The 57,671-nt window shown below is 71.8% G+C and carries 47 protein-coding genes (1 of these 47 running past the window's edge); 19 read left to right on the forward strand and 28 right to left on the reverse strand.

Features of this window, described 5'->3' with window-relative positions; translation table 11 throughout:
* Positions 1 to 2: 2 nt before the first annotated feature.
* Positions 3 to 944, forward strand: a complete 942-nt coding sequence (locus BR85_RS11955) for an IS481 family transposase (protein WP_081919957.1) — start codon at positions 3 to 5, stop codon at positions 942 to 944.
* On the opposite strand, the gene BR85_RS11960 is transcribed toward BR85_RS11955, so the two are convergent.
* Genes BR85_RS11960 through BR85_RS11970 form a run of 3 tightly spaced genes read right to left on the reverse strand, consistent with a single transcriptional unit; the run spans position 941 to position 4,330 of the window.
* A complete protein-coding gene (locus tag BR85_RS11960) occupies positions 941 to 2,428 on the reverse strand; it encodes a sensor histidine kinase (RefSeq protein ID WP_028496742.1) in 1,488 nt (495 codons plus the stop codon). The genes BR85_RS11955 and BR85_RS11960 overlap by 4 nt on opposite strands.
* Before the next feature lie 25 nt (positions 2,429 to 2,453).
* On the reverse strand, positions 2,454 to 3,704 hold the full coding sequence (locus BR85_RS11965; RefSeq protein ID WP_051526351.1) for a CpaE/TadZ family protein: 1,251 nt from the start codon (positions 3,702 to 3,704) through the stop codon (positions 2,454 to 2,456).
* Positions 3,701 to 4,330: a CpaB family protein gene (locus BR85_RS11970; RefSeq protein WP_028496743.1), complete on the reverse strand. Its 630-nt coding sequence runs from the start codon at positions 4,328 to 4,330 to the stop codon at positions 3,701 to 3,703. The genes BR85_RS11965 and BR85_RS11970 overlap by 4 nt, the downstream gene beginning before the upstream one ends.
* 98 nt (positions 4,331 to 4,428) lie before the next feature.
* Here BR85_RS11970 and BR85_RS11975 point away from each other — a divergent pair, with 98 nt between their 5' ends.
* On the forward strand, positions 4,429 to 4,710 hold the full coding sequence (locus tag BR85_RS11975; RefSeq protein WP_028496744.1) for a helix-turn-helix domain-containing protein: 282 nt from the start codon (positions 4,429 to 4,431) through the stop codon (positions 4,708 to 4,710).
* A gap of 54 nt (positions 4,711 to 4,764) precedes the next feature.
* On the opposite strand, the gene BR85_RS11980 is transcribed toward BR85_RS11975, so the two are convergent.
* Positions 4,765 to 5,367 (reverse strand): hypothetical protein, encoded by a 603-nt coding sequence (locus BR85_RS11980; RefSeq protein WP_028496745.1) that lies wholly within the window; start codon positions 5,365 to 5,367, stop codon positions 4,765 to 4,767.
* 148 nt (positions 5,368 to 5,515) lie between these two features.
* Between BR85_RS11980 and BR85_RS11985 the strand changes: the two genes are divergently transcribed.
* Together BR85_RS11985 and BR85_RS11990 are read left to right on the forward strand one after the other, a co-directional pair.
* Positions 5,516 to 5,953, forward strand: a complete 438-nt coding sequence (locus tag BR85_RS11985; RefSeq protein WP_028496746.1) for an Rv3235 family protein — start codon at positions 5,516 to 5,518, stop codon at positions 5,951 to 5,953.
* Between the two features lie 44 nt (positions 5,954 to 5,997).
* Positions 5,998 to 7,722, forward strand: coding sequence for a DEAD/DEAH box helicase (locus tag BR85_RS11990; RefSeq protein ID WP_028496747.1), 1,725 nt, complete (start codon positions 5,998 to 6,000; stop codon positions 7,720 to 7,722).
* Between the two features lie 573 nt (positions 7,723 to 8,295).
* On the opposite strand, the gene BR85_RS11995 is transcribed toward BR85_RS11990, so the two are convergent.
* Together BR85_RS11995 and secA are read right to left on the reverse strand one after the other, a co-directional pair.
* On the reverse strand, positions 8,296 to 9,519 hold the full coding sequence (locus BR85_RS11995; protein ID WP_028496748.1) for a pyridoxal phosphate-dependent aminotransferase: 1,224 nt from the start codon (positions 9,517 to 9,519) through the stop codon (positions 8,296 to 8,298).
* A 92-nt stretch (positions 9,520 to 9,611) separates the two neighbouring features.
* Positions 9,612 to 12,401 (reverse strand): preprotein translocase subunit SecA, encoded by a 2,790-nt coding sequence (secA, locus tag BR85_RS12000; RefSeq protein WP_028496749.1) that lies wholly within the window; start codon positions 12,399 to 12,401, stop codon positions 9,612 to 9,614.
* Between the two features lie 232 nt (positions 12,402 to 12,633).
* On the opposite strand from secA, the gene BR85_RS12005 reads away from it, so the two are divergent.
* Positions 12,634 to 13,956: a hypothetical protein gene (locus BR85_RS12005; RefSeq protein WP_028496750.1), complete on the forward strand. Its 1,323-nt coding sequence runs from the start codon at positions 12,634 to 12,636 to the stop codon at positions 13,954 to 13,956.
* Between the two features lie 66 nt (positions 13,957 to 14,022).
* Here the strand turns inward: BR85_RS12005 and hpf are convergent, their stop codons facing one another.
* From hpf to mtrA, 5 genes are all read right to left on the reverse strand, one after another.
* Entirely contained in the window at positions 14,023 to 14,682 is a 660-nt protein-coding gene (hpf, locus tag BR85_RS12010) for a ribosome hibernation-promoting factor, HPF/YfiA family (RefSeq protein ID WP_028496751.1), read from the reverse strand.
* Between the two features lie 89 nt (positions 14,683 to 14,771).
* Complete coding sequence (locus BR85_RS12015) at positions 14,772 to 15,434, reverse strand: ComF family protein (protein WP_028496752.1); 663 nt, start codon at positions 15,432 to 15,434, stop codon at positions 14,772 to 14,774.
* 94 nt (positions 15,435 to 15,528) lie between these two features.
* The gene (locus tag BR85_RS12020; protein ID WP_028496753.1) at positions 15,529 to 17,202 is read right to left on the reverse strand and encodes an LpqB family beta-propeller domain-containing protein; all 1,674 of its coding nucleotides are present in this window, start codon (positions 17,200 to 17,202) and stop codon (positions 15,529 to 15,531) included.
* Positions 17,199 to 18,878, reverse strand: coding sequence for an MtrAB system histidine kinase MtrB (gene mtrB, locus BR85_RS12025; protein WP_028496754.1), 1,680 nt, complete (start codon positions 18,876 to 18,878; stop codon positions 17,199 to 17,201). Before mtrB ends, BR85_RS12020 begins: the two co-directional genes overlap by 4 nt.
* Before the next feature lie 16 nt (positions 18,879 to 18,894).
* Complete coding sequence (mtrA, locus tag BR85_RS12030) at positions 18,895 to 19,575, reverse strand: MtrAB system response regulator MtrA (RefSeq protein WP_028496755.1); 681 nt, start codon at positions 19,573 to 19,575, stop codon at positions 18,895 to 18,897.
* Positions 19,576 to 19,722: 147 nt separating this feature from the next.
* Between mtrA and BR85_RS12035 the strand changes: the two genes are divergently transcribed.
* The 6 genes from BR85_RS12035 (at position 19,723) to aqpZ (ending at position 25,960) form a co-directional block, all read left to right on the forward strand.
* Positions 19,723 to 20,952, forward strand: coding sequence for a DUF7847 domain-containing protein (locus BR85_RS12035; RefSeq protein ID WP_051526352.1), 1,230 nt, complete (start codon positions 19,723 to 19,725; stop codon positions 20,950 to 20,952).
* On the forward strand, positions 20,949 to 21,587 hold the full coding sequence (locus BR85_RS15460) for a DUF4129 domain-containing protein (protein ID WP_036272975.1): 639 nt from the start codon (positions 20,949 to 20,951) through the stop codon (positions 21,585 to 21,587). Before BR85_RS12035 ends, BR85_RS15460 begins: the two co-directional genes overlap by 4 nt.
* Complete coding sequence (locus BR85_RS12045) at positions 21,584 to 22,768, forward strand: DUF4350 domain-containing protein (protein ID WP_051526354.1); 1,185 nt, start codon at positions 21,584 to 21,586, stop codon at positions 22,766 to 22,768. Before BR85_RS15460 ends, BR85_RS12045 begins: the two co-directional genes overlap by 4 nt.
* Positions 22,765 to 23,745, forward strand: a complete 981-nt coding sequence (locus BR85_RS12050; protein ID WP_028496756.1) for an AAA family ATPase — start codon at positions 22,765 to 22,767, stop codon at positions 23,743 to 23,745. The genes BR85_RS12045 and BR85_RS12050 overlap by 4 nt, the downstream gene beginning before the upstream one ends.
* Entirely contained in the window at positions 23,745 to 25,046 is a 1,302-nt protein-coding gene (locus tag BR85_RS12055; protein ID WP_028496757.1) for a DUF58 domain-containing protein, read from the forward strand. The genes BR85_RS12050 and BR85_RS12055 overlap by 1 nt, the downstream gene beginning before the upstream one ends.
* A 107-nt stretch (positions 25,047 to 25,153) precedes the next feature.
* Positions 25,154 to 25,960 carry an aquaporin Z gene (aqpZ, locus tag BR85_RS12060; RefSeq protein WP_081782785.1) on the forward strand — a complete coding sequence of 269 codons (807 nt, stop codon included), beginning with the start codon at positions 25,154 to 25,156 and terminating at the stop codon, positions 25,958 to 25,960.
* Between the two features lie 63 nt (positions 25,961 to 26,023).
* Here the strand turns inward: aqpZ and katG are convergent, their stop codons facing one another.
* From katG to BR85_RS12075, 3 genes are read right to left on the reverse strand one after another with little or no spacing between them, the layout of a single operon-like run.
* On the reverse strand, positions 26,024 to 28,306 hold the full coding sequence (gene katG, locus BR85_RS12065; protein ID WP_028496759.1) for a catalase/peroxidase HPI: 2,283 nt from the start codon (positions 28,304 to 28,306) through the stop codon (positions 26,024 to 26,026).
* Positions 28,307 to 28,332: 26 nt separating this feature from the next.
* Positions 28,333 to 28,782 (reverse strand): Fur family transcriptional regulator, encoded by a 450-nt coding sequence (locus tag BR85_RS12070; RefSeq protein ID WP_036272943.1) that lies wholly within the window; start codon positions 28,780 to 28,782, stop codon positions 28,333 to 28,335.
* Between the two features lie 51 nt (positions 28,783 to 28,833).
* Positions 28,834 to 29,829, reverse strand: a complete 996-nt coding sequence (locus BR85_RS12075; RefSeq protein WP_028496761.1) for a stage II sporulation protein M — start codon at positions 29,827 to 29,829, stop codon at positions 28,834 to 28,836.
* Between the two features lie 16 nt (positions 29,830 to 29,845).
* On the opposite strand from BR85_RS12075, the gene BR85_RS12080 reads away from it, so the two are divergent.
* Positions 29,846 to 30,697, forward strand: a complete 852-nt coding sequence (locus BR85_RS12080; protein WP_036272945.1) for an RDD family protein — start codon at positions 29,846 to 29,848, stop codon at positions 30,695 to 30,697.
* A 20-nt stretch (positions 30,698 to 30,717) separates the two neighbouring features.
* Here BR85_RS12080 and ahcY read toward each other — a convergent pair whose 3' ends face one another.
* Positions 30,718 to 32,175, reverse strand: a complete 1,458-nt coding sequence (gene ahcY, locus BR85_RS12085; protein WP_028496763.1) for an adenosylhomocysteinase — start codon at positions 32,173 to 32,175, stop codon at positions 30,718 to 30,720.
* Positions 32,176 to 32,214: 39 nt separating this feature from the next.
* Positions 32,215 to 32,421 carry a DUF3499 family protein gene (locus tag BR85_RS12090; RefSeq protein ID WP_028496764.1) on the reverse strand — a complete coding sequence of 69 codons (207 nt, stop codon included), beginning with the start codon at positions 32,419 to 32,421 and terminating at the stop codon, positions 32,215 to 32,217.
* A gap of 67 nt (positions 32,422 to 32,488) precedes the next feature.
* Here BR85_RS12090 and BR85_RS12095 point away from each other — a divergent pair, with 67 nt between their 5' ends.
* The gene (locus tag BR85_RS12095; RefSeq protein WP_028496765.1) at positions 32,489 to 32,926 is read left to right on the forward strand and encodes a metallopeptidase family protein; all 438 of its coding nucleotides are present in this window, start codon (positions 32,489 to 32,491) and stop codon (positions 32,924 to 32,926) included.
* A gap of 4 nt (positions 32,927 to 32,930) precedes the next feature.
* Here BR85_RS12095 and BR85_RS12100 read toward each other — a convergent pair whose 3' ends face one another.
* From BR85_RS12100 to manA, 4 genes are all read right to left on the reverse strand, one after another.
* Positions 32,931 to 34,343: a DUF5719 family protein gene (locus BR85_RS12100; protein ID WP_051526355.1), complete on the reverse strand. Its 1,413-nt coding sequence runs from the start codon at positions 34,341 to 34,343 to the stop codon at positions 32,931 to 32,933.
* Positions 34,340 to 37,168 carry a glycosyltransferase family 2 protein gene (locus BR85_RS12105; protein WP_028496767.1) on the reverse strand — a complete coding sequence of 943 codons (2,829 nt, stop codon included), beginning with the start codon at positions 37,166 to 37,168 and terminating at the stop codon, positions 34,340 to 34,342. Before BR85_RS12105 ends, BR85_RS12100 begins: the two co-directional genes overlap by 4 nt.
* Positions 37,169 to 37,234: 66 nt before the next feature.
* Positions 37,235 to 37,555, reverse strand: a complete 321-nt coding sequence (locus BR85_RS12110) for a WhiB family transcriptional regulator (RefSeq protein WP_081782786.1) — start codon at positions 37,553 to 37,555, stop codon at positions 37,235 to 37,237.
* Between the two features lie 357 nt (positions 37,556 to 37,912).
* Positions 37,913 to 39,067, reverse strand: a complete 1,155-nt coding sequence (gene manA / locus BR85_RS12115) for a mannose-6-phosphate isomerase, class I (RefSeq protein WP_028496769.1) — start codon at positions 39,065 to 39,067, stop codon at positions 37,913 to 37,915.
* Between the two features lie 40 nt (positions 39,068 to 39,107).
* On the opposite strand from manA, the gene BR85_RS12120 reads away from it, so the two are divergent.
* From BR85_RS12120 to BR85_RS12145, 6 genes are all read left to right on the forward strand, one after another.
* Positions 39,108 to 40,508: an O-antigen ligase family protein gene (locus BR85_RS12120; protein ID WP_028496770.1), complete on the forward strand. Its 1,401-nt coding sequence runs from the start codon at positions 39,108 to 39,110 to the stop codon at positions 40,506 to 40,508.
* Positions 40,505 to 41,833 carry an O-antigen ligase family protein gene (locus tag BR85_RS12125; RefSeq protein WP_092897024.1) on the forward strand — a complete coding sequence of 443 codons (1,329 nt, stop codon included), beginning with the start codon at positions 40,505 to 40,507 and terminating at the stop codon, positions 41,831 to 41,833. Before BR85_RS12120 ends, BR85_RS12125 begins: the two co-directional genes overlap by 4 nt.
* A 123-nt stretch (positions 41,834 to 41,956) precedes the next feature.
* Positions 41,957 to 42,931 (forward strand): glycosyltransferase, encoded by a 975-nt coding sequence (locus BR85_RS12130; protein WP_028496771.1) that lies wholly within the window; start codon positions 41,957 to 41,959, stop codon positions 42,929 to 42,931.
* An 81-nt stretch (positions 42,932 to 43,012) separates the two neighbouring features.
* Complete coding sequence (locus BR85_RS12135; protein ID WP_036272950.1) at positions 43,013 to 45,556, forward strand: peptidase associated/transthyretin-like domain-containing protein; 2,544 nt, start codon at positions 43,013 to 43,015, stop codon at positions 45,554 to 45,556.
* Between the two features lie 421 nt (positions 45,557 to 45,977).
* Positions 45,978 to 47,609 (forward strand): hypothetical protein, encoded by a 1,632-nt coding sequence (locus BR85_RS12140; RefSeq protein WP_028496772.1) that lies wholly within the window; start codon positions 45,978 to 45,980, stop codon positions 47,607 to 47,609.
* A 9-nt stretch (positions 47,610 to 47,618) separates the two neighbouring features.
* Positions 47,619 to 49,838, forward strand: a complete 2,220-nt coding sequence (locus BR85_RS12145) for an acyltransferase family protein (RefSeq protein ID WP_028496773.1) — start codon at positions 47,619 to 47,621, stop codon at positions 49,836 to 49,838.
* 6 nt (positions 49,839 to 49,844) lie between these two features.
* Here BR85_RS12145 and BR85_RS12150 read toward each other — a convergent pair whose 3' ends face one another.
* The 8 genes from BR85_RS12150 to BR85_RS12185 form a co-directional block, all read right to left on the reverse strand.
* Positions 49,845 to 50,585, reverse strand: a complete 741-nt coding sequence (locus BR85_RS12150) for an ABC transporter ATP-binding protein (RefSeq protein WP_028496774.1) — start codon at positions 50,583 to 50,585, stop codon at positions 49,845 to 49,847.
* Positions 50,585 to 51,376: an ABC transporter permease gene (locus BR85_RS12155; protein WP_028496775.1), complete on the reverse strand. Its 792-nt coding sequence runs from the start codon at positions 51,374 to 51,376 to the stop codon at positions 50,585 to 50,587. The genes BR85_RS12150 and BR85_RS12155 overlap by 1 nt, the downstream gene beginning before the upstream one ends.
* Before the next feature lie 29 nt (positions 51,377 to 51,405).
* Complete coding sequence (locus BR85_RS12160; RefSeq protein WP_197018627.1) at positions 51,406 to 53,373, reverse strand: hypothetical protein; 1,968 nt, start codon at positions 53,371 to 53,373, stop codon at positions 51,406 to 51,408.
* Positions 53,370 to 53,867 carry a GtrA family protein gene (locus BR85_RS12165; RefSeq protein WP_051526356.1) on the reverse strand — a complete coding sequence of 166 codons (498 nt, stop codon included), beginning with the start codon at positions 53,865 to 53,867 and terminating at the stop codon, positions 53,370 to 53,372. Before BR85_RS12165 ends, BR85_RS12160 begins: the two co-directional genes overlap by 4 nt.
* Positions 53,864 to 54,892, reverse strand: coding sequence for a glycosyltransferase family 2 protein (locus BR85_RS12170; protein ID WP_081782788.1), 1,029 nt, complete (start codon positions 54,890 to 54,892; stop codon positions 53,864 to 53,866). Before BR85_RS12170 ends, BR85_RS12165 begins: the two co-directional genes overlap by 4 nt.
* An 83-nt stretch (positions 54,893 to 54,975) precedes the next feature.
* Positions 54,976 to 56,112 carry a UDP-galactopyranose mutase gene (glf, locus tag BR85_RS12175; protein WP_028496777.1) on the reverse strand — a complete coding sequence of 379 codons (1,137 nt, stop codon included), beginning with the start codon at positions 56,110 to 56,112 and terminating at the stop codon, positions 54,976 to 54,978.
* A 51-nt stretch (positions 56,113 to 56,163) separates the two neighbouring features.
* Complete coding sequence (locus tag BR85_RS12180) at positions 56,164 to 57,171, reverse strand: glycosyltransferase family 2 protein (RefSeq protein ID WP_028496778.1); 1,008 nt, start codon at positions 57,169 to 57,171, stop codon at positions 56,164 to 56,166.
* A gap of 11 nt (positions 57,172 to 57,182) precedes the next feature.
* On the reverse strand, positions 57,183 to 57,671 hold the final stretch of the coding sequence (locus BR85_RS12185; protein ID WP_036272954.1) for an ABC transporter ATP-binding protein. The gene runs 705 nt beyond the window's last position; only the last 489 of its 1,194 coding nucleotides appear in the window; its start codon lies off the right edge, out of view; its stop codon occupies positions 57,183 to 57,185.

The following is a 57,671-nucleotide window of genomic DNA, read 5'->3' on the forward strand; positions in this document are numbered from 1 at the left end:
TCGTGGATCGGCGGTGGCCGTTGCGGCGAGCCGCGGAACGGTTCCAGTGTTCCCCGGCGACCGCGAAGCGGTGGGCGGATCGCTATCGGGCCGGGCTGCCGCTGACAGACTGCAGCTCAAGGCCTCATTCCTCGCCGAATCGGCTGCCGCGCAGGACAGAGCGGCGGATCGTCGCGTTGCGGTTCACGCGCCGCTGGGGACCGCACCGGATCGCGTATCACCTGCATCTGCACCGGTCGACGGTCGGCCGGGTTCTCGCCCGGTATCGGATGCCGACGCTCGCGAACATCGACCAGGCCACCGGATTGCCGGTCCGCAAGCCCAAGCCGAAGCGGTTCGAGGTGGCCGCGCCCGGTCAGCTGGTGCACGTCGACATCAAGAAGCAGGGCCGGATTCCCGACGGCGGTGGCTGGCGCGTCCATGGGAAGGGGTCGGTGCAGGACCGTGCTGCCGGGGTCGTGCGAGGACGAGCCACACGCGCCGGAGCGGCCGGTTCACGTGGCTATCGGTACCTGCATCACGCCGTTGATGACCACTCGCGCGTGGCGTACTCGGAGATCCTCGAAGACGAACGCAAGGAGACCGCGGCCGGGTTCTGGACCCGGGCGAACGCGTTCTTCGCCGGCCTGGGCGTGACGGTCACCGCCGTCATGACAGACAACGGCGCCTGCTACCGATCCCACGCGTTCGCGGCAGCGCTCGGCGAGAACGTGCAGCACAGATGGACCAAGCCCTACCGACCGCAGACAAACGGCAAGGTCGAGAGATTCAACCGCACCCTCGCCGCCGAGTGGGCCTACGCGAAGCCCTACGCCAGCGAAGCCGAGCGAACAGCCGCCTACGAGACCTGGCTGCATCACTACAATCACCACCGACCCCACACCGGCATCGGCGGCAAGACACCCTCAGCCCGCGTTCACAACCTCACGGGGAACTACAGCTAGGCCCGCGAGATGTAGCGCAGCGGGATGTCGATCGTCACCTCGGTGCCGCTGCCCATGATCGTGTGCCAGTCGATCGTGCCGCCGAGTTCGCCCTGGATGAGGGTGCGCACGATCTGCGTGCCGAGCCCGCGACCGACCTGCCCCTCCGGCAGGCCGACGCCGCTGTCGCGCACGCGCACCTCGAGACGGTCCTCGGACCGCTCGGCGATGATCTCGACGTCGCCCTCCTTGTCGGCGAGCCCGTGCTCCACCGCGTTGGTCACGAGCTCGGTCAAGGCGAGCGCGAGCGGCGTCGCGTACTCGCTCGGCAGCGTTCCGAACGAGCCCGTCCGGTGCGTGCGGGCGCGCGTGTTGGGCGCCGCCGCGACCTCGGCGACGAGCTTGAGCACCCGGTTGAACACGTCGTCGAACTCGACATTCTGCGCGAGCCCCTCGGACAGGGTGTCGTGCACCACGGCGATGGCCGAGACGCGCCGCATCGCCTGCGTGAGGGCGTCGCGAGCCTCGTCGGAGTGCGTGCGGCGGGCCTGGATGCGCAGCAGCGACGCGACCGTCTGCAGGTTGTTCTTGACCCGGTGATGGATCTCGCGGATCGTGGCGTCCTTGGTGATGAGCTCCTGCTCCTGGTGGCGGATCTCGGTCACGTCGCGGCACAGCACGATGGCGCCGATGCGGGTGCCGTGGTCGCGCAGCGGCACGGTGCGCAGCGACACGGTGACGCCGCGGGCCTCGATGTCGGCGCGCCATGGGGCGCGGCCGGTCATGACGATCGGCAGGGACTCGTCGAACTGGCGCTTGGCAGGCAGGATCGTGGTGGCCACCTCGATGAGGGACTCCCCCTCGAGCTCCTCCTCGAACCCGAGCCGGTTGAACGCGGACAGCGCATTGGGGCTCGCGAAGGTCGTCACACCGTCGACGTCGACCCGGATGAGGCCGTCCGACGCGCGCGGCGCGCCGCGGCGCGGGGAGGTCGGAGCGGACAGGTCGGGGAAGTCCGCGGTGGCGATCATTCCGAACAGGTCGTCCGCGCAGTCGTTGAAGGTGATCTGCTGCCGCGACGGGGCGCGCGTCTCGCCGAGATTCGTGTGCCGCGTGAGCACGCCGATGACCGTCGCGGGCGCCGAGGTGGAACCGCGCTCGCGCACGATCGGCACGGCGCGGACGCGCGTCGGCGTCTCCTCGAACCAGTCCGGCGAGGCGGAGTCGACGATGCGGACCTGCGTGAACGCATCCTTCACCTGCGTGCGCCACTGCGGCCGGACCCGGTCGCCGACGATGTCACGGTAGAACAGCGTCGCCGCGCCGCCGGGCCGGGCATGGGAGACGGCGATGAACGAATCGTCGGCGGTGGGCACCCAGATCACGATGTCGGCGAAGGCCAGGTCGGCGAGCAGCTGCCCGTCACCGGCCAGCCGGTGCAGCCACTCGACGTCGGCCGCGGTGGAGCGGCCTTGGGCATAGACGAGATCGCTGAGCGTCGACACCGCACCAGCCTACGGGGGCCGGGCGTCACGCCGTACGCAGCAGCCGCGCCGCGAGGCGGCCGCGCGGGCGTTCCCGCCGCAGGTCCGCCTGCCGCACGGGAGGCACGACGGCCTCGCCGACGAACCGCCGCAGCGCCCCCGTGAGCACGGAGCGGGGTGACACGTGCGCGACGGGCCGCGCGGACAGCAGCGCGGCATCCACGGCCTTCCCGTCCCAGGGCACGAACCAGACGTCCTCGATGCCGGCGAACCGCTCCAGCGTCCGCCGCACCTGACCGCGCGCGTCGATGCCGAGCGGGCCCCCGCGCGTCTTGTTAACCACGACGCGCACCGGTGTCGCCCCGACGACGGCGCGCAGCTGCGGATGATCCCGCACGAAGCGCGACACCCCGACCGGATCGGCCGCGACGACGGCGACGACGAGGTCGGCGGATCCGAGCGCGGCGAGGGTGGCGGCATTGCGCCGGGGACCGTCGAGGTCGCTCACGATCTCCTCGTCGCGCTCCAGCGGGGCGGCGACGTCGACGACCGTGTCGTCGACCCAGTCACGGCAGACCTCCAGCGCCGCTGTGACGCGGGCGTGGCTGAGCTCGGGCCACCGACCCGGCCGGTTGAGCCCGGTCAGGACCTCCACGTCGCCGAGCGGGGCGGAGATGCGGGCGAGCTCGGCGACGGTCAGCGTCCCGCGCTCGGCCTGCCGGCAGGCGGCGGCGAAGCCCGGCCCCTCGTCGGCCAGCCCGGTGGCGAGGGCCAGGGAAGGGGCGTGCGCGTCTGCGTCGACGAGGCCCACGCGCCGTCCGTCACGGGCGAGCTCGCAGGCGAGTTCGACGGCGAGCGTCGTCCGTCCGGGTGCGCCGCCCGGGCCCCATACGGCCAGGACGCGCCCGCGCGGGGCTCCCGCCACCGCCTCCGCAGGCTCGACGGGGAGCAGGAGCGCGGCCGCAGGCGCGTCGGCCGGGTGCGGGTGCAGGCCGAACATGACGGCAAGGCGGCGGTCGGTCTCGCGGGCGCAGAGCGGGGCGATCCGCACCCCGAAGCGGTCGCACGCCCCGACCAGCTCCGCGGTGAGGGCGTCGCGCCCCGCCGCCACGATGAGCAGGTCGGCGCGCGCGAGTTCGGCGAGCAGCTCCGCCGCCTCGGGCCCGGCCATCGCGTCGGCGACGGCGGCCGCCGGGTGGCCGGCTCCGACGACCGTGCGGACGTCGGCGCCCTCCAGCCGCAGGTCCTCCGCGAGGAGGGCTCCGTGCCGCCCGTCGACGGCGAGGACGACCCTCATCGCCCCGTCCCCGTGGCGGGCACGACCGAGATGCTCCACCCCGCGGAGACCGCCTCCAGCGTCGCGGCGACATCGGCCCGGTCGATCACGACCTCCAATGCGGTGCCGGCGCCCCCGATGACGGAGTCCTCCCGGGTCACCGAGACCACCGTCGCCGCGGGGACGAGGATGCGCGGCGCGTCGAAGACGCCCCGCTCCTTCTGCGGCGCCGCCCAGACCTCCACGACCGTCCCGGCCTCCACCGCCGCCGGCACGTCGCCGGCGCTGCGCAGCGCGACCGTCGTGACGGCCGCGCGCGCCGCGGCGCCGACGGCGCTGTGCGGCACGAGCTCGCCGGCTCCGATGGTGCGCGTCGCCACGACGCTCTCCTCGAGCGTGCCGGGCGACGCGTACGCCTCGCCGGCCTGGCCGAGCGCCACCTCGATCACGCGCAGGTCGCCGGCGGTGACCTCCTCGCCGGGAACGATGGTCCGCGCCGCGGCGAACACGGGCACGGTCTGCCGGGCCGCCGAGACGACGAGCCACACGCCGGCGATAGAGACGACGATGAGGGCGATCCCGAGTAGGAACCGCGCGTCGGACCAGAACGCGCGCGGGCGGGGCCGGGCCATCTCCACAGCGGTCATCGCCCCATGGTGGACCCGGCGCGGCGATGTCCGCGGCGGTTATCCACAGCCCGGCGCGGCCGACCGGGGACGCAGCGGGGCCGGAACATAATGGCCTCATGCCCGAGTCACCGCGGTCCGCCGCGCGCATGCTCGCCCCGGCGCAGGTCGCCGAGGTGCTCCAGATCGACGTCGACGAGGTCGTCGCGCTGGTCCTCGACGGCCGGCTGCGCGGCATGAAGGTCGGCACGCCCTCCCGCTGGCGGATCGAGGCGGACAGCGTCGAGCACTACCTCGACGATCAGGCGGAGGAGGCCCGCCGCATCGCACTGTGGCGGGAGTCGAACGCTGCGAGCTTCCCCGAGCTGTGGGGACGGGGGAAGGTCGGCCGCCCCGACTGAGCCCCGACGGAGCCCGGGGGCGCTGGGGGCGCTCGGCGGCGCGGGGGCGTCGCCTCACGGCAGCGGCGCCGGCGCGTCCAGCCGCACCGCGACAACCGCGGAGAACGGGATGACGCGGTGCCCCGTGACCAGTCCGCTCCGGCGGGGCTGACCCCGGTCGTGCAGCGCGAGATCGAGGTGGTCGGCGCCGGCACGGTCGATCGTCCCGGAGAGGCCCCGACTCCCGAGCACCGTCACGGTCACGGGAGTCCGCCGCCGGACGAGGTCGCGCAGCACGAACCCGAACGTCATCCGCTCCGCCAGCCGAGGGGCGGATGCCGTGTCGGCGCGCGCGCTGCGGAGGACGTCGGCGTGCGGCATCCCGATCGCGACGATCGCGGCCACCGGCACGAGCACGGCGCCGGCACGGCGCGTGTCCGGTGTCAGGGCGACCCAGTCGGCCCCCACCGCCGCCAGGGGCCCCGTGACGGCGTCGCCGTCCGCGAGTTCGAGCCGCGGCGGCGCGTCCGCGCCCTCGGCGAGCGAGACGAGGCGCTGCCGCAGGGTCAGTCGCGCGAGACGGAGCCGCTCGGCCTCGGTGTCCAGCGCGGCGCGCTCGGCCTCCCATTCGGAGTCGAGCTGGTCTTCCAGGTCTTCGAAGAACCGATCCCATGGCACGCGGCCGAGGCTAGGGCACCTCGCGACCGCCCCGCGCCGGTTGTCCACATGTTGGAGGATTCTCATCCTGCGGCCCGCGCGGCTGTGCTCTACTCATGGCCACGACACCCCTCCACACCCCGCGACACCCCTCGAGAGAGGACTCCGCATGGCTCCCCGACCGAGCACCGCGCGCACACCGGCCGCCTCCGGCTCCGCGCTCCATGTGGCGGAGTACTTCGCCCCGCAGCGCACCTCCACCGACGCCCTCCCCGACCCGGAGCCGCTGCTGAAGAACCTCACGATCGGCGTCCTCGAGGTGCTCGCGGGCGTCCGGGAGGTCGACCAGCTCGCCCGCTGGTTCGGCGAGGACGCGTTCCGCGCCCTCGTGACGCGCGCCAACCTCGCGGCCCGGGCACGCAGTGCGCGGGGCGTGGCGGCGGCCCGGCCGGCGCACCGCATCCTCCGGATCCGGCACGACGCGCCCGCCGACGGTGTCGTCGAGGCCGTCGTCATCGTCGCCGGCCCCGCACGCACGCGCGCCGTCGCCCTGCGGCTGGAGGGCTGGGACGGTCGCTGGCGCGCGACGTCACTCGCCCTCCTCTAGTCCCTCGGTCGCGGCGGGCGGCGCGGGGGGACTACCGTCGACGTATGGCGTCATCCACCGAAAACCCTCCCATCGAGGCAGATTCTGCCCGCCCGGAGTCCGCCTTCAGCGAGCTCGGGCTCAGCGACGCGGTGATGAGGGCGCTGAAGGATGTGGGCTACGAGACGCCCTCCGCCATCCAGGCGGCCACCATTCCGCCGCTTCTCGCGGGCCGCGACGTGGTCGGCCTCGCCCAGACCGGCACCGGCAAGACCGCCGCGTTCGCGCTCCCCATCCTGTCCCGCCTCGACCTCGCCCAGAAGACGCCGCAGGCGCTCGTGCTCGCGCCCACCCGCGAGCTCGCCCTGCAGGTGTGCGAGGCGTTCGAGAAGTACGCCTCGCACATGCGCGGCGTCCACGTCCTGCCGGTGTACGGCGGTCAGGGCTACGGCCAGCAGCTCTCGGCGCTGCGCCGCGGCGTGCACATCGTCGTCGGCACGCCGGGACGCATCATGGACCACCTCGAGAAGCGCACCCTCGACCTGTCGGAACTGAAGTACCTCGTGCTCGACGAGGCCGACGAGATGCTCAAAATGGGCTTCGCGGAGGACGTCGAGACGATCCTGGCCGACACCCCGGCCGGCAAGCAGGTGGCGCTCTTCTCCGCGACGATGCCCGCGCAGATCCGGCGGATCTCGACGCAGTACCTGCACGATCCCGAAGAGATCACGGTCAAGACGAAGACGACGACGTCGGCCAACACGACGCAGCGCTACCTCATGGTGTCGTACCCGCAGAAGGTCGACGCGCTCACCCGCATCCTCGAGACCGAGAACTTCGAGGCCATGATCGTCTTCACGCGCACCAAGAACGAGACCGAGACCCTCGCCGAGAAGCTGCGGGCCCGCGGCTACACCGCGGCGGCGATCAGCGGCGACGTCGCGCAGGCGCAGCGCGAGCGCACCGTCAGCCAGCTCAAGAGCGGCAAGCTCGACATCCTCGTGGCCACCGATGTCGCCGCGCGCGGGCTGGACGTCGACCGCATCAGCCACGTCGTCAACTACGACCTTCCGATCGACACCGAGTCGTACGTGCACCGCATCGGCCGCACCGGGCGGGCGGGACGCACCGGCGACGCCATCAGCTTCGTCACGCCCCGCGAGCGGCGGATGCTGACCACGATCGAGAAGGCGACCCGCCAGCCGCTCACCGAGATGAAGCTGCCCAGCGTCGAGGACGTCAACGCGACGCGCCTCACCCGATTCGACGACGCGATCACCGCGGCCCTCGCCGACGCCGCGCAGATCGGGGTCTTCCGCGACATCGTCGCCCACTACGTCGAGCACCACGATGTGCCCGAAGGGGATGTCGCCGCAGCCCTCGCCGTCGTCGCGCAGGGCGAGACGCCCCTCCTGCTCGATCCCGACGCCGCCCCCGAGCCCCGGTCCGATCGGGAGAGCCGCGGAAGCGGCGGGCAGGCAGAGCGGGGCGAACGCCGCCCGCGCACGGGCGGCTCCTCGATGACCACCTACCGGATCGCGGTGGGCCGTCGTCACAAGGTCGAGCCGCGGCAGATCGTCGGCGCGCTCGCCAACGAGGGCGGCCTCCGGCGCGAGGACTTCGGCGCCATCCAGATCCGCCCCGAGTTCTCGCTCGTCGAACTCACCGCCGACCTGCCGCGCGAGACGCTGAAGCGCCTCGAGGGGACGCGCATCAGCGGCAAGCTGATCGAGATCAAGCCCGACCGGTTCGGCGGCTCCGCCAAGCGCGAGGACCGCCCGCGCCGCTGACCCGCTGCGCCCCTGGACCGGGGAGGCGCTGAGCCGCGGAGACGCTGAGACGCTGGGCCGCGGAGGCGCTGAGACGCTGAGCTGCGGAGGCACTGAGCCGCTGAGCCGCGGAGGCTCGGCCGGGACCCCGACCCGACCCCCTCCGTTGATCGACGCCGCGCTCCGACCCCGCTGCGCTGATCGGCGCCGCGCTCCCACCACGCGCGGCAATCTGCAGGATCGGGCGTGACGGGTGGGGCTGGTGAGTGGCCGCGCGCCACAGGCGCCACACGCGGTCCTGCGGTTCGCACGCGAGGGGCGGGTTCGCCGGCGTCCCGACTCGCGCGGAACCCGGCGCCGGCGGTCCGCGTCGCCGGACGGAGCCGGCTCAGGTCAGAGCCGTTCCGCGCGGCAATCTGCAGGATCGGGCGTGACGGGTGGGGCTGGTGAATGGCCGGGCGCCACAGGCGTCACACGCGGTCCTACGGTTCGCACCGCGGCCGGCGCCGCACAGGACCCCCGCGCACCGCGCGCCGTCATCGGCCGGCGCCGCGACGGCCCCGGCCGTCCGCTACCGCGCCGCCCGCGGAGCGGTCACTGCCGGTACGAGGCCAGGAAGTTGCCGAGCCGTTCGATCGCCTCGGTGAGCACCCGCGCCTCGGGCAGCGTGACGATCCGGAGGTGATCCGGCGTCGCCCAGTTGAAGCCGGTGCCCGGCACGAGCAGCACCTGCTCGGCGACGAGGAAGTCGTAGACGAGCTTCGCGTCGTCGCGGATCTCGTGCACCTCGGGGTCCAGGCGCGGGAAGGCGTACAGGGCGCCCTTGGGCTTGAAGCAGCTGACGCCGGGGATCTTCTCCAGGCCCTCCCACGCGGCATCCCGCTGCTCGTGGAGCCGCCCCGTGGGTGCGATGAGGGCGTTGATGGACTGGATGCCGGAGAGCGCCGCCTGCACGGCGTGCTGCCCGGGGACGTTCGGGCAGAGCCGCGTGGAGGCCAGCAGCTGGATGCCCTCGAGGAACCCGGACGCGTGCTTCTTCGGGCCGGTGATGACCATCCAGCCCGAGCGGTAGCCGGCGACGCGGTAGGTCTTGGAGAGCCCGTTGAAGGTGAGGCACAGGAGGTCGGGCGCGAGGGTGGCGAGCGGGATGTGCACGGCGTCGTCGAAGAGGATGCGGTCGTAGATCTCGTCCGAGAGGAGCAGCAGGTCGTTCTCGCGGGCGATCTCGACGATCCCCTGCAGCACCTCGCGCGAGTAGACGGCGCCCGTGGGGTTGTTCGGGTTGATGACGACGATGGCCTTCGTGCGCGGCGTGACCTTCGCGCGGATGTCCTCGAGGTCGGGCTGCCAGTCGTCCTCGTCCGCGCAGCGGTAGTGCACGGGCGTGCCGCCGGCGAGGCTCGTCATCGCCGTCCACAGCGGGTAGTCCGGCGCGGGGATGAGGACCTCGTCGCCCTCGTCGAGGAGGGCCTGCATGGTCATCGTGATGAGCTCGGACACCCCGTTGCCGAGGTAGACGTCGTCCGGGTCGAACGCCGGGAACCCGGGCTCCTGCTCGTACCGCGACACGATGGCGCGGCGCGCCGACATGATGCCGCGACTGTCGCTGTAGCCGTGCGCGTGCGGGATGGCCTCGATCATGTCGCGGACGATCTGGAACGGCGACTCGAAGCCGAACACGGCCGGATTGCCGGTGTTGAGCTTGAGGATCGTGTGCCCGTCGGCCTCCAGCCGGTCGGCCTCCACCAGGGCGGCTCCACGGATCTCGTAGAGGACGTCCTTCAGCTTCGACGACTGGTCCAGGATGCGGGGGCTCATCCGCCCAGGATATCCCCGTGCCGACCAGGCCAATGCGCGCCGGGTGGCCTCCGGCATCCGTCTGCGACGAGCGGATGCCGGAGATCGCCGGACTACTTCTTCTTGTCGGCTGCGCGGCGCTGTGCGCGGTTCTGCGCGGGGGCGGCAGCGGAGCCGCCGTCGGTGCGCTGGCCGAACGCGCCGCGGGGCGCGTCGGCAGCGGGCTCTGCGGGCGCGGGAGCCTGCGCGGCGCGCAACTTGCTCGTGGCCGCCTGCTGCACCTGGCCGCGGTCGTTGCGGACCTCGACCTCGCCGGCGTCGTTCGCCGCGGTGTACTGCAGGCGCTGCGCCTCGACCGTCGGCGCCGTGAGGCCCTTCGCCTCGACCTCTGCGCCCTCGGCCTGACGCACCTCGACCTCGAGGTTGTAGAGGAATCCGACAGACTCCTCCTTGATCTGCCCCATCATCGACTGGAACATCTGGTAGCCCTCGCGCTGGTACTCGATCAGCGGGTCGCGCTGGGCCATCGCGCGCAGGCCGATGCCGTCCTTGAGGTAGTCCATCTCGTAGAGGTGGTCGCGCCAGCGGCGGTCAAGCACCTGCAGGACGACGCGGCGCTCGAGCTCCCGCATGGCGGGCGAGCCGAGGGACTCCTCGCGCTTGTCGTACGCGATCTTCGCGTCGGAGAGGATCTCGCGCTTGAGACCCTCCGCCGTGACGCGGCCGGCGCTGCCGCTCTCCGCGACGACCTCGTCGATCGTGACGCCCACGGGGTAGAGCGTCTTCAGCTCGGTCCAGAGTGCGTCGAAGTCCCAGCTCTCGTTGTGCCCGCGACCGGTGTGGTCGTCGATGATCGCGTTGATCGCGTCCTCGATGAAGTGCTGCACGCGGTCGGAGAGGTCGTCTCCCTCGAGCATGTGCCGGCGGTCGGCGTAGATCGCCTCGCGCTGGCGGTTGAGGACGTCGTCGTACTTCAGGACGTTCTTGCGGATCTCGGCGTTGCGTGCCTCGACCTGCGCCTGCGCGCTCTTGATGGCGCGCGAGACCATGCCGGACTCGATGGCGACGTCATCCGGGAAGTTCGTGCGCGCGAGGATGGCCTCGGCGGCACCGGACTGGAACAGCCGCATGAGGTCGTCGGTCAGCGACAGGTAGAACCGGCTCTCGCCCGGGTCGCCCTGACGGCCCGAGCGGCCGCGCAGCTGGTTGTCGATGCGGCGGGACTCGTGCCGCTCGGTGCCGAGCACGTACAGCCCGCCGGCTTCGATGACCGCGACGGCCTCCTCGGCGACGGTGTCGCGCATGGCGGGGTACACCTCGTCCCACGCGGCCTCGTACTCCTCCGGCGTCTCGACGGGGTCGAGCCCGCGGGACTTGACCTCCTGCACGGCGAGGAACTCCGCGTTGCCGCCGAGCATGATGTCGGTTCCGCGGCCGGCCATGTTCGTGGCGACGGTGACGGCGCCGAGGCGCCCCGCCCGGGCGACGATCTCGGCTTCACGGGCGTGGTTCTTCGCGTTGAGGACCTCGTGCTTGACGCCCTTCTTGGCGAGGAGCCGCGAGAGGTACTCGCTCTTCTCGACGCTGACGGTGCCGACGAGCACCGGCTGGCCGGTCTCGTGGCGCGCCGCGATGTCCTCGACGACCTGCGTGAACTTCGCCTGCTCGTTCTTGTAGACGAGGTCGGACTGGTCCTTGCGGATCATGGGCTTGTTCGTCGGGATGGGGACGACGCCGAGCTTGTAGGTCGACATGAACTCGGCCGCTTCGGTCTCGGCCGTGCCGGTCATGCCGGCGAGCTTCTCGTACAGCCGGAAGTAGTTCTGCAGGGTGACGGTCGCGAGGGTCTGGTTCTCCGCCTTGACCGGCACCGCCTCCTTCGCCTCGATGGCCTGGTGGATGCCTTCGTTGTAGCGCCGCCCGACCAGGATGCGGCCGGTGTGCTCGTCGACGATCATGACCTCGTCGTTCATGACGACGTAGTCGGTGTCGCGCTTGAACAGCGCGAGCGCCTTGATCGAGTTGTTCAGGAAGGAGATGAGCGGGGTGTTGGCCGACTCGTAGAGGTTGTCGATGCCGAGATAGTCCTCGACCTTCTCGATTCCGGGCTCGAGCACGCCGATCGTGCGCTTCTTCTCGTCGACCTCGTAGTCGACCCCCGCCTGCAGGGTCTTCGCGATCTTGGCGAACTCCACGAACCAGCGGTTGGCCTCCCCCGAGGACGGGCCGGAGATGATGAGCGGGGTGCGCGCCTCGTCGATGAGGATCGAGTCGACCTCGTCCACGATCGCGAAGAAGTGGCCGCGCTGGACGAGGTCCTCCTTGCGCCATGCCATGTTGTCGCGGAGGTAGTCGAAGCCGAACTCGTTGTTCGTGCCGTAGGTGATGTCGGCGGCGTACTGCTCCCGCCGGATCTCCGGGGTCTGCCCGGCGATGATCGTGCCGGTGGTCATGCCGAGGGCGCGGTAGACGCGGCCCATGAGCTCGGACTGGTACGAGGCCAGGTAGTCGTTGACCGTGATGACGTGCACGCCCTTGCCGGCGATCGCGTTGAGGTACACGGCGAACGTCGCGGTCAGGGTCTTGCCCTCACCGGTCTTCATCTCGGCGATGTTGCCGAGGTGCAGGGCCGCGCCACCCATGATCTGCACGTCGTACGGCCGCTGGCCGAGCGTCCGCTTGGCGGCCTCGCGCACGGCAGCGAACGCCTCGGGCATGAGCTTGTCCAGCGACTCGCCCGCCTCGTGACGGGCGCGCAGCTCGGCGGTCTCGCCGCGCAGCTCGTCGTCGGTGAGCTGCGCGTAGTCCTCTTCGAGGGCGTTCACGGCCTTCACGACCTGCTGGAGCCGCCGGAGGATCCTTCCTTCTCCGGCGCGAAGCAGTTTCTCGAGGGGGTTGGCCACGGACGATCTCCATCTGTCGGGTGCCGCCGACGTCCCGGTCGGCGGGTGCCCGCGCGCAGGCGCAGGCATATTGAGCCATGTTATCCGTCCGTGACCTTGGAGACATCCGTATGCGCCCCGGTATCTCCCACAGCGGACAGCGCACCGGCGCGGACGGCGCGGGTTCTGCGAAGGGGCAGAGAACCGCCGCCCCTCGCGGCGCCGCGGGGCGCCGCGGATCTAGGATCGAGCCATGGCTGGTGGAATCTGGGGCAGACGCAAGCGCGAGCAAGAGGAGCTGCAGGCGAAGATCGCCGAGCTCGGCCGGCGGGCGGACTCCGCGCTCGTGGCCGCCGACGAGCGCCTCCGCACGACCGCCGACGAGCTCCTGTACGCCGAGATCGAGCTGGGCCGGGACGCCACGAGCGAGCTGCGCGCGGCGGTCGCCGCCGTCCGCGAGCACCTCGGCGAGGCCTTCCACCTCAATCAGCTCAATCACGACGAGATCCCCGACACGACCGAGGAGCTGCGCACGCGCAACGAGCGCATCATCCAGCTGTGCGACTGGGCGCAGGAGCTCCTCGACGACCGCACCGAGGCGCTCGCCGAGCCCATCGCCCGCGCACGGCGCGCGCCGGAGATCATCGCCGGCATCCGTCGCGACGTCGAGCGGCTGAGCGCCCGCCTGCCGCAGGCGGAGGAGACCGTCGCGCGGCTGCAGCAGCGCTACTCCCCCGCAGCCCTCCGGAAGATCTCCGGGAACCCCGTCGAGGCCCGGCAGCTGCTGGAGTTCGCGATCCACGGCTCGGACGTGTCCGAGGTCCGCCGCGAGAGCGGACAGCGGGAACAGGCCAACATCGCGCTGGAGACCGCGATCGAGGCGGTCCGCCGCGCCACGACACTCCTGGAGTCCGTCGACCAGTTCGAGGTCGAGGCGCTCCGCGCCGCCTCGACGCTCACCGCCATCGTCGACGACTCCCGGCAGGACATCGTCGACGCACGCGACCTCGCCGGCGTCCCGGCCGTCGCCGCGGCGACGACGGCGCTGGAGAAGGCGCTGGACGCGTTCAGCACCACGGCGGACAAGCCCGACCCGTTCACCGAGCTCACCCGCCTGCGGGAGGCCAATACGGCCCTGGATCTCGCCGTCGCGAAGGCGCGCGAGCGCGCCGCCCGGCCCGTGCCGCCGGAGTCGCACGTGCGGCACGCGATCGACGACGCCGACCGGCAGCTGGGCGTCGCCCGCAGCGTCATCTCCGGCCACCGCGGCTGGATCGGCGCCGACGCCCGCACGCGGCTCGCCGAAGCGGAGCGCATCCGGCTCGAACTCGCGCCGTTCATCGGCGCGCCCATCCACGAGGATCTGCGCGAGCAGGCGCTCGCCGACGCCCGCCGGTGCGGGATGCTGGCCGCCGAGGCCCTGCAGCTCGCCCAGCGCGACATCGACTCCTCGCGCCCGAACGACGGGGGCTGGGGTCAGAGCGGTGGACGCGGTCAGCGCGGCGGCCCGGACATTATGGGGGGGCTCCTCGGCGGACTCGTCATCGGCAGCCTCCTGGACGGCATGTTCGACTGATCGCCCACGTCGTCCGGACGTGCGGGAGGGCGGATGCCGCACGGCATCCGCCCTCCCGTTCTCGGTCTAGGAGACCAGTTCCTCCGCGGCTGCGACGGTCGTCAGGGAGATGACGCCGTAGTCCCAGCCCTTGCGGCGGTAGACGACGCTCGGGTGATCGGTGCGCGCGTCGATGAAGAGGAAGAAGTCGTGGCCGACAAGCTCCATGCGGTCCACGGCCTCCTCGACGGTCATCCACTCGGGGTCGAACAGCTTGGTGCGGATGACGACGGGGGTGTAGTCCTCCTCGTCCTCGTTGCCCGTGATGATCGGGACCTCGCCGGTCGCGACCGCGCGGATGACGTCGAGCGAGGCGGGCTTCACGTCGATCCCGGCGATCGTCCCGGTGCCCTTCTCGAGCTTCGCGCCGCGCGAGTGGTTCCGGGCGTCGACCCGCTTGTCCTTCGCGCGCCGCAGCTGCTCAGCCATCTTGTCGACCGCGATGTCGAGGGCAGCGAACTTGTCGCCGTCCGTCGCCTCCGCGCGGACGATGGGGCCTTTGCCGGTCAAGGTGAGTTCGACGGTCTCATCCTCGCGCCCCCCGTTGTGGTAGACGCGATGCGTGACCTTGACGTCGAGTCGCTGCGCGCGGGGCGCCAGGTTCTCGATCCGGGCGGACTTCTCTTCGGCAACGGTGCGGAACCGATCCGTGATGCTCACGCCCACGCCGACGATGCTGGTTTCCATCCCTGACCTCCTTGTTCCGGTCCTCCCGGTCAAGGGCGGACCTCGGTTCGCCTTCTGTCCCCCCAACGTAGCCCCGGTCCGGCCGCATGTCACGCTCGGCGAGCCGTGAGTATTCCGTGCCGCGGCGTCGCGGCGACCGTGGCCGCCGCCACCACCTCCGCGCCGCCCTCCCGGAGCGTCCGCGCCGCTTCGGCGAGTGTCGCGCCGGTCGTCACGACGTCGTCGACGAGAAGGATGCGCAGGCCCGCCGCGTCCCGGGCGCGCATCGTCCCGGAGACGTTGGCGGCGCGCTCCGCGCTCCCGAGGCCCCGCTGGTCGGCGGCGGGGGTCCCGGCCAGGAGCCGTCGCTCGGGGGTCAGGCCGGCCCGCACCGCGACGAGTTCCGTGACGCGATAGCCGCGGCGGCGGAGGGCCGCGCGCGAGGTCGGGACCGGCACGATGTGCACGTCGCCGCCCGGATCGGCGGCGCCCACCGCCGCAGCCAGCGCCGCGCCGAGAGGTCGGGCGAGCGAGGTCCGGCCGTCCTCCTTCAGCGCGCGGACGACCCGCGCGGGGATGCCCTCGAAGGCGAGCGCGCTGTGCACGCGGAGTCCGTCGGCGAGGCGCCGCACGCGCAGGTCGGGGACGAGGGCGAGGGCGCAGTCGGCGCAGAGGGAGACGCCGGGCAGGTCGCAGCCCGCGCACCACGTCGGGAAGAGGAGGGCGAGCGCCTCGGCGAGTGCGGCGCGGGCACCGGACGGCGGGATCGGCATCCGCCCATCCTCCGGCCCATGTCCCGACCGGTCGCCGGGCCGCCCGCGATCCGGGTGCGCCGGCCCGCGTGCGCCTCCTGGGGAGGAGCCGTCGTCAGCGCGGCGTGCCCTGCTGGGTCGCGAGCACCCGGACACCGGAGAACTGGTCCTGCCATGACGCGCCGCGCTGGACGTACAGCTCGCCGTCGACGTCGCGCAGCCGCACCCCGCCGGGCTGATTGCCGCCCGCGACCGTGGTGATCCCGTCGGGGGCGCGCAGCGCCGTCCCCGGCCCGCCGACCGGCTGCTCGAGGACGAACGTCTGTCCGCCGTCCGTGTAGGACAGGGCGAGGCTCGTCTCGTCGCCCCAGGCGAGCCCGACGCCGTCCCCCGGGAGGACGGCCAGCAGCCGGCGCTCGCCGAGCGCGACCGGGACGCCGTCCGCGTCGCGGACGATGCCGGCCACCCACAGCGATGGGCGCACGCCGACGCGGAGAACGGCGGCGATCCGCGCGCCGTCGCGGGAGACCCGCATCGCGGAGATGCGGGTGGCTCCGGGCCAGGCGTCGGCGATCTCCCGCCACGCGCCGTCGGTGCCGATCGCGACGACGGCATCCGGAGACCCGGACGGCACGGTCCAGATGTAGTTCAGCGTGTCGACCGTCGGCGCCACGAGCCCCGGGCGGCTGTCGATCTCGGTCGGCGCGGCCCCGGTCTCGACGCGCAGGACGGCTCCCGTCGGGGTCTGCACGGCCGCCATCGACCGCGACGCGGCCACCTCGATCGCGGCGGCGTCGACGGAGCGGACCGCGGCGGACAGGCTCAGGATCTCCTCGACCTGCGTGCCGGAGAGGAAGCCGAACGCGTCGGCGGTCAGCACGAGCGGGCGCGAGTCGATGCGCGTCGAGGCGACGTTCACCGGCTCGGCCGTCAGCACCTGATCGTCGACGAGCATGTCGACCTCGGGGATGCCGGCGCCGGCCAGGCTCTCCTGGAGCTGTGTCTGCATGCGGTCGAGGACCGCGGGCTCGAGCTGCCGGGCGCTGCTCTCCAGCGACACCTGCGCCACGCCGGATCGGACCGGCACGGAACGCTGCGCGAGCCCGGCGTCGGCGGAGAACGCGCTGACGACGGATCCGGCGAGCCACGGGCTCGGCGCGCCGTCCACGAGCGCCTCGGCGATCCGGGTCGCGGCGTTGGTGGTCGGGAACCAGCGCAGATCGGGGACGAGGAAGCGCCAGCTCGGGTCGAAGTACATCAGCTCGTAGCTGCGGAAGACCGAGCGGAAGCGGTTCTCGTCCAGGATGACGCCGTCCGGTGCCTCCGCGATCCGCCACTCGTCGCGGACCCGTTCCAGGCGGAAGCCGATCGTGATCTGCCCCTCGCCGGCGACGTCGTAGGCTCCCGTGGCGTCCACCGTGGCCTCCGGTGCGATCGTCAGGACGATCTCCCCCTCGGCCGGCTCGGCGAGAGCCCGCTCCCCGGCGCGGTAGACGGTGACGCCGGCCTGCGGGCGCCACGTGGCCCGGAAGTCCGGCGTGAGGAACTGCTGCGCGGTCTCCCAGTTGTTGCGCGTGCCGGACCCGGCGGCGATGAAGCCCTCCACGATCTGGGCCGGCGTCGCGCCGCGGGACGGGCCGGCGGGCACGAACGCGACGTCCGAGTCGCCCTCCTCCTCCGTGACCGGGCGGCCGGCGTTGACGGGTCCGCTCGTGGGGAGTCCCGCACACGCGGTGAGGAGCAGCGCGAGCAGCGTGGCGGCGAGGACGAGGGCGGGGCGGCGGGTCACGGACGCCCTCCCTGGGCGAGGTCGGACAGATCCAGCGGCTGGGTCATGCCGAGGTCGTCGGAGGGGATGCCGTCATCACCGGGATCGGCGGGGATCGGCGGCGTGCCGCGCAGTCCCGCGCCCTGGCGGGGCAGGGTCAGCACGAAGTTCGTGCCGCGGCCGAGCTCCGACCACACCTCGAGGGTGCCGCCGTGCAGGCGCGCGTCGCCGAGCGCGATCGACAGGCCCAGCCCGGTCCCGCCGATCGTGCGCTTGCGCGACGGGTCGGCGCGCCAGAACCGGTCGAATACGCGCTCGGCGTCGGCCTCGCTCATCCCGAGCCCGAAGTCGCGGACCCCCAGCGCGACGGCCTCCTGGTTGCTGTCGACCGTCACGACGATGGGGCGGCCTTCACCGTGCTCGATCGCGTTGCCGAGGAGGTTCCGGACGATGCGCCGCACCCGCCGGGGGTCCATGTCGACGGGCGAGTACCCGCCGGGCGCCACGAGGCGCACGTCGGTGCCGTGCTGGTCCGCGAGCTGCTGCATCGACGCGATGACATCCTCGGCGAGGTGGGCGAGGCTTGTCGCCTCGTTCTCCAGCTGCACCGAGCCCGCGTCGTACCGGCTGATCTCGAGCAGATCGGTCAGCAGGGTCTCGAAGCGCTGCACCTGCGCGTGCAGGAGCTCCGCGGCGCGCGCCGTCGTCGGGTCGAAGGCGGCGCGCTGGTCGTTGAGCATGTCGGAGGCGAGCCGGATGGTCGTCAGCGGCGTGCGCAGCTCGTGCGAGACGTCCGAGACGAACCGCTGCTGCACGAGCGAGAGCTCGGCGAGCTCCTTGATCTGCGCCTCGATGCTGTCCGCCATCGCGTTGAACGAGCGCCCCAGCGTGGCGAACTCGTCCTCGCCCTGCACCGGCAGGCGCACCCCGAGGTCGCCGGAGGCGAGCTTCGCGCTCGTCTCGGCGGCCTGCGCGATCGGCACGGTGACCGATCGCAGCACGAACCAGCTGACCGCACCGATCAGCACCACGAGGACGATGCCGACACCCCACAGGGTGACCTGCACGAACTGCAGGGTCTGCGCCTCGGAGCCCAGCTCGTACGCGAAGTACACCTCGTACGCGCCCGCCTCGGGCAGGATCAGCTGCTGCCCGATCACCACCCCCGGCGCGTGCCCGCCGTCGTCGGCGGGGATGCCGATGGACTGCCACCATTGCGTGCCGGCGTCGCGCCGCACGGTCTGCCGGAGCCCCGAGGTGAGCATGTCGGCGGTGAGGCCGCCCGCCTCGAAGTCCTGCGGAGCCGTGGAGGACGGCTGGTCGGAGATGCGGAACGCGGCGATCATGTCGGTGGCCGCCTGCCGCGACATCGAGGTGCGCACGCGGTCCATGAGATTCTGCAGCGCGAGCGTGTCGCTCTCCACGACGGCGGCGTCGAGGGTCGTCTGCGCCGATTGGGTCGCCCTGCTCGCCGCGGACTGCACCTGCTGGATGCGGGACTCGAACAGGTCGTTCTGGATCGCCAGGGCCATCCAGACGAGCGCCACGAGGATCGTCAGGGCGGTGAGCCCGAGGGTGAGCGCGAGCGTGCGGAACCGCAGCGACCGGCGCCAGGCCAGCGCGATGCGCCGCGGCCACGCGCGCACATCGCGCCAATCGGCGACGACGGCGTGGGTGGCGGTGCTCGTCGGCGACACGATGCGGTCCCGGCGGCTAGACGACGGCGCCGGCGCGGTACCCCACGCCGCGCACCGTCGTGACGATCTTCGGGTTGTCGGGGTCGATCTCGACCTTGGCCCGCAGCCGCTGCACGTGCACGTTCACGAGCCGGGTGTCCGCCTTGTAGTGGTAGCCCCAGACCTGCTCGAGCAGCATCTCGCGGGAGAACACCTGCTGCGGCTTCGCGGCCAGCGCCACGAGCAGCTCGAACTCGAGCGGGGTCAGCGCGATGACGGTGTCCCCCCGGCGCACCTCGTGCGCGGCGACGTCGGCGGTGAGGTCGCCGATGCGCAGCGTCTCCCCCGCCGGCTGGGTGCTCGGCCGCAGCCGCGTGCGGATGCGGGCGACGAGCTCCTTGGGGTTGAAGGGCTTGACGATGTAGTCGTCGGCACCGGATTCCAGGCCCCGCACGACGTCGGCGGTGTCGGTGCGCGCGGTCAGCATGATGATCGGGACGCCGGACTCGGCCCGCACCCGGGTGCAGATCTCGATGCCGTCCATCCCGGGCAGCATGAGGTCCAGCAGGATGAGGTCGGGACGCTCGGCGCGCCACACGTCCAGCGCGGCGGCGCCGTCGGCGCAGAACGCCGTCTCGAACCCCTCGGTGCGCAGGACGATGCCGATCATCTCAGCCAGAGCGGTGTCGTCGTCGACAACCAGGATGCGGGATGTCATGGTGACCTGTTCGTCCTTCGGGTACGGCGGATGCCGGTGCGCCGGCCGGGCGCTTCCCCCCACAGTATCCGACCCCGCCGCACCGGGGCCGGATGGCCCCGGTATGCCACGATAGGACGAGCTGCGCCGAACTTTCGAGGAGGGCATGTGACGGCCTACCCGACGTGGACGCCGGCCCCGCCGCCCGGGATCATCCCGCTGCGACCGCTCGGCTTCGGCACCATCCTCGGACGCTCGTTCGCGGCGCTGCGCCAGAACCCGCGGGTGCTGCTCGGCTTCGCCCTCGTCGCGCAGACGGTCGTGACGATCGTCGCCGCCGCCGGGATCGTCGCGACGGGGTTCTACGCGTTCGGGCGCGTCGCGACCCTGGAGCCGGGCGACGACGACTTCGACACCGTCATGGCGGGCTCGATCGCGCTCGTCGGCGTCGTGAGCGTCCTGCTGGGCCTGGCCACCACCGCGTTCAGCGTGCTCGTGCAGGCGGTCATCGTGCGCGAGGTGGCGCACGCCGCCCTCGCGGAGAGGCTCACCCTCGGCGGCCTCTGGCGCCAGGTGAAGCCGGTCGCCGGGCGCCTCATCGGATACACCGTCCTGCTGAGCCTGGCGGTCGCCGTGCTCGTCGGCATCCTCGTCGCCGGGTTCGTCCTGCTGGCGCAGGCCTCCGTCGCCGCGGTGATCGTCGTCGTGCTCCTCGCGATCATGGTGACCGTGCCGGTGTCGCTGTGGCTGAGCGTCAAGCTCCTGCTCGTCCCGGCGGTCATCGTCATGGAGCAGGCCCGCATCCTCGAAGCGGTGCGCCGCTCCTGGCTCCTCACCCGCGGACGGTTCTGGCCGTCGCTCGGGATCATCGTCATCATCTCCTCCGCGTTCGGGGTGCTCGCGCAGCTGGTGACCCTCCCGATGTCCTTCCTCACGACGGGGCTGACGACCGTCCTCTCCCCCACCGGCGACCCCGAGGTCGGCGGCGTCATCGCGCTCCTGGTCGGCCTGCTGGTCACGGAGGTGCTCGTCGTGCTCCTGCAGTCGGTCGCGCTCGTCGTGCAGTCCACGGCGACCGCCCTCATCTACATCGACTGCCGGATGCGGCGGGAGGGCCTGGACCTGGATCTCCTCGCCTACGTCGACCAGCGCGACCTGCCCGGGGCGGAGCCGGGCGATCCGTACCGGGCGCACGTCGGGCGGGACCTGCCGCGATGGGCCCCGCCCGTCCGGGGGACCGCGGTGCCGGGGTTCGGCGGCCCGGCCGCCCCGCACCCGGCACCGGGGTACCCGCCAACGGCCCCTGCGCCGGCGCCGGCACCTCCGGCATCCGTGCCCGCACCCGCGCCGTCGCCGACGACGTGGACACCGCCCGGCGGCGCGCCGGGAACGCTGTGAGGCTGCCCGCGGCGCCGCTCATCCCGGACGGCGACGAGGCGCGCGAGTGGGCGGAGCGCGAGCTCGCCGACACCGTCTACCGCGTGGCCGAGCCGACGCCCTTCGATCGCGCCGCCCGCGCCGTGGGCGACTTCTTCCTCTCCCTCTTCAGCGGCGACGTCCCGGCCGCGTTCGGCCCGTGGCTCGCGGTCGCGGTGCTCGTCATCGTGCTCGCCGCGATCGGCGTCGCCGTCGCGATCTGGGGCCGTCCGCGCCGCGCGGCCCGCGCGCAGGCCGCCGCGGCCCTCTTCGGCGACGCCGAGCGCAGGTCCGCGGCGGACCTCCGCCGCGCCGCCGAGGGCGAGGCCGCGGGCGGCCGGTGGGAGGCCGCCATCGTGCTGCGCTTCCGCGCGCTCGCCCGGTCGCTCTCCGATCGCACGATCGTGCCGGCGACGCCGGGGATGACGGTGCACGGCTTCGCACGCTCCGCCGCCCGCGCCTTCCCCGGCGAGACGGAGGCGCTCACCCGCGCGGCGGATGTCTTCGACGACGTCCGCTACCTCCGGCGGCCCGGCACGCCCGACGCGTACGCGCTCGTCGCGTCGCTCGACGAGCGTCTCGCCGCAGCGCCCCGGCCGCAACGGATCCCGGCATGACGGCGGCAGGGACGGCGGCGGCGCCCCGCCGCCGTGCGGTGGCGGGGTGGACGGCCATCGGCGCCGCCCTGCTCGTCGTGGGCGCCGTCGCCGCCGCGATCGGCGGGATCGCGCAGATGCCGGCCGCGGGTCTCCTCGACCCCCAGTCCGCCACCCCGGACGGGGGACGCGCGCTCGCCCGCATCCTGGAGGGACACGGCGTCGCCGTCACCGTGGCCCGCGACCGGGCCGCGGCGGAGGACGCGGTCACGTCGGCATCTACGCTCGTCCTCACCGACACCGCGCCGCTGTCGGACGAGGCCCTCGCCGCGGTGACCGGGACGGCGGCCGATGTCGTGCTGCTCGAGCCGCGGTCGCGGGATCTGCGCCTCCTCCTGGCCCGCTCGGCGCCCGCGGGCGTCGGCGACGGCGCGGCCCCGCCGGGCTGCGGGCTCGCCGAGGCCGTGCGCGCCGGCGAGGTGTCCCCCGGAACCGTGTTCCGCGCCGTCGGCGACGCGGTCGGCTGCTACCCCTCCGGTGACGGGCACGGTCTCCTGGTCCTCGAGACGGGCGACAGGCGGATCGCCGCCCTCGACGCCACGGCGCTCCTCACGAACGAGCGACTCGCCCGGGACGGCAACGCGGCGCTCGGGGTGAACCTGCTGGGGCGCCGCTCGCACGTCGTCTGGTACCTGCCGGCGCTGCAGGACAGCGACCTCGCGACGGCGCCGACCGTCGGCGAGCTGACACCGGACTGGGTCACCCCGGCGATCGCCCTCCTCGCCGGCGCCGCCCTCGCCGCCGCGGTCTGGCGGGGCCGCCGGTTCGGCCCCCTCGTCGCCGAGACGCTGCCGGTGTCCGTCCGCGCCGGCGAGACGACCGTGGGCCGCGCGCAGCTCTACGCGCGCGCCGGCGATGCCGGGCACGCCGCCGACCAGCTGCGGATCGCCGCGCTCGACCGGCTCGCGCGCCTCGTCGGGCTGGGCCCCGCGGCATCCGCCCGAGAGGTGTCCGACGCGGTCGCCGTCCACCTGTCCGCCGACCCCGGCACCGTCGCCGGGGTGCTGCTGGACGCCGTGCCGCGCACCGACCGGGAGCTCGTCGACCTCGCCGCGCGCCTCCGCGACCTCGAAGACGCTCTGGCCTCGAAGTCGGATGCCATCGTGACCGGAACCCTCCGCCCCGAAAGGAACACCCCATGAGCGACACCGTCGCCGACGCCCCGTCCGCCGACGAGCTCCGCGAGGCCATGAACCGTGTGCGGCTCGAGGTCGGCAAGGCGGTGGTCGGTCAGGACGGCGCGGTCACCGGCCTCCTGATCGCGCTGCTGGCCCGCGGACACGTCCTGCTCGAGGGTGTGCCGGGCGTCGCCAAGACGCTGCTCGTCCGCGCGTTCAGCCGGGCGATCGGCCTGGACACCGCCCGCATCCAGTTCACCCCCGACCTCATGCCGGGCGATGTCACCGGGTCCCTCGTCTACGACGCGCGGGCCGGCGCATTCGACTTCCGTGCCGGGCCGGTGTTCACCCACGTGCTCCTGGCCGACGAGATCAACCGCACGCCACCGAAGACGCAGGCGGCGCTGCTGGAGGCGATGGAGGAGCGCCAGGTGTCGGTGGACGGGCAGTCCCGCCCCCTCCCCGACCCTTTCCTCGTCGCCGCGACGCAGAACCCGATCGAGCACGAGGGCACCTACACGCTCCCCGAGGCGCAGCTGGACCGGTTCCTGCTGAAGCTCCTCATCGACGCGCCCGCACGCGCCGACGAGATGGCGGTGCTCCGCCGGCACGCCGACGGCTTCCGCCCGGGCGACCTCGCCGGCGCGGGGCTGGAGCCCGTCGTCGGCGCCGCCGAGATCCGCGCCGCGCAGCGCGCCGCCGCCTCCGTCACGGTCTCCGACGACGTGCTGGGCTATGTCGTGGACCTCGCCCGTGCGACCCGGCAGTCCCCCTCGGTGCAGCTCGGCGCGAGCCCGCGTGCCGCCACCGCCCTCCTCGCGACGGCGAAGACGTGGGCGTGGCTGGGCGGCTACCCCGCCATCACCCCTGACCACGTGCAGACGATGCTGCTTCCGACGTGGCGGCACCGCGTGCGCCTCCGGCCCGAGGCGGAGCTCGAGGCCGTCTCGGTGGAAGCCATCCTGACCTCCGTGCTGGCGCAGACCCGCGTTCCGATCTGATGTTCGTCACCGGCCGTCTCGCGCTCGCCCTCGCCGTGGGGGTGGTCCCCGTCGTGCTGCTCTCGGCCGCGGGGATGTCGGCGTGGGCGGTCGCGGGCGTCTGGGCGGCGCTCTGCCTCGCGGCGGCGGCCGTCGACGCCGCGTACGCGGCCGACCCCCGCGCCGTGGGCGTCGAGCGCCGCATCCCGGCGCGGGTGCTCCGCGATCAGGACGTGACGACGACGCTGCTGCTCACCAACCGGAGTCGCCGGGGCCTCCGCGGGCGCGTTCGGGATGCGTGGCAGCCGACCGCCGGCGCCCCGGGCGACCGCAGCAGGATCGACATCCCCGCCGGCGAGCGCCGGGCCGTGGACATCCCGCTTCATCCGCGGCGGCGTGGAGAGCTGCGCACCGGGTTCGTGGTCGTACGGGCCGACGGGCCGCTGGGGCTCGCCGGCCAGCAAGGGCGTATCGAGGCACCGGGCACGTTGCGCGTCCTGCCGCCGTTCACCGCCCGCCGGCACCTTCCCTCCCGCCTCACGCGGCTGCGGGAGCTCGACGGCAACACGAGCGTGCAGGTGCGCGGCCAGGGCACCGAGTTCGACAGCCTCCGCGAGTACGTCCGCGGCGACGACGTGCGGTCCATCGACTGGCGGGCCACCGCGCGGGCGACCACGACGATGCTGCGCACCTGGCGCCCCGAGCGCGACCGGCACGTCGTGATCGTGATCGACACCGGCCGCACCTCGGCCGCGCGGGTCGGCGACGGCGTGCGCCTGGACGCGGCGATGGAGGCGGCGCTGCTCCTCGGGGCCCTCGCGGCCCGTGCCGGCGACCACGTGCACCTCGTGATGTTCGACCGGGTGCTGCGCGCCCGCGTCACGCGGGTCGACGGGGCGGGGCTGCTCCCCGCGCTCGTCGACGCGATGGCGCCGGTCGAGCCGCAGCTGATCGACACCGACTGGGATGCCGCGGCAGCGCAGGTCCGCCGCCTGACGACGCGCCCGGCCCTCGTCGTGCTCCTGACGGCGCAGGATGCCGTGGACGCGGCGCGCGGCTTCCTGGCGGCGCTCCCGGCGCTCACCGCCCGCAGCCGCGTCGTCGTGGGCAGCGTGTCGACCGACGAGCCGCTCCCCGAGCCCCCGCGGGACGCCGCCGGGGTGTACGCGCTCGCGGCGGCCGAGCGCACCGCGCGGGACGCCCGGGAGGTGGCGGGGGCGATCGCGCGCGCCGGGGCGGATGCCGTCGTCGCGGACGCCGAGTCGCTGCCGCCCCGTGTCGCGGACCGCTACCTGGCGCTGAAGGCCGCCGGGCGCCTCTGAGAACCGGGCGCCTGTGAGAACCGGGCGCCCCGTGCCGGCGTGGCACTGGCGGCCGCCCGCGATCGGCGGGAGACTCACGGCATCCGCTGCGCCCCGAAGGAGGAGTCATGAGTCCCGATCCGATCCCCGACCAGCCCGCCGTCCCGACACCGCTCGACCACACCCCGCCGGAGGCGGGACCTGCGACCGGCATCAAGCTCCTCGCGGAGGCCGCCGGGACCTTCCTCCTCGTCTTCGGCTCCATCGGGGCCGCCCTGTTCGCCGCCGACTTCGGCACGAGCGACGCGGGCACGTCGCTCGGCATCGGCTTCGTGGGCGTGGCCCTGGCGTTCGGGCTCACGATCGTCGCGGCCGCGTACACGTGGGGGCCGATCTCCGGCGGGCACTTCAACCCGGCCGTGACGCTGGGGCTCGCCGCGGCGGGCCGCTTCCCGTGGCGCGACGCGCCCGGCTACATCGTCGCCCAGATCGTCGGCGGCGCCGTGGGCACGAGCCTGCTCGTGCTGATCGGGATGTTCGGCCCCGACGGGTGGCTCACCCAGCGGCAGGACGCCGGCTTCGCGAGCAACGGCTTCGGCGCGCAGTCCCCCGGCGGGTTCGGGCTCGGCGCGGCGATCACGGCGGAGATCGTGTTCACCGGCATCTTCGTGCTCGTCATCCTCGGCGTCACGCACGCGACGCGGGGCACGCCGCTCGCCGGGCTCGTCATCGGCCTGACGCTCACGCTCATCCACCTGGCATCCATCCCGATCGACAACACGTCGGTGAACCCGGCGCGGTCCATCGCGACGGCGATCTACGGCGGGGGCGATGCGCTCGTGCAGCTCTGGGTGTTCCTGGTGTTCCCGATCGTCGGCGCACTCATCGCGGGCTTCGCGCACAAGGCGCTCTTCGACTCCCGCAACGCCGCCTGATGAACGCCGGAAGGCCCGCCCCCACGAGGGGACGGGCCTTCCGGACGAGAGAGCCGCAGAGCGTCAGACGAGGTCGAACCGGTCGAGCTCGGTGACCTTGCCCCACGCGGCCGCGAAGTCGTGGACGAACTTCTCGGTCGCGTCATCCGAGGCGTAGACCTCGGCGAGTGCGCGCAGCTCGGAGTTCGAGCCGAACAGCAGGTCGACGCGGGTGCCGCGGCCGACGCGCTCCGTGGTCCCCTCCTTGACGCCTTCGTACGCCTGCGAACCCGGGTCCAGCGCGGTCCACGTCGTCCCGAGGTCGAGCAGGTTGACGAAGAAGTCGTTCGTCAGCACGCCCGGACGCTGTGTGAACACGCCGTACTCCGAGCCGTCCCAGTTCGCGCCGAGCACGCGGAGACCGCCGACGAGGACGGTCATCTCCGGCGCCGTGAGGGTGAGGAGGTTCGCCTTGTCGATGAGCTGGTGCTCCTGCGGCAGCACGGCGTTGCGGCCGTAGTAGTTGCGGAATCCGTCGGCCGCCGGCTCCAGGTAGGAGAACGAGTGGACGTCGGTCTGCTCCTGCGAGGCGTCGGTGCGGCCCGCGCGGAACGGCACCTCGACCTCTACACCGGCATCCTTTGCGGCCTTCTCGACGGCGGCATTGCCGGCCAGGACGATGAGGTCCGCGAGGGAGACCTTCTTGCCGTCGGTGCGGCCGTCGTTGAACGACGCCTGCACGGACTCGAGCTGGGCCAGGACCTGCTGCAGCTGCGGCGGGTTGTTGACCTGCCAGTCCTTCTGTGGCTCCAGCCGGATGCGGGCCCCGTTGACACCGCCGCGCTTGTCGCTGCCGCGGAAGGTCGACGCTGCCGCCCACGTCGTCGACACGAGCTGGGCGACGGTGAGCCCGGAGGCGAGGATCTGCGCCTTCAGCGCCGCCGCGTCGGCGTCGTCGATGAGGACGTGGTCGACGGCGGGCAGCGGGTCCTGCCAGATGAGCTCCTCGGTCGGGACCTCGGGGCCGATGTAGCGGGAGATCGGGCCCATGTCGCGGTGCGTGAGCTTGAACCAGGCACGGGCGAACGCGTCGCCGAACGCCTCGGGGTCGTCCTTGAACTTCCGCGAGACCGTGTCGTATTCGGGGTCCACCCGCAGGGCGATGTCGCTCGTCAGCATGCGCGGCTCGCGTCGCTTCGACGGGTCGTGGGCGAGCGGCACCATGTCCGCGCCCATGCCGTTCTGCGGCCGCCACTGGTTCGCGCCGGCGGGGCTCTTCATGAGCTCCCACTCGTAGGCGTACAGGATGTGGAAGAACTCGTTGTCCCAGCGGGTCGGGTGGTAGGTCCAGGTGACCTCCAGGCCGGACGTGATCGTGTCATCGCCCTTGCCGGATGCGTGGTTGTTCCTCCAGCCGAGACCCTGCTCCTCCAGGCCCGCGGCCTCCGGGTTGTCCTCGAGGTTCGAGTCCGGTGCCGCGCCGTGGGTCTTGCCGAAGGTGTGGCCGCCGGCGATGAGGGCGACGGTCTCCTCGTCGTTCATGCCCATGCGCGAGAACGTCTCGCGGATGTCGCGCGCCGACGCGAGCGGGTCGGGGTTGCCGTTCGGGCCCTCCGGGTTGACGTAGATCAGGCCCATCTGGACCGCGGCGAGCGGCTTGTCGAGCTCGCGGTCGCCCTTGTAGCGCTGGTCGCCGAGCCAGGTGGTCTCCGGGCCCCAGTACACGTCGTCGTCCGGCTCCCAGACGTCGGGGCGGCCGCCGCCGAAGCCGAACGTGTTGAAGCCCATGGTCTCCAGCGCGACGTTGCCGGCGAGGATCATGAGGTCGGCCCAGGACAGCGCCTGCCCGTACTTCTTCTTCACGGGCCAGAGCAGGCGGCGCGCCTTGTCGAGGTTGACGTTGTCGGGCCAGCTGTTCAGCGGGGCGAAGCGCTGCTGCCCGGCTCCGCCGCCGCCACGGCCGTCGTGCACGCGGTACGTGCCGGCGCTGTGCCACGCCATGCGGATCATGAGCGGGCCGTAGTTGCCGAAGTCGGCCGGCCACCAGTCCTGCGACGTCGTGAGGACCTCGGCGATGTCGGCCTTGACCGCGGGGAGGTCGAGCGCCTCGAAGGCGGCCTTGTAGTCGAAGTCGCCGCCGAGAGGGTTGGCCTCGACGGGGTTCTTCTTCAGCACGCGCAGGTTCAGCTGGTTCGGCCACCAGACGTTGTTTGCCGAGCCGGTGGTCGGGTGCGGCTGCGCGTGGACGACGGGGCAGCCCGTGGCCTCCTCGGCGTACGCCTCGTCGGTGTCGGTGACCGTGACGGACTGGTTGATGTCGGTCACGTCCTCGCCGATGGGGGCGGCGGTGGGTTCGTGGTCGGTCATGTGATTCCTTCCTCGGGTGGTGGTGCTCAGGCGGCGGCCGCGCACGTGGAGCACAGGCCCCAGTACGTGACCTCCGCCGACGCGATCGCGAAACCGTGGTCCTGCGATGGCGTGAGACAGGGGGCGTGCCCGACCGCGCAGTCGACGTCGGCGACGGCGCCGCAGTCGGTGCAGATCAGGTGGTGGTGGTTGTCGCTGACCCGCAGCTCGAAGAGCATCGGCTGCCCGGCCGGCTCGATCCGGCGCACGATGCCGGCGTCGGCGAAGTCGTTGAGCGCGTTGTACACCGACTGCCGGCTCAGTCGCGGCATCCGGGGGCCGACGTCGGCGAAGAGCGCATCGGCGCTCGCGTGCGGGCGGGCGGCGAGCGCGTCGTAGACCGCGGTGCGCGACTGGGTCACGCGGAGGCCGGCCTCGCGCAGCGCCTCGGGTGCCGCCGGGTACCGTGCGGGGCTGTGCACGGTGGTGGTCGACATGCCGCCAGTCTATCGCTTCTTTTGATCGAATCCAAATGAGCGCGAGGCGGGTCAGCCGGCGACGAGACGTGCGGTGCCCGCCTCGTACTCGGTCAGATCCCCGCTCTCGCCGGCCGCCGCCGCGCGCCCGCCCACGACGAGCATGTACGTCAGGAAGGCGGCCAGCGCGAGCGTCCCCAGGCCGATCTTCACGGGCCACGGCCACGGCTGCGCCGTGACGAACCCCTCCAGGAGGCCCGCGACGGCGAGAGCCAGGACGAGGCCGACGGCGACCGTCGCGAGCGAGCGCCCGGCCGCCGCGAGCGACTCACCGCGGCTCCGCGGTCCGGGCGCAACCCAGGCCCAGAAGATGTGCAGCCCGGCCGCGGCCGCGACGAAGAGGCAGGTGAGCTCGAGCTGGCCGTGCGGGGCGATGTAGAGGAGGAACACGTCCCCCCGGCCGTGCGCGAACAGCACGGCGGCGGCGACGCCGACCGAGACCGCGTTCTGCATCATGACCATGACCGGCCACAGGCCGGTGACGCCGAACAGCACGCACTGCGCGGCGATCCAGGCGTTGTTGGTCCACACCGTCCCGGCGAACACGGCCGCCGGGTTCTCGCTGTAGTAACCGGTGAACTCGTCCTCGGCGTACTGCTCAAGCCCCGCCTCGTCCCCGAGCGCGGCGATGACGGCGGTGTCGCCCGCGACCCAGGTGGCCACCAGCGCGGCGACGGCGAGGAACGCGAGCGCGATGACGAGGGTCGTCCAGCGCAGCCGGTACAGGGCCGCGGGCAGCTGGTGGGCGAAGAAGCGCGGCACCTGACGGAGCACGTTGTCGGGGGCGCCGGTCAGCCGCAACCGCGCCCGCGCGAGCAGCGTCGACAGGTGGTCGCCCTCCGGGCTCCGGCCCGCGGTCGTCTTGATCTCGGCGAGGTCGGCGGAGGCCGACCGGTATCGGGCGACGAGCTCGTCGACCTCGCGGCCGCTCGGCCGGCGGATGCGCCCGAGCTCGTCCAGTCGCGCCCACTCGGCACGACGCGCGGCCGTCAGGGCGTCGAGGTCCATTTGCTTTACTGTACCCATGGCCACCCCCGGACCCACCCCGGCGCCGGCGGAGATCCGGCAGGACGAGATCCTCACCGGCGAGGCCGTGGCCCTCGACGTGCAGCCGGTCGGATTCTTCCTGCGGGCCCTCGGTCTCCTCATCGACATGCTGACCGGCATCGCCCTGCTCGCGCTCTTCCTCCTCGCGGCGTCGTGGGTCACCGGCGTGGGGCTCGACCTGTCCGCCCTGTCCCCCGCCCTCACGGTCGCGAGCCTCGCGGTGGTGACGGTGGTCCTGCCGACGGCGGTCGAGACCATCACACGAGGGCGGAGCCTCGGCAAGCTCGCCGTCGGCAGCCGGATCGTGCGGACCGACGGCGGCGCCGCCGGCTTCCGGCACGCCTTCATCCGCGCCCTGACCGGCGTCCTGGAGGTGTGGTTCACGCTCGGGGCGGTCGCGGGCATCGTCGGCGCGTTCACGCCCCGCGCGCAGCGCCTCGGGGACCTCCTCGCCGGCACCTACGCCGAGCGCACGCGCGTCCCGCAGCTGCCGTCCCCGGCCGGCGGCGTGCCGGAGGCGCTCGCGGACTGGGCCCGCATCGCGGACGTCACCCGGCTCCCCTATCGCGTGGCGCGCCGCGCCGCGCAGTTCGTCCGGACGGCGACGGGCCTCGACCCGGCGGCGCGGGCGCGCACCGCCGCGGCGATCGCCGCCGACGTCGCGCCACACGTGTCACCGCTGCCGGCCGTCGACCCGGAGACCCTCGTGCGGGCCGTCGTCGCGGTCCGCCGTGACCGCGAGTACGCCGCGCTGGTCGGCGAGCAGGCGCGCATGGCACGCCTCACGGCCGGCACCCGTTCGGCGCCGCGCGGGTTCCCCGAACGCTGACGGGGGCCGGTCGGCGCGCGTCAGTAGCGGTAGTGGTCGACCTTGTACGGCCCCTCGACGGGAACGCCGATGTACGCGGCCTGCGCCGGGGTCAGCTCGGTGAGCTCGACGCCGAGCGCCGGCAGGTGCAGGCGGGCGACCTTCTCGTCCAGCGCCTTGGGGAGCACGTACACGCCGACGGGGTACGCGTCGGTCCGGGTGTAGAGCTCGAGCTGGGCGAGCACCTGGTTCGTGAACGACGCGCTCATCACGAAGGACGGGTGCCCCGTCGCGTTCCCCAGGTTCAGCAGGCGCCCTTCGCTGAGCACGAGGATGCTGCGGCCGCTCGGCATCCGCCATTCGTGCACCTGCGGCTTTATCTCGATGCGCTCCGCGCCGGGCAGCGACTCCAGCCCCGCCATGTCGATCTCGTCGTCGAAGTGGCCGACGTTGCCGACGATGGCGAGGTGCTTGAGGCCCTGCAGGTGCTCGACCGTGACGACCTGCGTGTTGCCGGTCCCGGTGATGAGGATGTCGACGTCGCCGACGACGGACTCGAGCCGGGCGACCTGGTACCCGTCCATCGCGGCCTGCAGGGCGCAGATGGGGTCCACCTCGCCGACGATCACGCGGGCGCCCTGGCCGCGCAACGCCTCCGCGGCGCCCTTGCCGACGTCGCCGTACCCGGCGACGAAGGCGACCTTGCCGCCCATCAGGACGTCGGTGGCGCGGTTGATGCCGTCGGGCAGCGAGTGCCGGATGCCGTACTTGTTGTCGAACTTCGACTTCGTGACGGAGTCGTTGACGTTGATGCCGGGGAAGAGCAGCCCGCCGGCGGCGTGCAGCTCGTACAGGCGGTGGACGCCGGTCGTGGTCTCCTCCGTGACGCCGAGGATGCCGGCGGCCATCCGCGTGAACCGCTGCGGGTCGCGGGCGAGGCTGGCGCGGAGCGTGTCGAGCACGATGCGGTACTCGCCGGAGTCGCCGTCCGCGGCGTCGGGGACGGCGCCGGCGCGCTCGAACTCGACGCCCTTGTGCACGAGCAACGTCGCGTCGCCGCCGTCGTCGAGGATGAGGTTCGGGCCGTCGAAGCCCTCCGCCGACCAGTCGAAGATGCGGTCGGCCAGCTGCCAGTACTCCGCGAGCGTCTCGCCCTTGAACGCGAACACGGGGACCCCGGCGGGGGCGTCGACGGTGCCGGTCGGCCCCACCGCGACGGCCGCGGCGGCCTCGTCCTGCGTGGAGAAGATGTTGCAGCTCGCCCAGCGCACCTGCGCGCCGAGGGCGACGAGCGTCTCGATGAGGACGGCCGTCTGGACCGTCATGTGCAGCGAGCCGGCGATCCGCGCGCCGCGGAGCGGCTGCGACGGCCCGAACTCCTCGCGCAGGGCCATGAGGCCGGGCATCTCGTTCTCGGCGAGACGGATCTGGTGACGGCCGGCTGCGGCGAGCGCGAGGTCGGCGACGACGAAGTCGAGGGTGTCCACGGGAGTCGGCATCCGCCTATTCTCCCACTCCGTGCGCCGCGTGCGGCGCGGTCAGACGCGGAGCGTCTCGTGCCGGACGACGACCCAGCCCTTGGGCACGGAGAGCCGGTCGGTGTGGATAGCGCACAGGTCGTGGGCGTGCGGGTCGTTGCCGCGCCCCAGCGGGCCGACGGCGGCCATCTGGTCGCCGTAGTCGTAGGTGAGGGTCGTCACCGCTTCGCGGGCACAGCCCACCTTGGAACACAGTCTCTCGCGCATCGTGTCCACGCTAGCGAGCCGGGGCCGGGGCGGGCGCAGGCCGCGCCGCGCGACCTAGGATGGACTCATGATCAGGCGCCGCGTCCGCACCGCGACGACGCGTGCGCGGCCGGCCCGGCACGGCCGGCACGGCCGCGAGGACCGCAGCCCCGCCGTGCGCCCGCCGCTGCCGCCGCTGGAGACGCGGGCGGAGAAGTTCGACCTCGCCGTCGGCACGGCGGTGGAGTTCCTGCGCAGCGCCTGGCCGGAGCTGCGCGACGTGCGGTTCGACATCGGCGCGATGCCGGCCGACGCCGACGCCGACGGCATCCCGCGCTGGACGGTGCTCGCCGACCAGAAGCGCATCATCCTGTACCGCCTCCCCATCGAGCGGCTGAGCCACCTGCACCGCGACGACGAGCTGCACCGCCGGATGTCGGTGGAGAGCTGCGTGTTCCGGGCCGCGGCCGAGTACCTCGACAAGGACCCGTGGGACCTCGGTCCGGAGCGATTCCGCTACTTCTGAGCCGTCACTGCGTGTAGACGACGATGGCGGCGGCCGCGGCGTCGGCGGGCAGCACGGCATAGCCCGCGAGGGCGCCGGCGCCGGAGTAGGTGACGTTCGCGCGCACCTTCGGGCCGCCGGAGACGAGCCGGTACACGGTGCCGGAGCGCAGCGCCAGCCGCGCCCCGCCGCCGGCCGGGACGGTGACGTCGGTCGCCTCGCCGGCGCCGGCCTCGGCGGCGACCTCCGCGACCACGTCGGCGTCGCCGTCGTTCGTGAGCGTGAGCACGGGCGCGCTCCCGTCGGCCACCGCGAACAGGCTCGGCACCTCCAGGGCGTCGGCGGCCGTGTACCAGGCGAAGTCCGCGCCCTGCCCGAACCCCGTCGTCTCCCAGACGGCGGCGACGACGGGGCCGCTCGCCTCGACGCGCACGCTGTACGCGCCGACGCCGAGGCCGTCGAGTTCGAGCTCCAGCGGGATGCCGGCATCCAGCGTGACGGTGCGCGGCTCGTCCACGACGCCGCGCGCGCCGACCCGGGAGACGGTGACGCTCGCCTCCGCCCCCGCGGACGGGGCGAGGAGGCGCAGCAGGGTCGTGGTGTCGGAGGCGCCCTCGTCGCCCGGATCGGTCGTGACGGAGAAGGCGGGGATCACCTGGGTCCCGGCGGGCGCGGCGGTCGCGCCGACCTGATCGACGCCGCCCGGGACGAGGGTCCGCGTGATGCTCGCCTGCAGGGCGGCGTGGACGGGCGCCTCCGAGGACGTGACCCGGATGACGGGGCTCTGCTCGCCGCGCGCGAGCCCGGCGAGCGGGAGGATGCGCTGCGTTCCGGCCGGGACGACGATCCCGGTGCCGGACGCCGGCTGCGCGGGCCCGGCGGCGCCGTAGACGGTCAGGTCGACGCGGGCGGCGACCGTGCCGGGGTTCGTCAGCAGCACGAGATCGGCCGCGCCGGTGATCGCGCTGCCCCCGACCAGCCAGGACTCCATGAGCGGCGGGGTGCACGCGGACGCGGCGAAACCGGCGAGGTCGGGGTCCCCGACGGACGCCGAGCCGGCGGCGGCCACGTCGGTCCGGGTGCGGTCCTTCGGCGCAGCCGTGAAGGCATCCGGCCCCCGGCCGTCGACGACGTCGGGGACGAGGAGCGTCGCAGCCTCCGCGGGTGCGCTGCCCGCGGCGGTCGCCGCGACGACGCTCTGGCCGGCGGCGAGGGTGAGTGCGCCGGCGTCACCCGCGTCGCGGCCCAGTGCGAGGACGGGCCCCGCGCAGGCGAGCACGGATGCCTCCGGCTCCGGGATCGCGGTGACCGCGAGGGGCTCGCGGGCGACCTCCGGCCACGGGAAGAGCGCCGCCGCGGTGGCGCCCAGCACGAAGACGACCGTCACGGCGATGCCCACGGCGGTCCGCGCCCCGCGCTGCACCCGGCTGATGCTCATCGGCTCTCCGCTCTGCTCGTGCCCACGACGCGGGGCAGGCCCCGCACCTCGCGCCGGCTCGCGGTCGTCGGCAGGGCGAGGAGCAGCGCGACGGCGATCACGCCGAGCTGGATGCCCGCGACCTTCTGCGCCGTGGCGGCGGTCTCCGCCGCCGCCACCCGGGGGGCGACGTCGCCGGAGAGGCGCCACAGCGTGCCCTTCGCGGTCTCGCCGACGATGTCCAGGCCGTCCCGCTTGTCGAGGGCCGTCTGCGCGGACAGGCGCAGCGCCCGCGCACCGTCGGCCTCGCCGGTCGAAGCGGTGCCGAGGACGACGAAGGCGATGCCGTGGTCGGCCAGCCGGTCCACGACGTCTCCGGCGGCATCCGTGATGAGGTCCGCCGTCATGCGCGCGATCGTCACATCCGCGGCGTCGGGTGCGGTGCGCGCGGAGAGCAGTGTCGTCTGGCCGCCGAGCGTCGCGCTGCCGCCCCAGACGACCGTCGACGAGATGCCGCCGTCGGGCTGCGGGACGAGGACGAGCGTCCCGGTGGAGGTCCCCCCGCGTCCCTCCGCATCCACGTACGCGGGAAGGGTGCTGGCGGGACCGTTCGTCAGCGCCGCGGCGCCGCGGACGGTGGCCGTCAGCGCGGGGAACGCGGCCACGCCCAGCGCGAGCGCGACCAGCGCCGCGGCGGCGAGGCGGGCGAACCGGATGCCGGGCAGCAGGTCGAGGGTGAGGAGTGCGGCACCGAGGAATCCGGCCCACGCGAGGCTGAGGGCGCTCCCCGGCCAGAGCGCGACGACGTCCGCCCCGGAGGCCGTGAGCGTCACCCCCACGGCCGCCAGCGCGGTCGCGAGGCCCACGGCGGCGATGAGCAGCGTCGCGAGGGATGCCGTGAGCCGGGCCGTGAGCGGGGCGAGCAGCGCGAGCAGGATGAGCGGCACCGTGAGCAGCGGCACCCACCACACCGGCGCACCGGCGCCGAGGAGCGCCGACCAGCCGCCGGGGTCTGCGGTGGGGAACCCCGCCGTCAGCAGCAGCCGGCGGAGGACGTCGACACCGCCGGCGGTGTCGAGCGGGACGCCGGGGTCGGCCAGCAGGCTCCACCCCTCGCCGGCGCGGAGCCGGTGCCAGACGAGCGGCGCGAAGATCACCGCGGTCGGGACGAGGAGCCACACGACGTGCGGCAGCCCCCGCCCGCCGCGGAGGACCAGGGTCAGGATGACGGCGACGAGCCACAGCGCCACGAGGGCCGGCGCGAGCGACGGCGCACAGGCGATGACGGCGGCCAGCAGCAGGGAGGCCACGCCCGCGCTCGTCCAGGAGCGGTGCGCGACGACGCCGGTGTAGAGCAGCCAGGGCAGCAGCAGGTGGACCAGCAGCGCGGCGGGTCGCCCGTCCACGAGCGCCGTCAGGAAGGTCGGCGCCAGCACCCACACGATGGCGCCGAGCGCGCGGAGGGCGCTCCGGCGGGTGACCCGCGTCGCGGCGAACCAGCCGCCGACGGTGGCGAGGGGCAGCGCGAGGAGCCAGAGCACGACGACGGCGCGTGAAGGCTCCCACGGGGAGAGACTGCCGAGCAGGGCGACGAGGCCGCTGAACGGGTCCGCGGGGCCGACGAGGTCCCAGCCGAGCGGGCGCTGCCCCCACGCGGCATCCTCCCACAGCTGGGCGAACGTGGCCCGCAGCGGAGCGAGTGCTCCCCCGCCCAGCACCGGCCACGCCAGGAGCGCCGGCAGGACCACGGCGGACAGCACGAGCGCCGCGAGGACGAGCCACGCCCCGCCGCCGGTGAAGAACCGCAGGTCGTGCCGGTCGCCGGCGTCGCCGGCGTCGTCGAGCCGGTGCCGCAGCTGGGCGGTCGTGACGCGCAGCGGCGCCAGCTGCGCCCACCCGGCGGTGCGGGCGCGGCGGAGGCGGCCGCGCGCGGCCGCGACGGACGGGAGACGCATCATCGCGACGACCGCGGCGGCCCACTCGGGTCCGATCCGGTCGGGCTGCTTGCCGAGGAGGTGTCCCAGGGTGCGCCACAGCGCGAGCGGGAGCAGCGACAGCCAGTGCAGCGGGAGTGTCGCCCCCGGCGCGTAGACCAGCCGGCGATGCAGCTGCGCGGTGCGCGTCGCGTAGGCGCGGCGCACATGCGCCCGGAAGTCCTCGCCGCCCGGCGGTCCGGCCACGCCGTCGCCGGCGACGGCGACGATCGCCGTCGGCGCGAGGGCGACCCGGCTGCCGGCGAGCCGCGCGCGCACGCCGAGATCGAGCCCCTCATCCGCGCCCGCGAGGGCGGGGTCGATGCCGCCGAGCGCGCGCCATTCCGGCGCGCGCACGAGGAGGCCCCGGACGTCGGCGCCGAGCACGTCCTCCGTCGCGTCGTGCTGGCCCTGGTCGAGCTCGCCCTCGGCGAGACCGACGGTACGGCCGAGGCGGGTCATCGAGACCCCGAGCGACACGATCTGGGCGTGGTCGTCCCATCGCACGAGCTTCGGCGCCGCCAGGGCGACGGAGGGCGCCGTCTCGAGGGCGCCCGCCAGCCGTGCGAGGGCGTCCGGTGCCGGCGCGGTGTCCTGAGCGAGGAGCCAGACGGCGTCGCCGTCGAAGCGGTGCGTGGCCATGCGCAGCGCCTGGGCGTAGCTCGTGGACCGGTCCGCGGTGATGACGCCCTCGGCGCCGGAGGCGGCGGCCGCCTCGCGGAGCGCGTCATCCGGCCCGCACAGGACGAGGGTCAGCGCGTCCACCGGACGCGACTGCGCCGCGAGGGCGGTCAGCGTCCGGCGCAGGTGGAGGTCGGCCGGGATGCGCCCATCGGGGCGCACGACCAGCAGTGCGTGGACTCGAGCGGGCATGACGTGGTCAGCCTAGGCGGCGCACGGCCGGCGCCGCGGCAGCCGCGCGCGATTCGCCGGGATCGGTCAGCTCGCGCGGCGCTTGAGCTTGCGCCGCTCGCGTTCGCTCAGCCCGCCCCAGATGCCGAACCGCTCGTCGTTGTGCAGGGCGTACTCGAGGCACTCGCCGCGGACGTCGCACGATCCGCAGATGCGCTTCGCGTCGCGGGTCGATCCGCCCTTCTCCGGGAAGAAGGCCTCGGGGTCGGTCTGCGCGCACAGCGCCTCGGACTGCCAGGCGAGGGCGGTGTCCTCGTCGGTCGCGGCGGGCCGACGCACGCCGGGCACACCGAGATTGATCGGATCGACGAACCAATTCTCGGGAACGCCGGAACGGTAACCCGTCATCTCGCTCTCCCACCTGTATATCCACGCGATGTCCGCGTGTAGGGATAATTACACCCTTGTCATTCGCCGCGGTCAAGTCGCAGATCGTAAAGCCTCAAGCGAAGATTGAACCTTCTTGACGCGTGATCGGCGTGTCGCGGGGCCCGTGCCGGGGCCCGCGGCGGCGGCGTGCGGCGCCCCTCCCCCGCCCGCCACGGCGCGTCACAGCACCCGCGGGTTGCGCGGCTGCCACCGGCATCCCCTGTGACATCCGCTCGCGGGATGTCGCAGCATCCGCCGGTCGAGCACGCCGCCACGCGCGTGATGCGGGACGGGGTCGGCGCGGGAGCGGCGGACGCCGCCGGGGAACCTCCCGATTCAGCCGCGGCCGGGCTGGGCCAGGAAGACGTCCCCCTCGCCGGTGAGCTCGACGCTCGCCTCGTCCGCCGTGAGGTAGGCGGCCTCGGCGGGCCGCAGCACGACCGAGCCGGCGGTCGCGGTGACGGTGACCTCGCCGCCGGTGACGAGCACGATGGCGGCGCCGGCGAGCGCGACGCGCTGCGGGCGGTCGGGCTGCACCGCGGCGTGGACGAGGACGAAATCCGGGATGCCCACGTCGAAGACCTCGGCGCCGTCCGCGGTGACCGGCGTCACGAGCGGTGCGGGGCCTGGGGTCGTGTCGACGATCCGCATCAGCTCCGGCACATCGATGTGCTTGGGAGTGAGACCCCCGCGCAGCACGTTGTCGCTGGCCGCCATGAGTTCCACGCCGAGACCCGCCTGGTAGGCGTGCAGCACGCCGGCGGGGGCGAACAGCGCCTCGCCGCGGCGCAGGTCGACGAGGTTCATCAGGAGCGCGACGACGATCCCGGGGTCACCCGGGAAGTCCTCGGCGGCGGCCCGCAGCACGTCCAGTTCGGCGGCGAAGTCGGCGCTCGAGGCGCGCCGCAGCGCCACCACCAGGTCGTCGATCTCCGCCTGCGCCTGCCCGCTCAGCGCCCACTCGATCGTGGCGCGCAGGACGTCGGCGTCCTCGCCCGGCGCGGAGAGGCGCCCGGCGAGCGCGGCGACCCCGGGGGCATCGCCCAGCGCGGCCAGCAGCCGGCGGGTCTCCTCGAGCGGGCGCAGCCCGACGAGGGCGCGGAACACCTCGCTCACGGCGACGATGATCTCCGGCTTGTGGTTCGCGTCGCGATACGTGCGCTCCGGCGCGTCGAGGGGGATGCCCGCGGCGTTCTCGCGTGCGAAGCCCGCCACGGCCTCCGCCAGGGAGGGATGGGCCTGGATGGACAGCGAGCTGCCCGCGGCGAGGAGCTTCAGGAGGTACGGCAGCGGAGCCTCGCCCCGGTCCGCGACCAGCTCGTCCAGCGTGCGACCGGACCCATCCGCGACCCGTGCGGGGCAGCCTGGGTGGTCGCCGTACCAGATCTCGGCTTCCGGACGCCCGCCCGGCGGCCGGCCGACGAGCGCGGGGATCAGGGTCTCGGACCCCCACGAGTAATCGCGGGGCTCGTTCGTCAGGCCGATGAGCACACCCTCAGCCTAAAGGCGCCGCGCGGTAGCCTGAGCGCAGATGTCTGTTCACACGATGCACCCGATCGCGGCGCCGCCGCAGGCGCCGGCGCGGGAGAAGACCGGCCACCTGCTGCTGCGCGGGTGGTGCATCTTCGTGCTCGCCGGCGCCATCGCCGGCACCAGCTGGCTGCTCGCCGTCGGCACCCTGGGCTCCGGGATCGTCGCCGTCGGCTCGGGCCTCATCTCCATCGCCCTGTGGGTGAGCCTCCGGCCCGCCGTGCAGTGGCGCCGGCTCCCCTGGTTCGCCGTCGGCTACATCACGTGCGCGGTGTCCTCGCTGCTGTGGACCGCGTGGCCCACCGCCACCGCGATGACCCTCCTGCTGCTGCTCACGACCTCGGTGCAGGCGATGTTCGTGGGGGCCGTGCTCACGTGGCGCGAGCTCATCCGCGCGCTCGCGTCGGCACTGAAGTGGATGCTGGGGCTGTCGCTCCTGTTCGAGCTGTGGGTCTCGCTCGTCTGGCAGGGGCCGATCCTCCCCGGCTTCGTGCGTCCCGACGGCCCGGTGGACGATCCGATCGTCCTGTGGTCGCGCGACAACCTGTTCGACGGCGGACGCATCCAGGGTCTGTTCGGCAACGCGAACGATCTCGCCTACGTCGCCCTCCTCGCCCTCGTCGTGTTCGGCGTGCGCCTCGCCTCCGGCGCGCCGCGGCGTGTGCTCCTGGTCGGGTGGATGCTGCTCGCCGCGTACCTGTTCGTCCGCGCCGGCTCGGCGACCGCCTCCTTGGCGGCGGCGGCCGTCGTCGTCGTCCTGCTGACCGCGCTGCTCATGCGCACCTCCGACCGCCCCGGCGGCCGGACCCGCTTCTACCTGGCTTATTTCGTCGTCGCGGCGGGCGGCCTCACTGCGCTCTGGTTCAGCCGCGACGCGGTCTTCGCCCTCCTCGGCCGATCCGCCGACCTGACCGGCCGGGAGGACATCTGGGCAGCCGTCATGGAGCGCGCCGCAGAGCGCCCCGTGCTCGGGTGGGGCTTCTCCACACCGTGGGTGCCGACCGACCCCGGCTTCGACGGCTGGATCATCGACCACGGACAGACGGTCATGCAGGCGCACAACATGTGGATCGACGTGTTCTTCCAGCTCGGCGCGGTCGGGCTGGTCCTCATCGCCCTGACGTTCCTCGCCTACGTCTGGCGGGCGTGGTTCTTCGCCGTGGACCGTCCGCGCTGGGACCTCGTCGCGGACCGCCCGTACTCCGCGGCGACGCTCGTCCCGACCCTGATCGGCGCCATCCTGCTCGTGCGGGGGCTCGCCGAGTCCGGCCCCCTGCTCGCGTGGGGCTGGTTCATCGTCGTGACGTTCGCCTTCAAGATCAAGCAGGCGCCCCTGATCGGCCGCGGGCCGAGCGAGAGCCGCCTCACCGGCGAGCAGGGCGAGCGGCTGTCCACGCGATGAGCACGACGTCCGAGAACGCGCGTCGCCGACTCGGGGCGCTCCTGCGCTCTGCCGACTTCGCCCGCGTCTACACGCTCACGGTCTTCGCGACCATCATCGGGTCGCCCTTCATCGAGGCCGTCGCCGGGTACGTCCCGCTCGTGACCGCGGTCGTCGGGCTCTGCGGCATCGGCGCCGGCGTGCTGTTCTCGCGGCGCGCCGAGATCTCCTGGCTGCGTCTGGTGCCCACGACGCTGCTCATCTTCCTCGTCTGGGCGTTGACGAGCGTCGCGTGGAGTACGGATGCCGGCATGAGCTTCTGGCGCTGGCTCTCGACCCTCGCGATCGCGTTCCTCGCCGTCACGATCGGCCATATCCGTGACACGCTGCAGACCGTCCGCGCCCTCGGTGATGTCGCGCGTGTGCTGCTCGTGCTGTCGCTGGCACTCGAGGTGCTCGCCGGCATCCTGTTCGACACCGCCTTCGAGTTCCTCGCAATCCAGGGCAACATCGCCCAGCTCGGCCCCATCCAGGGCATCTTCGGCACGCGCAACATGCTCGGGTTCGTCGCCGTCATCGCGGTCATCACGTTCGTCATCGAGTGGCGCACGCATTCGGTGCGCCCCGAGGTGTCGCTCGCGTCGATCCTCCTGGGGACCGCGATGGCCCTCCTGTCAGCGTCGCCGACGGTGTTCGTCGTCGCCGCGGCGGTCGCCGTGGCGGCCGGAGCGCTGCAGCTCGTCCGCACGGCGGATCCCGCGCGCCGCGCGGCACTGCAATGGGGGCTCGCTGCTCTGGTGGCCACGGGCGGCATCGTGCTGTACGCGCTGCGAGGCCGCATCGTCGCGGCCCTCGGCGCGGCGGACGACCTGTCGATGCGCACGACGCTGTGGGACCTCCTGCAGTTCTACGCGCGCCGGCGGCCGGTCCAGGGATGGGGCTGGTTCGGGGCGTGGGCCCCCGACGAGCAGCCTTTCCTGACTCTCAACCTGCTCCTCGGCCAGCGGCACACGACCGCGCTGAACGCCTACATGGACGTCCTGCTGCAGGTGGGGTGGGCGGGCTTCGTGATCCTGATCGCCTTCGGCGGCATCGCCCTGGTGCGGTCCTGGCTCGACGCGAGCCAGCGGCGCTCCCCGGTCTACGGCTGGACGCCGCTGCTCCTGGTCGCCCTCGCCACGGTGTCGCTGTTCGAGAGCTTCGCGCTGTTCGGTGCGGGCTGGCTGCTGCTCGTGCTGGCCACCGTACGGGCCGGACAGTCCCGCTCGTGGCGGCGCAGCATCCGGGTGCCGGAGCCGGACCAGGACCTCCCCCGGTCACAGGAGACGTCAGGATCGGCCGGGTAAGCTGATCCTCGGCCCGACGCGCGGCGCCCTCGCTCTGCCCCGGAGATGATTTGTGACCTACGTCCTTCAGAACGTCGTGTTCGCCGATCCCGCCGACCGTGCCCGCGCGTGGGAGGTTCGCAAGTGAGTGCCGCCGCCCCGGCCTTCGATCCCGCGACCGCCACCATCGCGGTGGTGACGTTCAACCGGTCGGGACTGCTGACGCGTCTCCTGACGAGCATCACCGCCATGGACCCCAAGCCCGGCAACGTGGTCATCATCGACAACGCCTCCACCGACGACACGACGGCCGTCGTGGAGTCCTTCCGCGACGGGCTCGGCACGAATCTCGTCTACCGCCGCCTCGACACCAACACCGGCGGCTCGGGCGGCTTCAGCGAAGGCATGCGCGTCGCCTACGAGCTGGGGTCCACCTGGATCTGGCTCATGGACGACGACGTCGAGGTCCTGCCCGACGGACTCGCGAAGATGGGCAAGTGGGCCCCCCGCTTCAAGAGCATCCAGGGCCGCCGGTACGACTACGACGGCAGCGAGTTCTACTGGCAGTACCGCGTCGCCGAGCGGATGGGCATCCCGATCCCGTTCGCGCCGTCCGGGTTCGACGAGTCCGGGTACAAGGAGATGAACTCCGGATGCTTCGAGGGGATGTTCATCCACCGCGACATCGTCGAGAAGATCGGCCTGCCCGACCCCCGGTTCTTCATCTACTGGGACGACCAGACCTACGGCTGGCTCGCCTCCCGCCAGACGACCTCGGTCATCGTGGACGAGTTCGTCCTGCGCCGCACGCGCGAGATCAAGCAGTGGGACATGGGCATCCGCCACATGAACGCCTCCAGTGACGCCTACCGCTACTACATCATGCGCAACCGCGCGCACATCAAGCGCTACTACCGGTCGCTGGGTGTCTACAACCCGGTGCTCTTCGGCGCGGGGACCGCCTTGACCTTCGTGAAGGAACTCATCCGCCTGCTGTTCGTCGAGCGCAAGGTCCGCGGCACGTCCAACCTCTTCCGCGGGCTCCGCGACGGCGGCAGGATCGCCCGCGACGCCTCGTGGAAGCCCATGCCCCCGCTGGTAGGCGCCACCGCGATCTGAGCGGCTTCTCATCCTCTGTTAGATTCGGCGGGTCGCGGCCGTTCGCCGAGGCGTGGTCTGACGCCGGGGAGCGGAATGTCGATGGTGCGCACACGGGGCCGCGGCCGCCTTCTCGCGACGGTGACGGTCATCGCGTCGCTGTTGTCGGCGGCGATCGCCGTCCCGGCCTCTCATGCGTCGGCGGCAGACGGCACCGCGAGCCTGTCGGGGACGGTGGACGGGTACGACAGCCCCGCGTACGGAGTGTCCAACGCGACGGTCTGGGTCTACCGCGACGGCGCATTCGTCACCAACACGAACTCTGACCACAGGGGTGCGTACACCATCGCCGGCCTCGCCCCCGGTGAGTACGACATCCTGACCACTTACTGCTGCTCCGCGAAGGCGTACATCAGTGAATGGGGTGACGACACGCACGGCGCGACCCAGCTCGCCCCGACGGTTCTCGCCGAGGGGCAGAACACGCTCGACATCGTGCTGGATGCCGGCGGCTACATCACCGGGACGGTGACGGGGGCAGGCAAGAACGTCCACGCGACGATGACGCTCGTGCCGCTGGAGCCGATCATTCCGGGGTTGGAACGCCGGGCCTGGGTGGGTCCCGACGGGCTGTCGACCGATCCGCTCCCGCCGGGACGGTACGGCATCATCGCCGCCGCGGGCGGCTGGCTCACCGAGGATCACAACGGCGTCAAGACCACGACGCCCACCGAACCGGCGATCGTCGTCGAGCGCGGCGCGACGACCTCCGTGGCGATCGAACTCGACCCGGCCGGCCAGATCTCGGGCACCGTGTACATCGACAACCGCGACGGCACCCGGAGCCCCGCCGCCGGCGCGCGGGTCGGGTGGACCAACCTCGCCGACTACAACAACCGGTGGGGCAGCATCGTCACCGACGAGAACGGCGAATACGCGATCCGGGGGGTGAATGGGCAGTACGTCCTGTCGTACTCCGCCGACGAGACGCTGCCGGAGTACTCCGGTGGTTCCCGCACGGAGGAGGACGCTCAGGTCGTGACGGTGCGCGACAACGAGATCGTCGACGGGATCGAGGCCACCCTCGACATCGGGGGGCGCATCGCACTGCGTACCACGCTCGCGTCGCGACCCGGCAGACCCCCGGTGTACGCCGATACGTCCCACATCGAGTTCGCGCGTCTGGACGAGACCACCGGGCGCTACACCCTCGTCGACCCCCCCGGCGGGCGCGGATCGATCGATTCCCCGCTCACCGCGTACGGCCCGTTCACGCCGGGCACCTACCGCGTCACCGCGTACGCGAACGACTACATCGGCGCGTTCTTCGACTGGGCGACGGTCATCGTCCCCTACACCGCCACCGTCTCCGACATCTCGGTGACCGCGGGGTCGACCACGACGATCGGTGCGGTGACCTTGACCACCGACTACTACGACCCGGTGCATCCTCCGGATCCGGAAGCGCTCCCCCGCGATGCCGGCTCCTTCCTCAGCCTCGCTCCTGCGCGACTGCTCGACACGCGGGTGGGCACCGGTGCCCCGGCGATCGCCGTGGGGCCCGGAAAGAGCGTCGATGTGCAGGTGACCGGACGCGGCGGGGTGCCAGGCTCGGGCGTGGGAGCCGCCGTCGTCAACCTCACGGTCACCGGCGCGACCGCCGGCGGGTTCCTGACGGCCGGCCCGACGGGACAGCCCCAGCCGAACGCATCGAACCTGAACTTCGGCGCCGGGCAGACGGTCGCCAACCTCTCCAGCGTGAAGGTCGGCGCAGAGGGCAAGATCACGCTGACGAACAACTCGGCGGGCACCCTCCACGTCATCGCGGACATCGCGGGCTACCACCCGAGCGGCGTGCCCTCGGCGCCCGGGACGTTCGAGACGCTGCGGCCGAAGCGCATCCTCGACACCCGGGAAGGCATCGGCGCCGACTGGGTGCCCGTCCCCGCCCACGGGAGCGTCGATCTCCAGGTCACCGGCCGCGGGGCGGTCGCGTGGTCCGGTGTCTCCGCGGTCGTCCTCAACGTGACCGCCGTCAGCCCGACGGCGGCCGGCTTTCTCACGGTGTATCCCACCGGAACAGCGCAGCCTGCGGCATCCAACCTCAACTTCGAGCGGGGGCAGACGGTCCCCAACCTCGTGACCGCGAAGCTCGGCGAAGGCGGACGGGTGACGCTCACGAACAACTCCGCGGGGTCCGTGCACATGCTGGCCGACGTCGCCGGGTACTACCTCGACGGCGAACCCGCCACGAAGGGCGCTTTCGCCGCACTCGAACCCACGCGTGTGCTCGACACGCGGGTGGGCAACGGCGCGTCCCGGGTCGCAGTGGGGGCGAACCAGACCATCGATCTGCAGGTGACGGGCCGCGGCGGCGTGCCGGCGTCGGACGTCTCCTCCGTCGTGATGAATCTCACGGTCACAGGACCGACCGCCAACGGTTTCCTCACCGCCTATCCGTCCGGCACATCCCGCCCGACCGCGTCGAATCTCAACTTCACGGCGGGTCAGACGCTCCCGAACCTCGTGACCGTGAAGGTGGGCGACGGCGGCAAGGTGAGTCTCACCAACAGCTCGGCCGGCACGGTCCACCTCATCGCGGACGTCGCCGGCTATCACCTCAGCGCAGACCCCCCGCTCGGCTGACGGCGCCTCGGCCAGGCGCTGGTCGGAGTCGGCGCGAAGATATGAGAGGATGCGCATACGTCTGGGTCGAGCGGCGCGCGACCCACCCCGATCGATGACGGAACGTCTTCACCGTGGGCGACGAACCCGCACGCCGACGGCGCCGTCACAGCTGGGGAGCACTCTTGCACGGGATGATCGCGAAATGCGCGCTCGCTTCTGTCTTGCTGGCGACGAGCCTCGCACCGACCGGCTGGCTGCCGGCCTCCTCGTTCTCACCGGGCAGCGTGACGTCGCCCGCACCCACGCCCTCCGACACACCCGCCCCCGCACCGACCGAGGCGCCGACGCCTTCCGCGACCCCTGCACCCCCGAAACACCTGCGCCGCCTGCGGCGCCGGACGTCCCTCCTGTCGATGCGACGCCGGATCCCGGTCCCTCCGTGCCTCCCGCCCCCGACCCCTCCCCGCCGCCCGTCGATCTCGGCGAGCAGGTGGAGGACGCCATCGAGGAACTCGAGGCCGAGGTCCGCGAACTGGACCGCACGCCCGGCGCGTTCCAGCCTCAGGAGGTCCCCTTCGTGCCGGGGGACGCTGCCGCTCCGCAGACCGTGCAGTGCTACGGCGACAGCATCCTCGGGGGTGTCTGCGGATCGAACGCCGGAACTCCGCTGAACTCCGCGCTGCCCGGCTGGACCACCGTGGATCGGTCTCTCGGGGGTCACTGGTCGACGTCCATCGCCGTGAACGCGGGCGCCTACCGGATGCAGCTCGTCGACCCCGTCACGATCGCCGCGTCAGGGGACACGGCCCTGCCGACACCCTTCCTGTTCGAGGTTCCCGCCGACGCCATGGGCGGCGTGACGATGCGGGTGTCCATCGCAGGTGTCGAGGGCGTCCTCGTGCACCGCGTCGACCTCGGCATCTCCTGGCGTTTCACGCGGGCGGCGCCCGGCGACCCGATCGCCGTCGCGCCCGGAACGCCGATCGTGTCGCTCGGCGCGATGATGCCCGGCGCATCGACGATCATCTGGGCCGGTACGAACAACCTGACCGCGACCGCGCAGATCCTCGCCGACGTGGATGCGATGGTGCAGCTGCACCGCAGCATCTCCGACCAGCCGTTCTGGGTCGCGTCGATCACACCCGCCTGGGGCAATGCGACGTCCGTGTACGGCGTCGCGCGCACTGCGTTGAACGCGCAGCTGGAGCAGCGCTACGGCGACCACTACATACCCGTCGACGAATACATCGCGAACGGAGCGCTCACCGACGCGGGGATCATGCCGACATCGAGCGACCGTTCCTGGATCAGGTCGGGGCTCAACCCGCCGTCGTTCCACTCCGCGGCCGACTGGGTCCACTTCAACCGGGCCGGGCAGGACGCGATCGCGCGCTTCGCCGCACGGTTCGTTCAGGGCGGGACGACGCGCGCGCAGCAGAGAGCGCTCTTCGCCGCGGAAGCGGCGTTCCAGGTCGACGTCCACGGAGCGACGATCACGGTGCGCGGATGGGCCTTCGACCGCAGCGACCTCTACGATCGCATCCCGGTCGGGATCACCGTCGACGACCAGTGGATGCTCGCGACCTTCGCCGACGGCCCCTCGCCGGAGCTCGCCGGCTTCGGCGTACCGGGAGGCCACGGGTTCCGCTGGTCGAAGACCCTCGCGGACGGCAGGACGTACAAGATCTGCATCGTCGGCGTCGGCATCGGCGCCGGTGCCAACGCGTACCCGCCCTGCGTGACGGTCGCGCTCCCCACCCTCCTGCCTCAGGGAGACATGTCCCTCATCGACGCGGGCGGCGGGACCATGGCGATCGTCGGCTGGGGCTTCGACCACGCCGACCTGTACGCATCCATCCCGGTGGGGATCATCATCGACGGCCGTTGGCACGCGGGGCTCACCGCATCCCTGCCCAGCGCCTACCTGCGGCCCTACGGTGTTCCCGGGAACCACGCCTTCTTCCAGGGCGCACAGGTCGGAAGAGGCACGCATTCGGTCTGCGCGGTGGGCGTCTCCGCGGTCACGAATCGCAACTCGATCCTCAAATGCGACTCCATCACCCTGAAATAAGGTGATCTCATGGCCGGCCCTGCAGTGACCACCGACACCCCCGCGCCCGCAGCGTCGCGGGCCGATCTCCGCACCCGCCGCCGTACGCCCCGAGGCGGGGGCGCGTCGGGCTTCCGACCCGACATCCAGGGGCTGCGCGCGCTCGCCGTGACACTCGTCCTGCTCTACCACCTCTGGCCGGACGCACTGCCGGGCGGGTACATCGGCGTCGATGTCTTCTTCGTCATCTCCGGCTTCCTGATCTCGCAGCACCTGTTCCGCGAACTGTCCCAGACCGGGCGCGTCGCCGTGCCGGCGTTCTGGGCCCGGCGGATCCGCCGCCTCCTCCCGGCATCGCTCCTCGTCCTGATCGCGACGCTGGCCGGAACCGCCCTGTGGATGCCGGCGAGCGAACGGATACGTGCGTTCACCGACATCGGCGCCAGCGCCGTCTATGCCGTGAACTGGGTGTTCGCGCGCGGATCGGTCGATTACCTCGCCCAGGACGACGCACCCTCGGTCGTCCAGCACTATTGGTCGCTCGCCGTCGAAGAGCAGCTCTACGTCATCTGGCCGATCCTGATCGTCGGTATCACCCTCGTCGTCGGCGCGGTCCTGCGGCGCCGCGGGAGAGCATTCGCGTGGAGCGGGCAGCGTCGGGCACTCACGATCGCCCTCGGCGTGGTCTTCGCCGCGTCGCTCGTCTTCTCGGCCACCCTGACCGCCACCTCCCCCGGCGAGGCCTACTTCAACACCTTCGTCCGCGCGTGGGAGTTCGCCGGCGGCGCCCTCCTCGCGCTGCTCGTGTCCCGGTTCCCCACGATGCAGGAGTCGTCCTCCGGAAAGCGGGCCGTCGCGGCCACCCTCCTCACCTGGACGGGCGTCGCGATGATCCTCGTCGCGAGCTTCACCTACACCGATGCGTCACCGTTCCCGGGCACCATGGCCCTCCTTCCGGTGGCGGGCACCCTCATCGCGATCATGGCCGGCGCGCAGCGCGGTCCCGTGACGCTCAGCGGGATCTCCACCTGGCGGCCCATCGCCAGCATCGGCACATGGTCGTACTCCATCTATCTGTGGCACTGGCCGATCATCGTGCTCGCGCCCTTCGCACTGCAGCGGGCCCTCGGGGACCTCGACCGCTGGATCATCGTGGCGCTGGCCGTCCTGCTCGGCGCGCTCTCCAGCCGGTTCATCGAAGACCCGGCCCGCTCACGCAGGTGGGGCCGTCGCCCGTGGCGCGAGTTTGCGTTCGCCGTCGTCGTGCCGTTGGTGATCGTCCTCGTCGCCGCACTTCAGGTCACCGCCATGACGGCCTCCATCGCCGCGGCGGCCGAACGGGCCGAAGCCGCCCGCGTCGCCGCGGAACGGGAAGCGGCGGAGAGCGCGGAGAACGCCACCGCGGCGGAACCGCGGGTCTGCTACGGAGTCGCAGCCATGCTCGAGCCGGAGCTCTGCATCGATCCGTTCACCGCGCAGACGGCCATCGACACCGCCTTCGCGGCCACAGACCTCGATCCGAACTGGTGCCTCACGCAGCTCCACGAGGAGTGGCGCACCTGCACGTACGGCGATCCGGAGGGACCCGCGGGAACGCTCGCGCTGGTCGGCGACTCGCACGCGGCCGCGATGATCCCGGCGTTCCACGAGTACTTCGCGAAGGCCGGCTGGCGGGTGGACACCTTCACGAGATTCGCCTGCTCCGCCGTGCACTCCGACCCGGCAACGGTCTCCCACTGGGACGAGGGCTTCCGCGTCGGGTGCGCGAACTGGGGCGCCCGCGTGCAACAGGAACTGCGCGACCGTACCGACATCAGCGTCGTCGTCTACCACGTGTTCGACAGCCGCGTCTTCATCCCCGGCGATGACGCGCTCCAGCTGCAGCAGAGGGACGCGATGCGGGAGGTCTGGTCCTCGATCGAAGCCACCGGCAAGCAGGTCCTGCTGCTGCGCGACATCCCCGTGACCGGAGACGTCGACATCCCGACCTGCCTGTCGCAGATCACCGTTCCGGCGACCGCGCCATGCTCGCAGCCGGTGAGCACCGCGGTCCTCGACGATCCGATCACCGCCGCTGCCGGGGTCGACGTCCCGATGATCGACATCACCGATCTGTTCTGCACGGACGGCACCTGCATGTCGTACATCGGAGGGGTCGTCGCCTACGCGGACAGCAACCACGTCAGCGGGACGTACGCGCGCAGCCTGGCGCCGATCCTGGGCGACCGCCTGCTGGCCGCGCTGGAGTGACCCGGCTCAGCCCGCGTTGTGATCGGCGTTGTAGCGATCCAGCACCTCGGCGATCGGCGCATCCATCGCCAGGACGCCCTTGTCGAGATAGAGGCCGCGCGTGCAGAACCGGCGCAGGTCCTTCTCGTTGTGACTGACGAAGAAGAGCGTGCGCCCCTCCGCGAGCAGCTCGTCGATCCGCTTGTAGCACTTCTCCCGGAAGGCCCTGTCGCCCACGGCGAGGACCTCGTCCACGAGCAGGATGGGCTCCTCCAGCTGCGAGACCACCGCGAACGCGAGCCGCACCTTCATGCCGTTCGACAGGTGCTTGTACGGCGTGTCGATCGACTCGCGGAGCTCGGCGAAGTCGATGATCCCGTCGAACCGCCGTGCGACCTCCGCGCGTGACATTCCGTGCAGTCCCGCCGTCAGGCGGACGTTCTCACGCACCGTCAGGTCACCGACGAATCCGCCCGTGATCTCGATGAGCGGAGCCACGCCGCCGTGCACGGTGACGCGTCCCTCATCCGCGAGCAGGACGCCGGCGACGAGCTTGAGCAGGGTCGACTTGCCCTGGCCGTTCCGCCCCACCACCCCGATGGACTCGCCCGGCTGCACCGTGAACGAGACGCCGCGCAGTGCCCAGAACTCCCCCGGCTTCGACCGCCGGGACGAGTCGGCGAACAGGTCCTTGAAGCTCCGGCGCCCCCGCCGATTGCGACGGAAGCGCACGCCGAGCTCCTGGACTTCGATGGCGGGGCCGGGCATCACAGTTCCTTCAGCACGGGGCGCTCGAGGCGACGGAAGACGAGGAGACCCAGCAGCAGGAAGGCGACGCTCATGCCCGCGCCCACCAGCACGCTGAGCGTGTCCCACTGATCGGGGAAGAAGCCCATCCGGTACAGCGTGAAGATCCCGGAGAGCGGGTTGAAGGCGGCGATCTGCGGGAAGGGCGCCGGCAGGTCGACGACGCCGTAGATGATGGGCGACGCGTAGAACAGCGCGCGGAGGATCAGCTTGGTCGTCCGCTCGAGATCGGAGTACAGCACGCACAGCGGGGCGACCAGCAGCCCGAGCCCGACGAGGAGCGTCAGCTGCAGAACCACCGCGACCGGGAACCACAGGATGCCCCAGCCCACCTGCGCGCCGGCGAAGACGGCGAAGAGGACCAGGACGGGCAACGAGAAGAGGAACTCGATGCCTTTGCCGAGCACGATCCGGTTCACCCAGATGGAACGCGGGATCGCGGTCGATCGCACGAGCCGGGCGTCCTTGTTGAACGCGCGCGTGAAGTCCGACACGGCACTGTTGAACCATACCCACGGGAGCAGCGCCGTGATCAAAAACACGATGTACGGCTGCGCGCCGACCGTCCGCTCGAAGACCTGCGTGAAGACGAACCAGTAGATGAGGCTCATGACCAGCGGGTCGAGCACCGACCAGAGATACCCCAGCGCGCTCGTGGCGTAGCGGACCCGCAGATCACGGGCTGTCAGGAGCCACAGCGCGTGCAGGTGGCGGCGCGGAGATCCGGGGGCGCCGACGGCGGCTGTAGTCACACTCACGAGTCTATGGCGGAGCGCTGGAGCTACTCCGTCTCCGTGCCCTTGAGCACCAGGACGAGGTCGCCGTCGACGGGCTTGCCGTTCTCGGTCGTCGGGAAGCGGTCCTGATCCGGGTTGAGCTGCACGTAGGCCGGCTCGCCCTCGGACTGGACCCCCGTGAGGCTGATCGTGTACGTCTCTCCAGCCTTCAGCACGAGATCATCCGTGCGGAAGGAGGCCAGGCCCACGCCGACGGCGTTCGCCGGGGTGGATCCCGCGAACACGGACTCCCCCTGCTCGTCGACGATGCTCACGTTGATGATGGCCGAGTTGATCCACGTGACCGCCGAGGCGTCCATCCCGATCTGCAGCTGGCTGACGGAGAGAGTCGTGTCGAAGTCCAGCTCCTCCGCGATGACCGAGTCCGGCGCCAGGACGTCCACCTCGGTGAGGCCGGGGACCGAGCTGACCGATGAGTACACGGTGGGCGTGGCCGGGATCAGGTACATCCCGAACAGCAGGGCCGAGAACCCGAAGAGCGCGGCCACGCGGATCCACACGACACTGCGCTTGATCGTCTGCGCGTTCGGCATCCCCGCGATGAACGCGGGACGCGGGTAGTTGATGATCAGGACCGCGAGCACGCAGGCGATCATGAACCCGACCATGAAGATGACGTTGTTGCCGCCCAGTCCGAGTCCGCGCAGGATGTCACCGGGTGTGGCGAAGCGCTGCGGGTCGGCCGGCGGGATGAACTGGCCGAACAGCAGATCCCTGAAGATGCCGGAGTTGTACATGGAGTACCCGACCAGCATGTAGATGAGGAACAGGGTCGTGCCGATCGCCATCTCGAGGAGCGAGTTCAGCGTGAGATAGCGCGGATTCGCGAAGATGATCAGGATCGAGAACGGCGCGACCAGGTTGATCCAGTAGGGGTTCAGCGGCACGATCGCGCAGAACACCAGGAACGCCGCGAGCGAGAGGTAGATCGCGAATGCCTGGAGCTCGCGCGTGCTCGAGGTGCGCTTGGCGTAGGCGAAGATCGCGAGTCCGACGATGAAGACGACGAACAGGGGAACGGGGATGCTGGACTGCCAGGTGAATCCCGACGTGCGCAGCCGGTCGAGCATGAGATCGGTGAAGCCGCCGGTGGACGCCTCGAACGCCAGGTCCCCCCGGTACATCAGCCGGCACAGCAGGAGGCCGAGGACACCCACCACGAGCTGACCGACCGCGCGGAGGAGCCGCTTCTCACGCAGCAGCACCAGCGGGATGAAGATGAACAGCGCGAACAGCTTGAAGGTGATCGCGAGCAGGAACCACAGCAGGAACGAGCGCGTTCTGCCCCTCATATAGGCGAGCAGGCCGGCCAGCATGAAGGTGATCGAGATGATGTCGTACTGGACGATCACGAGGACCGGGACGAACAGGGCCATCGACGACAGGAAGTAGAAGGCCACCCACTTGGAGCGCTGCGCGCTCACGCCGATCGTCTTGGCGATCGCCATGACGAGCCTCGTGGCCACCAGGGTGAAGACCACCATCATGAGCTTCAGCCAGAGCTGAGCAGGCGTGGAGTTCAGGTAGTCGAAGTCGCCGTACCGGTACAGGAGGTACGCGGGCAGGTTCCAGATGCCGAACACCGCGTAGATCGGGACGTCGTACACGGCCGGGTGGCCGAAGGTCGATCGTTCGATGGCGATCTGGTAGAAGTCCTGCGGACGCCCGGCGAGCACGGCGTCGAGGAAGTTGAACGAGTGCTCGAAGGTCGCCTTGACGTCACCGTAGAGGAACGTGACGAACGCAAGCGCGCAGATCGCGCCGAGCAGTGCCCAGTCGGCGATGTTGGGCTGTTCCACACCCTTGAACCAGCGTCCGAGGGTGCTCTCGCGGACGCTGTCGCTCATCGAGATCCAGGCGCCGTCCACGCGCTCCCACCCGCGATCGAGGGCACGGCTCACCCGCCCGCCCTGAGGCGCGGTCGTCTCGGCTCCGATTTCCTGCTGCGTCATGACGTGATACCGCCTGTTTCCGAGGTTCCGATCCCATCGCGCTGCGCCACGGCGGGGCGTGGGCCGCTCGAGCGCTCGATGAGAAGCTTGCGGGAGGTGAAGTTGTACACCAGGACGACGGCTGTCGCGATGAGCTTGCCGATCAGGGGGTCGATGCCCACCCCGTCCACCGTTACGAACAGGATGAGCTGATTGAGACCGAGCGCGATGATGTTGAGTCCGATGTAGATCGCGAATTCCTTCACGATGCTGCGGCCGGGCTGGGCTTCGAAGACGAACTTCAGCGTGAGGACGTAGTTCAAGATGAGCGACAGCGAGAAGGAGATCGTGCTGGCGAGGATGTACTGCACCCCGAAGTACTGGAAGAGGACGAAGAAGAGCCCGTAGTCGAAGGCGAACGAGACGAGTCCCACCACGAGGAACCGGGCGAACTGCCCGAGCAGACGGCGCAGACGTCCGTCTCTCGGAAGCCTGCTGCCGGAGCGCGCCGTCATTGCGCGTTCTCGAGGGGGTCGTCCGTCACGGCCTCCGCGACGACGTTCCGCTCCTCGGTGAGGACGGGCGCCGCCGGCGCGGGCGGGCCGAAGTTGACCCGCTCTCCGACCACGACCCGGGGCTTCGCAGTGACCCTGCTGTTGATGCTGAGGATGTACTCGCCGAGGACGCCGATGAAGAACAGCTGCACGGCACCGAGGAAGAAGATGCCGACGGTCGTCGAGGCCTCACCCGCCTGATAGCTGTCCCAATCGACGAGCTTGTTGATGAGCACGAAGACGGCGAGCCCGAGACACACGAACGCGATCACAGCGGCGATGAACGTCGCCAGACGCATGAGGAGCTTCGTCGACGACGTGATGCCCTGCATCGCGAAGTCGTAGTTGCGCAGGAAGTTGAAGTTGGACTTTCCTCGCGCGCTCTTGCCCTGGTCGTACTGGATGATGTGGACGTTCAGTCCGTACTCGGCGACGACGGCCTTGAAGAACGGCTGGATGTCGTCAATGCCCTCGAGGACGCGCACGAACTCGCGGTCGTACAGGCCGTACCCGGTGAAGCGGGGGATCTGCGTCGTGTCGGAGAACCAGCGGATGACCGCGTAGTAGAGGTGCCGGAGTCCCGTCATCACGAAGCCCTCGTCGCTGCTGCGACGCTGGCCGATCACGACCTGCTTGCCCGTCTCCCAGGCGCGGACGAATTCCGGGAGGTTCTCCGGCGGATCCTGGAGGTCGCCGAACAGCATGAAGGTCGCGTCACCGCTGCCGTAGGTCAGGGCGGAGAACACGTTGCGGTGGAAGCCGAAGTTGCGCGCGTTGAAGACGGCTTTGACCCGCGCGTCCTCCGCGGCGATCCGACGGATCTCGGCACGCGTGCCGTCGGTCGAGAAATCGTCGACGAAGATGATCTCGTAGTCGTACTGCGGCAGCTCGTTGCGGAAGACCGCGGTGAGCCGGTCGACCATCTCCTGAACACTGCGCTCTTCGTTGTAGCTGGGGATGACGACGCTGATGGTCCGTCTTGACAAGCGAGCACTCCTCGGTGATTCGGGCGTCTTCTCGCGCCCGATGAAGTCTACCCGACCCGTGTCGAGGCCTCCGTGAGAGGCTCTCAGGACAGCCGGTTGTTCCACATCGACAGCGCCGACCCGATCGCCATGTGCATATCGAGGTACTGGTACGTGCCCAGCCGCCCGCCGAAGTGCACGTCCTTCTCGCCCTTGGCGAGCTCGCGGTAGGCGAGGAGCCCTGCGCGGTCCGCCGGCGTGTTGACCGGATAGTACGGCTCGTCCTGGGGGGTCGCGAAGCGCGAGTACTCGCGCACGATCACGGTCTTGTCGGTGGGATACCGGTCGGCGCGCTCCGGGTGGAAGTGCCGGAACTCGAGGATGCGCGTGTGGGGTGCGTCGGCATCCGCGTAGTTCATGACCGAGGTCCCCTGGAAATCGCCGACCGGCACGACCTCGCGCTCGAAGTCGAGCGTGCGCCAGGAGAGCGCGCCCTCCGCGTCGTCGAAGTAGCGGTCCACCGGGCCGGTGTAGACGATCGGCACCTGGCCGACCGTGGCCGCCTTGTGGAGCGGCTGGGAGTCGTCGAAGAAGTCGGTGTCGAGCCGCACGTCGATGTTCGGGTGGTCGGCCATCCGCTCCAGCCATGCCGTGTACCCGTCGGTGGGCAGCCCCTCCCACGTGTCGTTGAAGTAGCGGTTGTCGTAGGTGTACCGCACCGGGAGGCGGCTGATGATCTCCGCGGGGAGCTCGCGCGGGTCCGTCTGCCACTGCTTCGCCGTGTAGTCGCGGATGAAGGCTTCGTAGAGGGGCCGGCCGATGAGGGCGATGGCCTTCTCCTCGAGGCTCACGGCCTCGTGCGACTCGAACTCGCCCGCCTGCTCGTGGATCAGGGCGCGGGCCTGCGTCGGCGAGTAGGAGGCCTGGAAGAACTGGTTGATCGTCCCGAGGTTGATCGGCAGCGGATACACGACGCCCCGGTGCGTCGTGTAGACGCGGTGGACGTAGTCGGTGAACGTGGTGAAGCGGTTCACGTACTCCCAGACGGCGGGGTTCGAGGTGTGGAACAGATGCGCCCCGTACCGGTGCACCTCGATGCCCGTCTCGGGGTCCGCCTCGCTGTACGCGTTGCCCCCGATGTGGGAGCGCCGGTCAATGACGGTCACCCGGCGTCCGGATGCCGCGGCCCGTTCGGCGATCGTGAGCCCGAACAGCCCCGATCCGACGATGAGAAGATCCATCAGCATCCTCCGCGTGTAGCCATCACAGAATCCTAGGTGTTCGGTCGCCGCTCACGTGCGACGGTGGATCGTGCGGTTGTAGACCTGCACCTCGAGGAACCGCAGGCCGTGCAGGGCCGCGCATCGGAGGCGCTGCCACGGTGACAGCGTCGAAAGGAGGCCGGAGACGTAGCGCCGGTCCTCCTCGTACATCTCCCGATCCTCCGGAGACCGGACGCTGCGCTTCTCGAACCTGACGGCGTGGAGACCGAAGTACGCGCGGGCGGGGAGGATGCCGTCTTCCCTGGCCAATTCGAAGCAGCGCCCGTGCGCGCGGACGATGTCGTGGTAGTAGCGCGTCGAGCGCAGATTGTGGGAAACGCTGTCGGTGCGCTGGAGCCAGTAGTAGAGCCGGTCCTCGCATGAGGCGACCCGATCCATCCGCCGGTAGAGGTCCATGGCGACGGCGACGTCCTGCGCGTAGCGTCCCTCCGGGAATCGGATGCCGTCGAACAGTGCCCGCCGGTACAGCTTGCCCCAGTTCGCCTCGCTGAAGTAGTACAGCTCGCGACGCGTGAGCTTGCGCAGGAGGATGCTGAAGACGCCCTGGTAGTACCGGCCCGGCTGGTCGAACGAGATGTGCCGGCCCGGCTGCTCCCCCGCGTGCGCATCGCGGACGGATGCCGCCACGCTGGCTCCCACGTTGTACCACCGGCAGCAGCTCATGTCGGCGCCGGCTTCCTCCAGGATCTCGACGAGGCGCCCGATCATCCGCGGACTCATGAGGTCGTCGTTGTCGCAGAACGTGATGAGGTCGCCGGTGGCCGCATCGAGTCCGCTGTTCTGCGCCGCGGCGATGCCGCCGTTCTCGCGATGGACGACGACCACGCGGTCATCCTCGGCGGCGAAGCGATCGCAGATCCGACCGGAATCGTCGGTCGAGCCGTCGTCGACGAGGATCACCTCGAGATGCCGATACTCCTGCTCGAGGATCGACGCGACGCAGGCACCGAGATACCGTTCCGAGTTGTGGACCGGGACGATGATCGACACTGTCGGCATCGACGGCTGGACCGTCACGACGTCGCCCTTCAGACCGCGGCTATCGACGCCGCGACGGTGCCGAGGTTGCGGTCGTTGCCCTTCATCGTGAAGCGCGCGCCCTGCATGAGGACGTGCGTGTCGATGTCGATGATCTCGGACACGTTCGCGTTGACGAAGTACTGCCCGGCGCCGAAGTGGGCCGATTCGATGACGAAGTCCATCGAGGAGTCCCCTGCGGGGATGGCGGGAAGGTCGATGCCGAGGCGCTCGGTGTTCGAGGCGAGCACCATCTGACCCATCGGCGTGTCGATGCTGAACCCGGTCGCCCAGGTCGGCATCGCCTGCTTCGCCCGCACGTGCACCCGGATGCACATGCGCGCGCCGACCTGCACGATGTTCTGGCGCTTGCCGTCCTCGTCGAGCACCTCGATGCGGGTGACCTCGATCGGCTTGACCGGTTCCGGCGGCGGCTTCTGTCCGACGCGGCGACCTTCGAGCACATCGCGCAGCGCCGAGACGGCCTCGTTCACCTCGCC

This window comes from Microbacterium sp. UNCCL10 (assembly GCF_000746195.1).
Taxonomy (GTDB): Bacteria; Actinomycetota; Actinomycetes; order Actinomycetales; family Microbacteriaceae; genus Microbacterium; species Microbacterium saccharophilum.

Excerpts from the sequence above, each read along its gene's own strand:
- BR85_RS12110 (WP_081782786.1), bottom strand. The coding sequence starts at position 37,555 with ATGACGGGTTACCGTTCCGGCGTTCCCGAGAATTGGTTCGTCGATCCG.
- katG (WP_028496759.1), bottom strand. The coding sequence starts at position 28,306 with ATGACCGACCACGAACCCACCGCCGCCCCCATCGGCGAGGACGTGACC.
- BR85_RS11975 (WP_028496744.1), top strand. The coding sequence starts at position 4,429 with ATGCCCGAGTCACCGCGGTCCGCCGCGCGCATGCTCGCCCCGGCGCAG.
- hpf (WP_028496751.1), bottom strand. The coding sequence starts at position 14,682 with ATGGAAACCAGCATCGTCGGCGTGGGCGTGAGCATCACGGATCGGTTC.
- BR85_RS11970 (WP_028496743.1), bottom strand. The coding sequence starts at position 4,330 with ATGACCGCTGTGGAGATGGCCCGGCCCCGCCCGCGCGCGTTCTGGTCC.
- BR85_RS12005 (WP_028496750.1), top strand. The coding sequence starts at position 12,634 with ATGGCTGGTGGAATCTGGGGCAGACGCAAGCGCGAGCAAGAGGAGCTG.
- BR85_RS12160 (WP_197018627.1), bottom strand. The coding sequence starts at position 53,373 with ATGACGCAGCAGGAAATCGGAGCCGAGACGACCGCGCCTCAGGGCGGG.
- BR85_RS12120 (WP_028496770.1), top strand. The coding sequence starts at position 39,108 with ATGTCTGTTCACACGATGCACCCGATCGCGGCGCCGCCGCAGGCGCCG.
- BR85_RS12105 (WP_028496767.1), bottom strand. The coding sequence starts at position 37,168 with ATGCCCGCTCGAGTCCACGCACTGCTGGTCGTGCGCCCCGATGGGCGC.
- BR85_RS12135 (WP_036272950.1), top strand. The coding sequence starts at position 43,013 with ATGGTGCGCACACGGGGCCGCGGCCGCCTTCTCGCGACGGTGACGGTC.
- aqpZ (WP_081782785.1), top strand. The coding sequence starts at position 25,154 with ATGAGTCCCGATCCGATCCCCGACCAGCCCGCCGTCCCGACACCGCTC.
- BR85_RS11990 (WP_028496747.1), top strand. The coding sequence starts at position 5,998 with ATGGCGTCATCCACCGAAAACCCTCCCATCGAGGCAGATTCTGCCCGC.
- BR85_RS12050 (WP_028496756.1), top strand. The coding sequence starts at position 22,765 with ATGAGCGACACCGTCGCCGACGCCCCGTCCGCCGACGAGCTCCGCGAG.
- BR85_RS12055 (WP_028496757.1), top strand. The coding sequence starts at position 23,745 with ATGTTCGTCACCGGCCGTCTCGCGCTCGCCCTCGCCGTGGGGGTGGTC.
- glf (WP_028496777.1), bottom strand. The coding sequence starts at position 56,112 with ATGGATCTTCTCATCGTCGGATCGGGGCTGTTCGGGCTCACGATCGCC.
- BR85_RS12080 (WP_036272945.1), top strand. The coding sequence starts at position 29,846 with ATGGCCACCCCCGGACCCACCCCGGCGCCGGCGGAGATCCGGCAGGAC.
- BR85_RS12125 (WP_092897024.1), top strand. The coding sequence starts at position 40,505 with ATGAGCACGACGTCCGAGAACGCGCGTCGCCGACTCGGGGCGCTCCTG.
- BR85_RS11985 (WP_028496746.1), top strand. The coding sequence starts at position 5,516 with ATGGCTCCCCGACCGAGCACCGCGCGCACACCGGCCGCCTCCGGCTCC.
- BR85_RS11965 (WP_051526351.1), bottom strand. The coding sequence starts at position 3,704 with ATGAGGGTCGTCCTCGCCGTCGACGGGCGGCACGGAGCCCTCCTCGCG.
- BR85_RS12100 (WP_051526355.1), bottom strand. The coding sequence starts at position 34,343 with ATGAGCATCAGCCGGGTGCAGCGCGGGGCGCGGACCGCCGTGGGCATC.
- BR85_RS12150 (WP_028496774.1), bottom strand. The coding sequence starts at position 50,585 with ATGCCCGGCCCCGCCATCGAAGTCCAGGAGCTCGGCGTGCGCTTCCGT.
- BR85_RS11995 (WP_028496748.1), bottom strand. The coding sequence starts at position 9,519 with ATGAGCCCCCGCATCCTGGACCAGTCGTCGAAGCTGAAGGACGTCCTC.
- ahcY (WP_028496763.1), bottom strand. The coding sequence starts at position 32,175 with ATGCCGACTCCCGTGGACACCCTCGACTTCGTCGTCGCCGACCTCGCG.
- BR85_RS12015 (WP_028496752.1), bottom strand. The coding sequence starts at position 15,434 with ATGCCGATCCCGCCGTCCGGTGCCCGCGCCGCACTCGCCGAGGCGCTC.
- mtrA (WP_028496755.1), bottom strand. The coding sequence starts at position 19,575 with ATGACATCCCGCATCCTGGTTGTCGACGACGACACCGCTCTGGCTGAG.
- BR85_RS12045 (WP_051526354.1), top strand. The coding sequence starts at position 21,584 with ATGACGGCGGCAGGGACGGCGGCGGCGCCCCGCCGCCGTGCGGTGGCG.
- BR85_RS12095 (WP_028496765.1), top strand. The coding sequence starts at position 32,489 with ATGATCAGGCGCCGCGTCCGCACCGCGACGACGCGTGCGCGGCCGGCC.
- BR85_RS12145 (WP_028496773.1), top strand. The coding sequence starts at position 47,619 with ATGGCCGGCCCTGCAGTGACCACCGACACCCCCGCGCCCGCAGCGTCG.
- BR85_RS12165 (WP_051526356.1), bottom strand. The coding sequence starts at position 53,867 with ATGACGGCGCGCTCCGGCAGCAGGCTTCCGAGAGACGGACGTCTGCGC.
- BR85_RS12070 (WP_036272943.1), bottom strand. The coding sequence starts at position 28,782 with ATGTCGACCACCACCGTGCACAGCCCCGCACGGTACCCGGCGGCACCC.
- BR85_RS12090 (WP_028496764.1), bottom strand. The coding sequence starts at position 32,421 with ATGCGCGAGAGACTGTGTTCCAAGGTGGGCTGTGCCCGCGAAGCGGTG.
- BR85_RS12075 (WP_028496761.1), bottom strand. The coding sequence starts at position 29,829 with ATGGACCTCGACGCCCTGACGGCCGCGCGTCGTGCCGAGTGGGCGCGA.